Genomic DNA, 57,671 nt, shown 5'->3' with positions numbered 1-57,671 from the left:
GTAATTGATAATAGTCTGGCGGTTGACGCGGCCTGCAGTGGCAACCCCGGTCCGATGGAATATCGGGGAGTGCACGTGGCAAGCCGTCAGGAAATCTTTCATTTCGGTCCGATGAAAGGCACCAATAACATCGGAGAGTTTCTGGCAATCGTACACGGGCTGGCATTATTGAAACAGAAAGGGTTCGATATGCCCATTTACAGTGACAGCGTGAATGCTATCAGCTGGGTACGACAGAAGAAATGCAAAACCAAACTTCCCCGGAATGAGGAAACTGAAGAACTGTTTAAAGTGATAGAGCGGGCAGAGAAGTGGCTCAAAGAGAACACTTACACTACCCGTATCATTAAATGGGAAACCAAGGAGTGGGGAGAAATTCCGGCAGACTTTGGCAGAAAATAATAGTAAAAAAGCATTCTCATTTTATTTTTTATTATATTGCGGTGCTAATAAAATTGTAATTGCCTATGCAAGATACCGGTATTATAACTTTTTCAGTCTGTAATGTGCACCAAGCGGAAGATTCATCCTCAGAAATGTTGACGCAAGGTTTATTAGGAATGAAAGCCATTATATTGGAGCGCCGGAAATGGATTAAAATCAAACTGGAAAATGATGAAAATGAAGGATGGGTACATCCTAGAGCTATAGCCTCCTTGGCCTCCGATGAGCAATGGACAAATTCATCTAAAATCATCATAACAGCCCACTATGGCTTCTCTTACACACAACCTGACATTTATTCTCAATGCGTTTCAGATCTTGTCTCCGGAAATCGCTTACGACTTCTCAAAGAAACAGATGCTTTTTATAAAGTAGAATATCCAGATAAAAGACAAGCATATGTACCAATTGCCATCTCTCAAAAAGAAGATGAATGGAAAAAACAAAATCAGCTTGATGCCCCCCATATACTAGCAACTGCTCATTCCTTAATGGGGATTCCCTATATTTGGGGAGGTACTTCTGCAAAAGGAATGGATTGCAGTGGATTTGTAAGATTATGTTTTTTATTGAACGGAGGTTTAATACCACGAGACTCATATCAACAAGCACAACTAGGAAAACGTTTAGAAGTAAAAGAAGATTTATCAAACCTCCGACCAGGTGACTTGTTATTTTTTGGCATACATGTCCCTGAAAATCCCATATCCGGGGTACGCCATATTGGTATTCATATTGTCAACGGACAGTATATTCATTCACAGGGATATATACATATTAATAGTTTACGAAAAAACGATCAAGACTATGACGAAGAAAACACAAAACGATTCTTATTCGCTCAAAGATATTTTGTCTAGCATAAAGGCTTTCCTCTGTAAATATTGGTTGGTTACTATTATAGTAATATGGTGTGCACTTGCCCTAGCCATGCCATACTTTCTTTCACAGTTCTCTATCATTGAGCTGGGTATTCCTGGAACTTTAGGAGACACCATTAATGGATTATCAGCTCCTTTTTTAACTATTTCAGCCATTTTTCTTACTTACAACGCGTTCATGGTGCAATACAGAGCAAATAAGACTCAAGAAAACTGGAATAACATACAACATAAAGATATTATCAAGGACAGATTTGAAAGCAAATTATTTCATTTCATTGATTTATGGTCACAGCAAGAGTGCATGTGCAAAATAAATGGAGTAGGAGAAGGAAAGCAAGCCTTCCATTTCATGTTTTATGAGTTCAAAGCAATCTTATACTATGTAAAGAAAGCCGATTTATATGAAGGAAATCGAAAAGAGATATGGGAGCTTTACCTTGCTTATTATCTTTTTATAGACGGCGCAAGCCGCAGTTCTATCGAACGATTACAAGTTGACATTCCAGAAATGTGCAAGCATTGTAAAAATGGCATTCAAAGTATTCTTGAGCTTAATGATGAATTATTAAACCTACAAGATGCAATATTAAATCAGAAAGAAAAAAAACGTGAAGACAGAATAAGTATATACATGCTTTGCGACTATAAAGAGAAAGCCATCAAATACTTTGACGGACATCGGCATCGCCTGGTACCTTTTTACCGAAGCCTTTGTATGATTATACAGTATATCTATACAGGCGAAGAGGCAGAAACTGACGATACTAATAGAATTAAAGAAAGAACATTCTATCTACATATACTTTGTTCGCAATTATCCGAGCACGAACTAGCTTTACTACTCATAATGTACAGCTTCGGCAACAAAGAGCATTATTCACCCATAATCAGTGATAAACATAAAAATGTCCACTTCCATTTTCTCAGAAAAATTCTCCAACAATACATTAATCCTAAAATGAACTGTCGACGAATAACAGAATTTACTTTAGCGATCAATAATCGAGTAGCCCAGGAAAAGGAAGCTGATACTCTAGCAAATCTTCATAAGTGCTCTAAGAAGGTTTCAAACAAAAAAAGATAATAATACGATTATAAATTGTTAGCCACTTGTTCTTTCTTATGTTTGAACACAAAACGGAGCATTACGAAGTTAACAGGTACAGCAACAGCCAATACGAATAATGGAGCTATTTCCTGATTTACATCCAGAGACAGGAACAGGTTGAACAATCCCATATGTATCAAGTAATTCACAAGATGGCTTCCTCCAAATCCCAAAGCTTTCTTGAGAGAAGGATTACTGCGGAAGGTAAAATAGGAAGTCATAAAGAAATTACAGATAAAACTTGTTGCGTAACCAATTGTATACGCAATATTCAGATTCACCAGCTCATATTCCTGCAATACAAAATAAACCCCATAATGTATGCCGGCTGCTAACGATCCCACCGTGCAATAACGAATAAACTGATAACGTTTACTCTTTGAATGAAAAACAGATTTAATAATTTCCATTAGTTAGTAGTTTTAGTTTTATTGTTTAGTTAAGAAGTCTCTATTTTCTCCGACGAACACGCGAAGTTCTGAGTCAATTGTTCCCACACTATTTTTAACCAGATTAACGTACAAGGCAAAGCTTTCAAAGCATAAGGCTTCACATAATCCATTCTTATGAATCTAGGAAAAAGATCGGTAGTAGACAAAGAAGTCAGCAGAATGCAGAATATAAGTAAAAACAAGTTTAGCCTCGGCGTAGTAACCTGTGTCGGAGTTTTCACATACCAGATTCCAACCGCAACCATAGCAGTCAGATAGCCATAAGTTTCTGTTCCGGTGCTGAACAGTACCATAAACAAAAGTGCAGAAGATAAAAATAAGAACCTGAAAGATTCATTTTGATATTGCCGGATACGTAAATATGGAAGAGCAAACAATAGCATTCCCGGAATAATAATCCATAAATCACTAAAAGAGGCTCCTGTTATCCGATGCAGCATACCCAACAAAGATATATTCTGATTAATTTTAAATTGGTTCAACTCATTTTTATAAATAAGTACATCAAACCATTCCTTATAAGAATGGACTACATACTCAGGAGAAGCATACAGCATTGGTAACAGAAAAACAACCACCCCCCAAAAGAGCAAGCTAGCTACAAACCTCATTTTATGCTTGGAAAATAAGAAAAAAGCCAATCCTACCACTCCATAAAGCTTAGTCATAACCCCAAATACAACCATCAAAGCAGCCCATAAATCCTTTTCTTTCTCAATCAATACATACGCAAAAATAATCATAGCCGTAATACCTATGCTATATTGCTGAGACAAAACCGCTGTAAAAACGTCATTTACAGAAACTAATATAACAACAGCAAATTGCCACTTTTTCAAATCTAACTTGCTGATAGCATAATAAAGGAAACCACAATTCACCATGCACCAAAGAACCATCCCCAACGGTCTGGGAAGAGCCGCAAAAGGAGAAATCAATGCAGTGAAAGAAATACCATACAGAAAGAAATCCTTTTGTTCCTGAAGATATTCTACATATAAAGGAGAAGAAGATATTGCATGCCAAAAAGACTGGCTAAATATAACATAATTGCTATACGTCCCCTTTATCATCAATGACAAACTACAAGCCAGTCCTACCCCCATCCACAAGATGAATAGAAAGACCGGATTCTGCACATATCCTTTCAACCTCTCCAACATATCATCAATAAGTTTTTTAGTTCATTTACAAATACTCCCTTTTTCATATCAGGCAACATCACCTCACTTCTTAAATCTACAGGAACCTCTTTGATGAAAGTGGTATCATCAAGAGAGGCTTTATAGATAAACTCCGTATCAAACAAGAACTGTTTAATACGTGTGGACGCAAGAAAAGCTTTTCCCTTACGGTTAAAACCTTTCAATCCCCCTTGTGTATCTGTGTGGGTCAGCCCTAACAGCATAAAGTTCAAGAAACGTGAAGCATGACTCGCCAGCTTTCTGCGGGTAGAAAGTTGCGAATAATACGTATGATTGCGATTTGCTACAACTACATCATATCCCGCCTCAAGATATTTAATCACCTGACAAACAGACTCAATCTTATATGGAAAATCATAATCTGTATAAAGAGCCAGCTCTGAATCAGAATATGCTATACCATCACGAACAGCAGCCCCTTTCCCTTGATTTGTCTTATTGTCTACAATGATAGTGCTGGGTAAGTTATTTGTCAAACGAAGTACGGCTTCTTCCGTAAATCCGCGTTTGGAGCCATCATTTACTACGATAAAGCGAATGTCATACCCGTCCAGCATCGCTTCCAACTCTTTATGTTTTTCAATCAGTTGCTGCTCCCATCCTTCATAAGGATTATAACAGGGCAATACGATGTCAATGCGTTCATTATCTTTTTTATGTAAAAAAGGAGTTGGAGTTCTTGATGCATAGTCCTGAGTTAATTGTTCCCAGATAATTTTAAACCAAATAATAGTACACGGGAGAGCTTTAAGTGCAAATGAAGTTATATATTCGGTTCTGAAATGTTTCGAAAAAAGGATACTGCTTGAAGACGCTGCCGTCAACACAAAACAGAATAGCAACAAGCATGTATTCAGCACAAACGTTTTTTTATACGTTGGCGTACTTACATACCATATACCCACACCAATCAAAGCTCCCACATATCCACATTCTTCCGTTCCCGTACTAAACAAGACCATAAATAACAAGACTGATGCCAAAAACGAAAGCCGAAAATTTCTATTCTCATATTGTCCAATACGAAAATAAGGTAATAAGAATAAAACAATTCCAGGAATTATCAGCCACATATCACTATATTCAACAGCATGAGTGATCTTTCGAACCATTCCTAATAAAGAGATATTCTGATAAAAGCTCAACTCATTAACATCATCCTTAACTAAAAGAATACTAACCCATTCTTTATAAGAATCAAATACATACTGTGGAGAACTATAAAACATTGGAACTACAAATAGAACTAATCCCCAAAACAGAATTCCCCACAGAAAATATAATTTCCTTTTAGAGAAAAGGAAGAAAGCTAACCCTACAACCCCATAAATCTTGGTTAATGTGCCTAAAACAATCATCAACGCCGCCCAGAAATCTTTTTTTCTCTCTACAAGAATAAAAGTGAAAAGAATGAGAGCGGCTACTGCCGCATTATATTGCTGAGTAACAACAGCTAAATATAAGCCATTATATGACAGCCATATGATAATGGCAGTTTTCCATCTTTCAAATTCTAACTTCTTTATAGCAAAGTACAATAAGAGAGCATTAAACAAACTCCACAAAGCAGAACCCACCATGGTTGGCATGATTGAAAAAGGAGCAATTAACAAAGTAAAAGGGATGCCATATAGAAATAGATCAAAATATTCTTTGGGATATTCTACATATAAAGATGTCTGCTCCAAAGCATGAAAAAATGAACGCGAAAATATCAAATAGTTATTTGCAAGTCCTTCTGCCCAGCTTACCCAAAATCCCCTGACAGCTACCCCCAACCACAAGATTGCTAATACAATAGGATTTTGCACTAACATTAATATAAATCTTATTATATTTTTCATTTTATTATAGCCTTGCTTTGTTTTATATAATCCATAAAACGACCCAAAGTAATATTCTGTTTCCTAAAATATAGGATGAAAGCATCCAGTCTTTTTTCCATTCCTTCTCCCGCATGATTTCGTATAATAAATGGCAGTTTCCACTCCGGATGTTCATTTAACGGATAAAACTCCCACGGATGAAAGTATGTTACAAAATATCCATCATGTCGATGAGTATATTTACACAGCCAACGATAAAGCGAAGCGGGCAAATTATGACATGAAAGCCAAAATAAAGGGAAGCGTAGCAGAGGAGTAACTGACGCCGGCATTTGGATTACACTATCTTTTATGAAAGGAGTACGGGGAGTGGAAAGCCGCATATACCTCCCCGGAATAAATGTCGGATTTAAAGAAGAATTATACACATATCCAGCATCATGAATAGCCTTTTCAGACACCGGCATCATTCGTGCCTGTCGATAGCCATACACTTTGGTTCCGATAATTTCCTCTAACTGATCTTTTGATGTCTTTAAATCCTCCACTTTAAAGGTCCAGTGATAGAAGCCATGAGAAGCAATCTCATGCCCTTCCGCTTGAATACGCTTTATTATATCAGGAGCATGAAGAGCAAAGTTCGCCGTACAGAAAAAAGTAGCTTTCACTTGATTCCGCTTCAAGCAGTCCAAGATTCTGTTAGTTCCCTCTACAGAAACCTTGATTTGCTCTTCCATTGATATATCCACCTGATGTTCCCTGGGTACATCGAATTCCTCAATGTCAAAACTTAGTAAAATCATTACGAATAAAGTCTAGTTTATGTTTGTCTATTGTGAAATACTGCAATTTTGCAGCCACAACTTCTATAATGCTTGCATATCGTTCAGCCTTTTATAATAACCATTTAATTCCAATAATTCCTCATGACGTCCGCGCTCTACAATTTCCCCTTCATAAAGCACGCAAATCTCATCGGCATTTTTGATCGTAGAAAGACGGTGGGCGATCGCAATCGTGGTACGCGTCTTCATCAGTCTCTCCAGCGCCTCCTGCACCAAACGTTCAGATTCAGTATCCAATGCAGAAGTAGCCTCATCCAGAATCAGAATGGGAGGATTCTTCAGAATAGCACGGGCGATACTAACACGTTGTCTCTGACCACCGGAAAGTTTGCCGCCACGGTCACCAATATTCGTATTATATCCTTCCGGCTTTTCCATAATAAAATCATGGGCATTGGCAATCTTAGCAGCTTCTATAACCTGCTCCATAGTTGCATTTTCTACGCCAAAAGCAATATTATTGAAAAATGTATCATTAAAAAGAATGGCTTCTTGATTCACATTACCGATCAAACTTCGTAAATCGGCAATACGCACATCTTTAATACTTGTACCATCGATGGTGATATCTCCTTCCTGCACATCATGATAACGTGGCAACAAGTCGACAAGCGTTGATTTTCCTGAGCCTGACTGTCCCACCAGGGCCACAGTCTTACCCTTTGGCACTGTCAGATTCACATGCTTCAACACCTCTCTTTTACCATCATAGCTAAAGCTTATATCTTTAAACTCAATCCGATCATTCATTCCAGTCAATGGCTTCGGATTAGGAATTTCCTTAATGTTGTTCTCAGCCTTTAAGATTTTGTCTACACGTTCCATAGAAGCAAGCCCTTTCGGAATATTGTAACCAGCCTTGGCAAAGTCCTTCAACGGATTTATCACGCTATACAAAATAACCATGTAAAATATAAACGTCGGTGCAGTCAATGAAGAATTATGTCCCAAAATCAAAGCGCCACCAAACCATAACACAGATACAATCAGGATTGTTCCCAAGAATTCACTCATCGGGTGAGCCAAGGCTTGCCGCATAGCCACTCTGTTGACCGCATCACGAAGCTCATTACTGCACCTCGTAAAACGATTTATCATTCTGTCCTCTGCTATAAACGCTTTGATAATACGCAAACCACCCAATGTCTCTTCCAGTTGAGACATTGTATCGCTCCACTTACCTTGTGCCTCCAATGACTGGCGCTTTAGTTTTCTTCCGACCTTGCCCATCAGCCAACCCATAGCCGGCAATACCAGCACAGTGAAAAGAGTTAACTTCCAGCTGGTAGCAATCAATGTTATAAAATACAATATAATCATGATAGGGCTCTTTATCAGCATATCCAAGGAACTGGTAATAGAGTTCTCTACCTCTCCCACATCACCACTCATACGAGCTATAATATCTCCTTTTCTCTCCTCTGAGAAAAAGCCCATCGGCAAACGCATCACCTTCGCATATACCATAATACGGATATCCCTGACAACTCCTGTACGCAACGGAATCATTACGGCTGAAGATGCAAAATAACAGGAAGTTTTAAACAAAGTCATCAAAGCCAGAAACAGTCCCAGAAAAATCAAAGCTGTAGTAGGACCATTATCCTGAATCATCTGCGAAACATAATAATAGAAATTGTTTATTGCAACATCTTTAAAACCGGCAGTTCCCCATTCCATGTACTCATATACCTTATTGTTTTCTCCTGTTTTAAACAGAATATCCAGAATCGGGATTAACAAAGTAAATGAAAACACATTGAATACAGCTGACAAGATATTCAGCAAAATAGCCCATCCGATATACTTCTTATAAGGCGACACAAAGCGTCGCATCAGTTGCAAAAATTCCTTCATTATTTGAAATAAAATAAGTTAAGGCTGCAAAGATACAATAAAACTGTCTAACAGTTGAAGGTTTCTTTCAATAATTAATACGAATTATACAATAGACGCCTTCTTGACCAATGATTAGCCCATTCCACACAAATACTATTCATTATCAGAGTGCATGGGCACCACATGATAATAAACCCCATGAGATCTCCGGTACGACTTCACTCCCAACTTCTGCAAAATACGCCCAAAATAAGATACTTGCCGAGGTGAAAACTTCATTTTACTAGCCTTCTGTATTCGTTGTAACAAGTCTGCAGCGAGCAGCCACTCCCCTTCCTCTTCGTCGCCTGCCGCCCGATAATACACCTGAAACAATTGCTCAATTGCAGGAGATTGCTCAAACTCCTGATTAGATTCCGTCATAATAGCTTCCTCTTCTGCATCAAACCAATATCGTTCATTTTTATAAAGTGCCGTCATTGCTTGTGCATAAAGCTGCTCATAATCAATGGGGCGCACCACATCAATCACTCCCGTCACTTCGACACCGATAAAACGGCGACTGCCGGAAGTGTCTGTCAGCAAGTCTTTATGATTACTCGTTCCGATAAAAGAAGCATATCGGCGGAGTGATTCCACAGCTGACGCATTCGGACGGCGGGTATTAACAACCGGTTTTTGCAGAATATGTTTAAGGAATGACTGTTGGTTGACTCCTATCTGATCAAACTCATCCATATTAATGAGAAGAAAACGATTCAGATACAATTCGGCATCCCTTTTACGGCCAAAGTCAATGCTGTCCGTATAATACGCCTGCAAACACGGAGGCAGAATCAGACGGCAAAAGGTGGACTTACGATATGCCTGCGGACCAATTAAAATAGGTGAAGTACTGTTCGCATGATTTTTATCAACTCCACGCCAATGCGCCACTGTACTGAGAAACCAACGACGAAACAGTTGTCCCCAATGAGGATTATCACAGGGAACTCTTTCGGCCAAGTCACGGATATGGTCTTTACCATCCCAGCGGGGAAGATCATAAAGAAACTCCTCGACAGGGTGATAAACGGGAACATGATCGGAATTCAGATATCGAACTACATCCTTATCCCAAAGTTTGATGCCCTCATACATAGCATTCATCGTAATACTTGCCATCACCCGCTTATCTATCGGACGAAAATAAAAGTTGAAACTGTTCCGTTCACGATACTCCACGCACGAAGTCAGCTGGTTGAACCGAAACTCATAGCGGCGTTTCATAAACTCATCCGTCTGCATGACGAACAATTGCTCCGGCAACAAACTACTTTTATCGGCAAATCCCCCGCACGTATTATACACGTTTTTCACTGTCTCACGAATCAAAAATTCATCTTTCGGCAAACGGTAATGACCACGCGCCCATCGCACGGTATCTTCCTGTGGAATGCCGGCACGAAAACACTGCTCAGCCAGGCAAATAAGCAATGAGTGTATATCATCGCCCGGACGGTATCCCTTTTGTTCATCCAATGCCCGGGCAAATGCCGCCTCAAAAAGAACAGAAAGCGCTTCGTAACTATCATATCCCGGCACAAGCCGCTGTAAAGGAGAAACTTCCGCCTGTACCTGTTCCCGATAGGTAGTTTCCCCCGGCAGAGAGGCGGGTTGCTTCAGGTAAACAGGCATCGCTTCGGGATTGAAATACAATTCCGGATCGAAAGTCAGACGGCAATACTGTTCCAGCGAAGGTTCTCTCAGTTCGATGTCAAACGGAAGTTGGGGCTGATAATATTTCACAGCCAGACGATAAGCATGCGCATGAAAGACTTCCGCCTGTTCGCGATTATCAGGCAGACGATTATCGGGATACGTAAAACGAACCCATATTTTTACAGACTTTCCGGAAGAACCAATAAAAGCAAGATAAGTTTGCGGCAATTCCTTCACACGCTCCTTCACCTCATCAGCTTCCATATGTCCGGACAATCCGTTGACCTGAAGCATAACGATTCCATTATATTCAGACATTGCCATCACTCCGTTTTCCCTGACAAAAACAGCAGCCGGAAGTATCTTCGGTACTTTTTCTATATAATCATTTTTATCACCGGGAAGCATATAAGGCAGGACTTCTCTCATATTAGAGACCGGCTGTGCTTTAGTTTCCTTTTTCATCTGCTCTACGAGCCGCTCAATCTTCAACGTACGCATCGTATTGACTTTGCCATCGTCTCTCACTTGTGTTATTCTCATTTTTCTTTAGCTGTTTGTCCTGCTTGTGTGTAGGGCATTATATATTTTGCACAAAAGTACTGTAAACATTCTATGTAAACAAGTTTCTGATCACAAGTTTCATCTCTGCCTCCTCTCCTCTTCTACTAAAAGAAAAAAAATTTAGTCTCACGGTCTCATTACTTTTACGCAATTGCCAAGTAGTTAATGTATTATAGAATGAGAGATAAATTTCACAGAGGTATCTCTCATTCTTTTCTCACTGGAATCGCCCTATTTTAACCTATCTCTCATGCTATTTTGGGGCATCTCTCATTCTGCTTTCCAACTTTCATTATTTAATCTCAGCCCTAAGCATATTCTCTTTCAAGAAGCACCTGAAGGCGCATATATTTTGCCATTCATTATCATGCAAACAATCCTATAATTGCTTGTTTTACAACTATTATTGTCGTATCTTTGATAGACGTTATTCATCGCCTTACCCAGGTGAACCGACATGTTCACCCAGATACACAGATATGTTCTCAAAGGTGCAATGATCGGATCACCCGGGTAGAACGATGAAGATGTCAGCAAGATGACACGCGGATAAAGGCGTTAAATGCCGGAGAGATAAGTAACAGCATATATAAACAATAGATAAACAACAATTAAGATGGCAGTACAATTCGAATTTTATAAGAATCCTGTTCAAGGAGAAGAAGAGGAAACTAATTATCACCCCAGAGTCGTGAATTTTCAACACGTGACTACCCGCAGACTGGCAGCCGAGATTCATTCGGCAACTACCTTTGGCAAAGCCGAAGTGGAAGCAATGTTAATGGAACTCAGTCGGTGCATGGGCAACCACCTTCGCGAAGGGCAAAGAGTACACCTTGACGGGGTCGGTTATTTTCAGATCACATTACAAGCAACAGAGCCGATACATTCCATGGCCGCACACGCCGACAAAGTGAAGTTTAAATCGGTCAGTTTTCTGGCGGACAAAGATTTAAAAAGTGAGCTTGTAGGTATGCATGCACAACGCTCAAAATATAAACCTCACTCGGCTACCCTCTCCCAAGAAGAAATAGACAAGAAACTAGCTGGGTACTTCTCTACGCATACGGTTCTGACCCGCTCTGATATGCAGTCACTTTGTCAATTCACACACAGCATGGCCGCACGCCATATTCGCAGGTTGAAAGAAGAAGGTTCTTTGCAGAATATCGGGATTCGTACACAACCGATTTATGTGCCGTGTCCAGGACATTATGGGAAATAGTTGTATTATAGGATGAGAGATGCCCAAAAACAGCATGAGAGACAGGCTAAAATAGAGCAATTCCAGTGAGAAAAGGATGAGAGATACCTCTGTAAAAAGTATCTCTCATCCTATAACAGATTAATTATTTGGCAATTACACAAAAACAGTGAGAGTATGAGACTAAAATATTTTATTCATTTTAGTACAGAAATGGAAGCTTGAGCAATTCTCTATCAGCCAAATCTTAAGAAAATACTCATATCCCTTATTGCCATTCAACATTATAAAAAACAGAAGTGTTACCCTTCTTCCTAATCAATATAGGCTTTTTCATATCATAAATTATGAATTTTACTTATTTTGTATATTCCCATACTACTTTTGTCATAAACCAAAACAACACGTTATAAAAAAAATCTTATTAATCTTAATTGCAGCCCAATTTATTATAGCTCCTCAAATAATAAAGGGCTCTGGCGCAAATAACTCTCATGAATATATTGAAGTCAACCCCAAAAAAAGAAAACTGTCAAGAAAGACATTTTGGGAAATACTGTTATCGAGGATGATAAAGGTAATAAGAAAACCATTAAAAAAGATATATTTGATAATATAATTATTGAAGATTACTAAAGTGGCTCTCACATAGCCCTTAAGCATTCTAACCTAAATTAAACAATCAAGTAAAGTTTAAAGTAATAGCTTTTATTCCTGTTGATTATGCAAAGATAATTATTATAAAATAATAAAATGGGAAAAATACAATAATCTATTTACTTACAAAAAAGAACAAGCATATCCGATATGCATTTGGAATATTATAAGAGGAAGCTTGTTTAAGCTTCCTCTTATACTTTATATCGCTTATGGAATATTCTGGATTATTCCTTCCCAACTATTAATTCCAATTCGGGATAAATACTGTTCAAAATAATCATCTTCCTCATCAGTACCAGCCTTTTGATAGGTCGTCCATACAGGCTTGATTTCACCATTATGAGGTGCATCGGCATACTTACGCAATCCCAAACAAGCACCATCTCCCAAATGGTCAAACCAACTATGCCATTGTATACCATTAATACCGTCCAGATTATTTATCTTCTTCCAACCATAAGCAAATCCGGCAGCCTGATCTTGCAAATCATCATCTTCATAAGATGGCGAACATGTGCCCGCTTCAGAAAGCCATACAGAACGTCTGACAGTTCCTTTATATTGATTTCGGGATGTTTTCACCCACTTATCCAACACTTCAAGATTCTTCAAAGTCACATATTCCGTGTCCATAGAATAAGTCGCCTGTTCATCATCCCAAGTACACGGGTTGCCTAACTGAGCCGGGTAACTATGACATGCCAATGACCAGAAGAAATCACCTTCACTTTCACTGAACTGATTCATAAAGTCGAGCATATCTCTTACTTTATACCAACCGCCACCGGCAGCAATGTTCCAGCCATGTGAGAAAGAGATAAAGACTTCTGAGTGCTGGTCATATTGATGCGCAATATTATAGCACATACGCATCGAACGGAGATAGGTATCCATAAACGTAGCAATCGGTTTGTCACCCATATTTGTCCAATGACTTCCTCCGTCTACTTCGTTATGTATAATCCAGTGCGCTATGCGCATATTAGAAGCACTATATCTTTTTGCCAGGAAGTCAAGCGCGGCAGCATAACAATTTGTAGACTCTATTGTGGTCATATTGGGCATTGTATAGGGAGCTATACCATCAAAATCCGGATGTTTCAAAAGAGTACCGGCGTCTCCGGTAGGAGGAACCAACAAAATGCCTGCTACAGAGATTCCACGTTTACTCGTTTGCTCTAACACAGCATCAAATGAACTCTTCATATACCCCTCATTAAAATAATATGTTCTGCCACCGTAAGTATGCGGAATATCTCCTTCCTGCTGAGAAAGATGCATGAAATGAGAAATAGGGATATTAATGGTGGCACTGGTAATACCCAAATCATCCAAATCGGATGCAAGGAATCTATGGTTTATCAATCCTCCCAATCCCTTCTTTGATTTTAAAGGAATAGCCTCAACACTTTGTTTTACGTGCATTTTATCCACGTTCGCATATCGGGCATGAGAAACAAGCTCATCCTTGGAAGCTCCTTCTCTGTATATAGCCCACTTAGACAATAAACGATCATACTCATAGTCACCTATAGCAACATATCTATCCAACTGAACGTTAAAAGAGCCGTTTGATAAAGGTGTTTTATTTTCCACCTTTTCTACTTTGAACATATCCACAAATGGAGGAATCTCTCCCAAGAAGAAAGTACCTTCTCCCGTACAGTTACCTTGAATACTGATCGTATTCTCTCCTACCACCACATCAGTTACATGGCAATCATATTCTTTATTCAGATAGGCTTTAATTCCTTGTTCGTACTTCTCTTTATTAAGTGCTTCGTTATTCTCATCCTCTTCCTCCTGTTTTTCCTCATCATTCATTGTACGCAGACGTATATTACGCATTTGTATGATATTATTGGGCTGGTCTCCAAAATCCAGACGCAGATAATCCTTCACTTTCCCCCAATCAAACTCCTGTCTATATTTCTTTAGACGAACGCTGAAAGAAGCCCAATCTGTAGAAGCCGGAACAGAGCCCGCACTCATACTGTGGGTAGCATCAATCCCATCCTTTGCATCCGCAAAGAAGAGTTCAAGATTGCTCATCCCCATTTCCGTCTGATATTCAAATTCAAGAACATTACATTCTTCGGGAACATCTTCTTTAAACAAACTGGCAGTCGCCCAAGGATCACCATTAGTAGTTTCTATCGTATAACTACTGTCTTCATTCTGAGTTAACACCACTCCCCATTTATAAGGTCCATCCAATAACATATAAACGGGCGGAATAACGATCTCTTCAGGCGGAATAATTTCTCCTCCATTGTCTTCTATAAAATCATCATTACAGGAAGATAAGTTCATCACAAAAAATGCCATTAAAAACAGCATGCCACATCGCCCTAACAGGCGTTCAGGCCTTCTCATAAAGAAAGCTTTCAAATTTTCCATAATTTCAGTTTTAGTTAATAATGTCGTTAATTAAAAATTTTCAATGATATTCCAATCAGGAATTCCAATTAAAGGTAAGAATTGTTCGAAGTATTCATCTTCTTCATTTGTGCCTGCTTTTTGATAAACTTCCCAAACGGGTTTAGCTTCCCCTTTGTAAGATTCGTCCAAGTATTTACGCAATCCGAAGCAAGCTCCATCTCCCGGATGATCAAACCAATTATGCCATTGCAACCCATCAATCCCTTCCAATGCATTGATTTTCTTCCAGGCAAAAGCCAGACTGGCCGCTTGCTTCTGAAAATCTTCATCCGAATAAGTAGGAGAATTTACTCCAGCCTCAGAAAGCCAGACAGAGCGCTTCACAGTTCCTTTATATTTATTTTCTTTTGTAAGCGCCCACTTACTCAGAACTTCCAGATTCTTAAACGTAATAAATTTAGTATCCATAGAAAACGTTGCATTCGGGTCAATCCAAACACACGGATTCGTCAAATCCTGAGAATAGCTATGATAAGCTAAACCCCACTGGAAGTCTCCTTCTACCCGACTATAAACATTCAACAAATCAATGATTTCTTTGCTCGTATAGAGCCACCATCCCACATTAGCTATCTGTGTCCAGGAATGAGTAAAGGAACCTAAAACCTCCGCCTGTTTATCATATTGGCGTACAATATTATAACATATACGCATCGATTTTATATAGGTATCCGTAAATACTGTAAGAGGTTTTATTCCCATATTTGTCCAGTCTATACATCCGTCTACCTCATTATGCATAATCCAATGAGCTATGCGCCCGTAGCGATTATCCGGTGTACAATATCTTTTAGCCAAAAAATCGAATGCCGCTGCATAACAATTCACTGACTCCAGAGTAGTCATATTAGGCATTGTATAAACCCCTCTCTCATAATCCGGATGTTGCAGTAATGCTCCCAAATCAGGATCTGCACATTTAGCTGCCGGTTCGACAAGAATAATGGCGGCAACAGCAATATTCCGCTTGGCTGCCTCTAAAAGAGGAACGTCAAGCAAACTCTTGAGGTAACCTTCATCCATATAATAGGTTCTTCCGCCATAAGTATGCGCAATATCTCCCGCTCTTGGCGTCAGGTGCATAAACTGAGTGATACAAACATTAATCGTAGCACTGCTTATATCCAATGCAGAAAAGTCTGAGATATATTTGTTAGGGATAATTCCTCCTAACCCTTTCTTTGAAGTTAGCTTGATAGCCGGAAGATTCTGAAACGCATGAATTTCATCCACCTGATGCGCATGAGAAACCAGCTGGTCCCTTTCTACCCCTTCTTTATAAATAGCCCACTTTGACAAAAGACGGTCATATAATGTCCCGTCCCTTTCTACATAGCGTTCTAACTCAATTTCAAAAGATGAATCTGTCAGTTTTACCTTATAAGGGGCCTTCTGCACATCTATGATATCCAAATAAGGAGGAATCTCACCTAAAAAGAATTTGCCTTCACCTGTATATTCACCAATAATCCGAACAGAAGATTCCATTGCCGAGACTTGAGAAATTTTACATGAATAGGTTTTCCCCAGATAAGCATTCAGATCTTGTTCATGCTGAATATCTTCTTCATCAAAGGGAGAGTCAGATATCTCCTCTTTTTCCTCCTCATGACATGAGGAAACAATGAAAGGACAGCAAGACAGAAACAAAAGAATAATAAACGACTCAATATAAGCCTTTCTCATTTTAAAAAAATGACTTTTCAATAGCTCCATAAGTAAAACTGTAAAGGGGTTTAGGTTTAATTGTACAAATATAAAGCTATTGATATGAACACACGCAAAAACCTACTTTTTTTTACAATTTTTATACACAGCAAAAAATGTTACTATCTAAAAGCATCTTAACAGACAATCATTTATTACCACAAATGAATACTAATCAATCAACAAAGCTTTCATTGGCTTTTTATCTCCCGTATAATAGACAGAAATACAAAAAGCTTCCCAGCCCACATATCCTCCAAATCTCCAAACATAGGGATCTACCAAACAGGGAAACTCCTCATGTTTGAAAGAAACAACACCATCTTCCGAGTGAAGATAAGTAGTCACTATATCCTGAAATTGTGCATGAGAACGTTTTGCGCATGGAATGACAAATGCCATATGCAAAATGATCACACTTGCTGCCACAATTGATATACTTCTACACCAGACTGTATTAAAAGAAGTCTGCTCACTGATCAGCTTGATTAAAATCACAACAGAAAACAGCTCTATTCCAAATAATTGCCGGACATTTCGAAATCCTATAACCAGACTAAAAACAAATTCAATAAAGATTATATAAAAATAGAGTTGATTATCATAGAAAAACTTTTTCAGGGTATGATGATTACCGTTTCTCTTTTCACGAAAAAAAGTACATACCAACAAAAACAGAAGAACATAGAATGTCCGAAGCTCACCAATTATCAATAAGAAGGTTTCCCAGATCGAAGGATGATCAAACGACGCACGTCCGCGAGCAGCAGGCGATAAACACAATAACACAGTCCCAAGCCAGAAGCCGACAACCAAAATCACTTCAGGTGATTTAGGCCTCCTCTTATTATATTGCACACAATAAATAATGAACAAAGCCCCGGAAATGCCCACAACCAAAGATTCATGTGTCCAACCAGAAATGACGCCCAGCAAAAAAAGAAGAAAAGCAACTCCCCAATTCACCCTTTCCACTTGTCGCACCTTATTATAAACTAGAAGAAAAAACAAGCAAAAAACAGCGCTCCAAGTATAATTGAGAGCACCACTCATCAGCAGAAAAAGATCAACCGGACAAGGTAACAAAAACCATATGAAAAAGACAGCGACAACCCAGTAGCCGTATTTGTTCAGATTTCTTTTACCGGAAATCCATATGACCAACATATTAAGTAGCAGGAAAAAGAATGTATTGATTAAATTAAAGCAATCCTCCCCCCAAAGTCCGGCAAACGACTGCTCGAGAATATGAGGAATGGTACGTCCATTCACATAAAAATAGTGATTATATTGCGAAAACATAACATCGGCAAACGATGATATCTTCTGCTCAAATCCTATCGATGCACCTTCAAAGAAAGACTTAGCTGCCACAGGAGTCAAATAGAATGAATAAAGATAATCGTCTCCGCATATTGGAGTGTACATATTCATCAGGTAAAATAAACCTCCTATTATCAACAAAAATACCCCAATACCGATCTGTGCTGTTTTTTCATTCATAATCTTAGCTATTGTTTCACACCATTATATTCTCTTGCAATGTAAGTAGGACGATTTTTTGTTTCATTGAAAATGCGTCCTATATACTCCCCAATAACTCCCAAAGACAACAATTGTATCCCGCCTAAAAAAAGAATCACAACCATCAAAGTAGGAAAACCTTGTACTACTTCACCCCATATCAATGTTTTAAACATGATGAAACACATGTATATGAAAGCAACCAGAGAAACTATAATTCCAGCAAAAGTAGAAATACGCAAAGGAGCTACAGTAAAGGAGGTCACCCCTTCCACAGCCAAACTCAGAAGGCTGAAAAAGTTAAACGAAGATGTACCGGCAATACGATCTTCTTGCTCGAATTTGATCTCTTTCTTACGAAATCCAATCCAGCAATACATACCTTTAGTATATCTCTGGCTCTCACGCAGCTGTTTCAAAGCGTTTATACAACAACGATCTAGCAGCCTGAAGTCACCGACATTCGGGAGAATCTCCACACGGGTCGTTTTCTGCAATAGCTTATAGAATAGCAAAGACAGATACTTACGCATCAAACTCTCCTTGCCTCTGGTTATTCGTTTTGCATATACATCGTCATACCCTTCTTCCCAATATTTCAACATTTCAGGAATTAAGTGAGGAGGATGCTGCAGGTCAGCATCCATAATCACCAGGCAATCGCCCGTAGCATAATCGAAACCAGCCAGCATTGCTACTTCTTTTCCAAAATTGCGAGACAGGTCAACAAAATTAATTCTCTCATCCTGTGACCTCAAAAATTTAATAACTTCCAATGTTTTATCATGACTGCCATCATTGACAAACAAAATCTCCCACTCATATTCTGCATAAGAATCCATCATTTCTTTTAGCTTCGAATAGAGCTCCGGAAGAGAGAGTTCCTCGTTGTATGCAGGTATTAAAACACTAACTTTACTCATATCTTTTTAGATTTTAGAACAAAACGAACAAGAAGAAAATTAACCGGTACCACTAATGCAAACACAGGAAGAGGCGCCCATCTCTCCGGAACTCCGATCCATATAAATAGTGACAATAGTCCGATATGCAACAAATAATTGATAAAATGACTGATACCAAACCCTATTCCTTTCCTAACAGTAGGCTTAGTATTAAAGGTGAAGATATTAGACAAGTAAAAATTCAGAATGAAACTAATAGCATAACCAATAGTATATGCAATAGCCGGTAACATCAGTACACATAAAAAGAAATAAATGCCATAATGAGTAGCAGTTGCCAGAACACCAACCAATATGAAACGAAAAAATTCTCTACGTTTATTAAAAACAGACATCATCCAATACTCTTTTATCGATTTTGATCCAACTACCCACAGGAGACTTATAAAACGGTACAATATTATAAATAATATATAAGACCAGCAAAAAAGTATAACTAAATATACAAAAATAAACAATATCACTTCTCCATTAGATTAAATCATAGAATGATATCTAAGTTGCAATATCTCCACTCATCTTCATGAGTTACCACCACACATAACTTTATACATTCAAGAAAAAAGCTCCCTTATTTTGATCACAACATCCATATTCTGCGAATCAAATTTTCGAGCAAACAAATGCTCTGTTTCTAATAAATATTGCAAATCCTCCATTTTCCAAACATAAGGATTCCCCCGTTCCCAATCAATTGCACGAAGTCCGGCATTCAACTGCTCACTACCAGAATAAATATGACTCCGCCTTTCTGAGTTCCACAATATAGATTGAAGGAATATTTCGTCACCACAGCAAACATTTTTAAAACGCCTTAAAATAAAAGACTTTTGGGCTAATATAATAGTTAACAACTCATGCGTAATACTAACCCAATTGGAACCCTTTTTAAATTCAATTTCTTTAGGGCGGTTATAATGGAAGAAATCCTGCAACTTTAAAAAGTTTATCCGAAGAGATTGTACCTGCTTTTTTAAAATACGAGGTGGAATCTTATAATAACGACAGAACAAATGATATTTAAAAACCTTTCTTTCGAGATCTTTTAAATTAGCCTCACCACAAGAGTAAGGAACAAACTCATACCCCTTATTTTTCTCGAAGAAATGATGGATATAGTCCTGTGACTTTATCGGCAAATCGACTCCTGACAACAAATGATAATAATCATAAGGGCCTTTCATACTGGCTGTCTCAAGTAACAACAGTTCAGCCTTTACCACACTAATATCACCCCATCTTACGTCAAGACGTTGCTCAAGTACAAAAAGACGAGCTTTTGCAAGCCGAAATAAATCTTGTTCTAAAGATCCGAGTACGACTTTTTTATCAATATGCAGATATATATCATTCCTCTCATCATCAAGCATAGAAAGAAGTATCCTCAATATTTGAAATTCATTATGGGCCAGAATCAAAAAAGCATGTCTCATTAGCTTCACATCATTAAATAAGTTCATTCTCATGCAAAGATACGACAGTTAGAATTCCAATACAACAATAGTTAGATAAATTCCAAACATATATTTTGATAAATATTGGAATCTATCTATCTTTGTGAAATTTAAGTCTTAAATCATTAAATTTGAGCTAACATCCAGTTTTAATGTAGATAAAGACAATAACGTCATTAACCTAAATAACTATTATATAGACCAATAATATCCATAATTACAATGATAGATAAACCTATATATGTGACTTCCCCCCTACTGCCTCCTTTGGAAGATTTTACTTTCTTATTAAAAGAAATATGGGAAAGCAAAATGCTGACAAATAATGGCAACTTCCACCAAAAGCTAGAAGAGGAATTAGCTAAATATCTTAAAGTTCCCTATCTCAGTTTATTTACGAACGGTACTCTACCTCTAATAACCGCTTTACAAGCAATGAGAATTACCGGTGAAGTGATAACTACTCCTTTTAGCTTCGTGGCAACAACGCATTCTCTTTGGTGGAATGGAATCAAACCTGTTTTTGTGGATATTGAACCAGAAACATGCAATCTGGATCCTGCTAAAATAGAAGCAGCCATTACTCCCAGGACTACAGCCATCATGCCTGTACATGTCTACGGGAAGCCTTGTAAAACGAAAGAGATTCAAGAAATTGCCAATAAATATGGGTTAAAAGTCATATATGATGCAGCTCATGCCTTTGGAGTAGAAATAAACGGAGAAAGCGTTTTAAACTTTGGAGATATGGCTACCTTGAGCTTTCATGCAACGAAAGTCTACAATACTCTGGAAGGCGGAGCATTAGTTGTCCATGACGAGCAGACTAAAAAGCGCATCGACTATCTGAAGAACTTTGGTTTTGCCAGTGAAACGGAAGTTGTAGCCCCCGGTATCAATAGTAAAGTAGATGAAGTGCGCGCTGCATATGGTCTGCTTAACCTCAAGCAAGTAGACAGTGCAATAAGTTCTCGCCGTAAAGTAGCTATAAGATATAGAGAAGAACTTCAAGACATAAAAGGGATAACCTTTTTCAATGATATACCAGGAGTACGCCACAATTATTCTTATTTCCCGATTTTTATAGATGCTGAAGAATATGGAATGACACGTGATGAGCTTTATTTTAAAATGAAGGAACACAATGTATTCGGGCGCCGTTATTTCTACCCATTAATCAGTACATTCTCAACTTATCGCGGATTAGAATCTGCTAACCCTGAAAACCTCCCAATAGCAACCCAAATGGCTAATAGGGTCATCTGCTTGCCAATGCACCATGCTTTAAGTGAAAATGAAGTTGAGTATATCCTCCAAATTATAAAGAAATAGTATGATAAAATTATCAGAAATAACAAAATCTATATCCCCTTCCCTGACAAGGCGTCTATTTAACTTGGCTCAAAATTATGACAATGTTATAGACTTCACATTGGGAGACCCGGATATACATCCACACGATAAAATAAAAGAAGCTGGTTGTAAAGCGATACTGGAAGGTCGTACAAGATACTCCCCTAATGCCGGATTATTAGAATTAAGAGAAATAATATCTTCCAGATACAAGTTACAATATAATATAGAATACAACCCGACAAATGAGATTATGGTTACAGTTGGGGGAATGGAAGGATTATATTTAACCCTGCTAGCCATTCTAAACAGAGGGGATGAAGTCATTATACCAGCTCCATACTGGATAAACTATGTACAGATGGTATGTATGTGCAGTGGAGAACCCATTATCACAGCTCCTGTCAGCACCAATGACTTATCGATATCTATAGAAAATATAAGGAAGGCAATCACTCCTAAAACAAAAGCTATTATTTTAAATACACCCAGCAACCCTTCCGGGAAGATAATCTCTGATGATTCCATCCAACAAATAGCACAGATAGCTATTGACAATGATTTGATAGTAATAACAGATGAGGTATACAAAACCCTACTTTATGACAATGCTCATTTTAAAAGTATTGTTACATGCGACAAGATGAAGGAACGCACTGTTGTTATCAATAGTCTGTCAAAAGAATTCTGTATGACCGGATGGCGTCTGGGTTATGTAGCTGCACCTTCAGAATTAATATCAGCCATGACAATGTTTCAAGAGAACATAGCCGCATGTGCTCCATTACCGTCTCAGTATGCAGCAATAGAAGCGCTACGAAATTCGGAGAAATATTCGGCTGGTATGATTGAGGAATTCACTCTCCGCAGAAATGTTTTACTGGAAGAAGTTGCCAAAATCAAAACAATAACAGTCGATGCACCACAAGGGACCTTTTATGCAATGTTGAATATAAAATCTACCGGATTAAAATCTGAGGAATTCGCATATGCCCTTTTAGAAAAAGAACAGGTGGCAGTTGTTCCTGGAATAACTTACGGTGATTGTTGCGAGGATTTTATCCGGATTGCCTTTACATTAGACATTTATAAAATAAAAGAAGGAATTCAAAGACTTAAGCGATTTGTCGAAAGTTTATAAAATGAAAAAGATTTTAATGCTAGGAGGCTCTTTATATCAGGTCTATGCGATTAAAGAAGCTGTAAAAATGGGACATTACGTAATCACCTGCGATTACTTGCCGAATAACCCAGGACATCAGTATGCCCACGAATATTATAATGTCAGCACAACAGACAAGGAGGCTGTTTACGAGTTAGCCAAAAGACTTCAAGTAGATGGCGTCGTTGCATATGCTTCAGATCCTGCAGCCCCTACAGCTGCTTATGTTTGTGAGAAACTAGGATTGCCTACCAGCCCCTATGCTTCTGTAGAAGTTCTTTCTCAGAAAGACTTATTCAGGCGATATCTGGCAGAACATAACTTCAATGTTCCCAAGTACGTCGGATGTTCTTCATACCCGGAGGCTTTGGAACAAATCAAGAATTTAACCCTTCCTGTTATGATAAAGCCTGTCGATTCATCAGGAAGTAAAGGTATCAATAAACTGACCAACGTAAATCAACTAAAAGACTTTATAGAAGATGCCCTCTCATATTCTCGTGAAAAACGCATTATTATTGAAGAATTCATAGAGAAAGATGGATATCAGATCTCAGGAGATGCCTTTTCCGTAGACGGAATTTTAAAGTTCCATTGTTTTGGAAACGAATACTACAGTTCTTCAGTTGCCAAAGATTTTGCCCCACTTGGCGAATGCTGGCCTTTCCAGATGAAACCTGAAATTATAACAGAACTAGAAAAGGACATACAGCGCCTGATCTCTGAACTAAAAATGGGAACAACCGCATATAATGTTGAAGCTATTCTTGGTAAAAACGGGAAATTGTATATACTGGAGTTAGGTGCCAGAAGCGGTGGCAGTTTAATTCCTCAAATTACAGAGCTGGCAACAGGGGTCAATATGGTTAAATATGTGATAAAAGCAGCTTTGGGAGAAGATTGCTCTGAAATAGAGATGTCACCGGCAAGGGGGTACTGGTCCAATTATATGTTACATAGCAAACAGACCGGACGGTTTAAAGAAATATCATTTGATGAGAACTTTGCAAAAAACAATCTGGTAGATTGTGTAACAGAACTGAAAAGTGGAGATAATGTTCATGCATTCCGGGATGCTGGTGATGCATTGGGGACACTCATTCTCAAATATTCTTCGAAAGAAGAGATGTTTAGTGTTATAGAAAATATGGACCAGTTTGTACATATTATTATTGATTAAAATATGAGCATAACAATCCATACAGAGCCTTTATCATATACCAAATTCAGGGGTTTTATCATATCCTCTGCAAACTGGTTTGCTCCTTCTCTGCTACAGATGCCAAATCTGGATGAATGGATATTGAAAATGTATCATAACGGCTCTATATACTATGCTATTTCCGGACCTAACATTATATCTTTAATTGTTGGCTATTACAATAGAGAAGAAAGATTTTTATATATCCCCTATGTTTGTGTACACCCCGACTATCAAGGTCATGGGATTTCTCAAAAAATAATTAATTATATCATAGAACATCTTTCTACCGACATTCAGGAGATATTGCTGGAAGTTAGAAAAGACAACAACAATGCACTTCAGGCATATCATAAAATGGGGTTTTATGAAACTGAAGATAGGGATGAAAAGTATTTAATGAAGAAAGAAATACACAAAAGTTAATATTGAATGAAAGATATAGCAAATACTCCATTAGTAAGTATAATTTGTAGTACATATAATCATGGATTATATATATCCCAGTGTTTAGATGGTTTTCTAATGCAAAAGACAAATTTTCCATTTGAAATTCTAATCCATGATGATGCATCCACAGATAATACTCCTGATATTATTCGCGAGTACGAGCATAATCACCCTCAAGTCATAAGACCCATATATCAGAAGGAAAACAAATATTCAAAGAAAGAAGATATCTTTGCCAAATACCAATGCTCACGGGTCAGAGGAAAGTATATTGCAATATGCGAAGGAGACGATTATTGGATTGACCCATTAAAACTTCAGAAACAAATCGATTTTCTAGAAAAAAATCCTGACTACGGCATGATATATACTACCAGCAAGGTATATAACCAAAAGGAAGGCAAAATAGAAGAAGATATTATTGGACGGGAATATAAGGGTTATATAGAGTTATTATCCGGAAATTGTATTCCAACTCTTACTACTTGTATACGCAGTTCCTTAGTAATGGAGTACTTGAAAGAAGTGGAACCTAAGAGCAAAAACTGGCTAATGGGAGACTATCCTATGTGGCTATGGATATCATATTATTACAAAATAAAGTATCTTCCGGAAAGCACTACCGTATACCGTGTCTTAGAAGAGTCAGCAAGTCATTCTAATGATATACAGAAATATGAAAGGTTCATATTATCGACCATTGATATAACCGCATTTTATATCCATAAATTTAATACTCCATTAACAGAGCCATACTTACGATCCCTCAGTTGCTTTTATTATGATCTATACGATAAATTTATGTATCTGGGCATGTATAAAAAGGCCAGACACTATTCAAAACTCATTAATCCTAGCTATGTATCCGCACGTATGCGAAGAAGAGTCCGCCGATTCCATCTCAGATTCATTCAATTAAGACTAGAAAAATGGCTCAATATAAAAGGAAACAAAAGGAAGTAAAAAGGAGAAAAATATTTAGTGGGATATTAAGTAAATATCCCTTTTTTCTATTCACGAATCTCCACCTTTTTTAAGTAGGAAATGAGTCAAGTAGTACAAATGCCAATGATAAGCTATTTTTCTTGCCCTCCTACGATACTTCAATTCATATGTACCTTCAGGCAATGCAGCTATCTCTTTCATTTTCTGCCTCATATCCTTGACAGGTTCTTTGAATTCTCTCAAATTCACCTTCAAAAGTATCTCCTTAAATATTGTAAGACAAGTCCCTATCAACCTAGTCCTAATTTTAAAAAGATCTTCTTCTTCAAATAGAGAATATTTCTCCATGAACCTCATACGGGCATATTCTGCTAAAAAATAATGATAAAGATTCATAGGAGACATCGTGTGACATATACTTGTTTGTCGTTCTACATAATGATAAAAAGGACTATCTACCCATACAACTTTCTTGCATAGAGCAACCCATTCATACATTACAAGCCTGTCCTCATAATTTTTCCCCTCCGGGAATTGTAATGATGTCAAAAAGTCACTCTTATAAAGCTTTGTACAAGCAGAACAACTAACTTTTTCCATCATCATATCTTGTAATACATTCTTTGGATCTCGAATAACAATATCTCCAGAATTCCGGTAAGGAGACTCGTTTGGTTTAAATTCATATTCAAGAAGAAAATTACAATATGCAATTTCCGCATCACTTTGTACCATTGCATCCAACATTTTCTCAAACATTGCAGGTTCAACATAGTCGTCACTGTCAACAAAACCAATGTAAGGAGCAGAAGCTATACGCATGCCAGCATTACGGGCAATAGAGAGCCCAGCTATAGAAAGATGAAGCACTTTAATACGTTTGTCAATTTTCGCATATTCATCACATATCTCAGAGGAACCATCAACAGATAAATTATCAACCAAAATTATTTCAATCTGCTGTAATGTCTGACTACGTAATGATTCAATACATTTATGCAAATAATCAGCGGTATTATGAACAGGCACTATTATACTAACCAAACACTTATTCTCCACTATTTGTCTTTTTAAGTTTAAAATGTATCCAATAATAAATAGGCCAAAAATAAACAATCTTTCTCAGCCGTTTATAACATTTAATATCAAGTTCCTTTTTAGGCAGAGGAATTAATTTCTTCAAATTATTCTTCATATCAACAACATAGGCACGACTTTCGCTAAAAGGAAAAGAACGCATCTCTTTAAAAGTCCTTAAGCAGCTCTTAACAAGGGATGTTTTCATATTATATTGTTCTTCCGTATCGAACAATAGATTATTATTAATAAACTCCAAGCGGCAAAATTGTGCTAAAAAGAAATGATACCGTTGTAATGGTGAAATAACATGGCAAATACTAGAGTCTCTTTTTACATAATGATAAAATGCCTTATCAATCCACACTACTTTTTCAGATTCTAATATCCACTGATGCAAAATAAGACGATCTTCATACATGTTATGTGTAGGAAATTTTAACGAAGAAAAAAGTGTCTTCTTAAAGAGTTTCGTACAACAAGAACTATTCAATCGATCACACATCATATCATACACCACCTCCTTCGAAGATCTTTCACAGATCATGCCACTATTAGGTTCAAAAGAGTCTATATGCCCGTCATCATGTTCAATCTGAAAATTGGAATATACCAAATCAACACCATATGAACTAATTGCAGCAAGCAATTCCTCATACATATTGGCGTCAATATAATCATCACTGTCTATAAACCCTATATATGGAGCAGAAGCCACATCAATGCCGGCATTACGAGCTACAGATGCATTAGCTACCGAAAGATGGATTACTTTTACCCGAGTATCCATACTTGCATATTCATCACATACCTCAGAAGATCCATCAGTTGATAAATTATCTACTAGAATTATCTCTATATTTTCTAAAGATTGATTTCGTATAGATTCAATACATTTTCGCAAATAATTAACTGTATTATGTACAGGTACAATCACACTTATCAAATAATTATTCTCCATGCATGCTCTCCATTAATAAACTTACGCACAAAGATAGAGAATATAGTATTATCAGTAAAATAAAAACCAGATTTTAAGTTCCCAGGTTATCATTAATAATCGTATCTTTGCCGGAAAGCTTATTATATTAATATGAGTAAGGAAAATATAGCATTTGTTGTTGTACGTTACGGATTAAATATCAATGGAGGAGCAGAGTATCATTGTAGAATGCTAGCCGAAAGGCTTACCAATGATTATAACGTTGAGGTTCTAACTACTTGTGTAGATAATTATAGAACTGGAGAGAATATTGAGTTTAAGGAAAAAGAGATTATCAATAAAGTCACTGTTCGCCGTTTTAAAACTAATCCCACTCATCCTGAACTTGAAAACTTTTATAAAAAGAAAGCCAAACCGGCTTATAAATTAAGACGTTTTTTATACAAATGTCACTTTCTAGCTATGGCTTCTTACTTTTTCCCTGTTTGGCATTTCAAAGAAAAAGAAGAACTAGAAGCACTCAGCAGCCAAGTTTTCCATTCTCCGGCTCTCTTCAATTTCATAAAAGAAAATAAAGATAATTACAAAGCAATCATCCCTATTACAATAGATTATTCCCATGTATATTACACAACTTTATATGCACCAGAAAAGACTATTGTAATCCCTACAATGCATTATCACAAAACTGCATTTCGCTCAACCTTGACACAAGTCTTTACAAAGGCAGCCTACATCGCTTTCAACACAACAGCAGAACAAAAACTAGCAAGAAAAATATTTGGCATGCACATGGCACCCCACAGTATTGTAAGCGTAGGGATAGAGCTAAGTGCTCCAGCAGAGTGGACAGTGACCCAAGAAAAGTACAATCTTCCGGATGAATATATGCTCTATGTAGGGAGAGTAGACCAAGGCAAACTTAACAATGTGTATACTTATTTCCTCAACTACAAAAAGGCATATCCTAATTCTGACTTAAAGTTTGTTCTTGTAGGCAAACAATATAGTGATCCTTTCAATCATCCGGATATCATATATACTAATTTTGTTGAAGAACAAGAAAAGACATCAATCATTCAACACGCAAAGATTGTAATCAACCCATCACTGTATGAAAGCCTATCGCTCATATTACTGGAAGCAATGGCTTTAAAAAAAGCGATGTTGGTCAATGGCAATTGCAATGTATTGAAAGAACATTGCAATAAAAGTAATAATGCTGCTCTATACTACACTAATGAAAAAAGTTTTATTGATAAACTTCATACGCTAGACTCTTCTACCAATCTTAGATTAGAGATGGGAGAAAAAGGATACTCTTATGTTAACAGTAATTACGACTGGAACATAATAATGAATAAACTAAAGCAAGTTATCGAAAATATATAAAGATTTAGATGCTCTTGATAGCTTGCTTTAAGCGCCCCATAATCAAAGTCCAATCATAATTCGATTTCACATAAGATGCACCTTTTTCTCCCATCTCCTCTCTCAAATCTTCCGATTGTTCAATCCGTCGAAGCGCTTGATTAAACCCACGCTTATTCATATAATAGAAAGAAGCAAAATCACTTTTTAAACAATGTTCTTTCAATACCTTACAATGTCCGTTTACAAGCATTGGTTTCTTTTGGCTCATAGCCTCTAAAAGTATTAAAGAAAGGCTTTCATAACGAGAAGGATTCACTACAATTTCGGCATGCTGTAGAATTGACATTTTCTCTTCATCACTGACAAAACCTGTATATATAATATCAGGATGCTCAAATCGCTCCATAGCCAGTCCTCCTACCAATACTAATCTTAATGTTGAATCTGAATATTTCTTCTTATAATTCACAAAATAGGTAAGTAAACGATGAATCTTTTTAGGAGTAATACGGCCAATATATAACAAATATCTCTCTGGTAATTGAAACTTTTCTTTTGTCAGCGCCCAATCTGCGGATAAAGACTCCTCTATTCCTACACTCAATATTCCATGAGCTCCCAGAGCCTTGCCCAAGATATTTTCAGCAAGTCTCTGTTCCTCTCCAGTATTAAAACCAACATAAGCTATCTTTGAAAAAGCAGAGGTTAATACTGAACGGAAAGAAATACCCATATTATGCATTGTAGGAATAGCTATCGTTTTTCTACCTGCATACAATGCAGTATAATAAAAAGTGACATAATCAGAAGACATCGCTATAAATGCTTTATATTCATCTACATGTTCACGAATATACTCGTTCAATGCGGATGAATAGAACTTATCGCTATTCATTGCCTGTACTTCCAGATCATTTTTATAAGACCACACAGGAAACAAATAAGACAAATATTTCAAGATTCCTAATTTAAAAAGGAACTGACGTAACTTTCTTGCAGGTTTAGCCTTTTTCGCGAAACAACGCTCTTTTTCGTGCTGGATTGGATTTGTTCTAAAACGACGGACCAACACTTTATTCCATTCTTCCGTGCCTTCCGGATATGTATTCTCGCCTGTTGCAACATCTCTGACACAGGTAGTAAGCACTTCCACGTCATAATCTTCCACCAGTCGCTCAGCCAACATCTGACAATGATATTCTGCGCCACCATTTATATTTTTGCCATACCTGACAACAACAAAAGCAACCTTTTCTTTCTGCATAGCTTTTCTAATATTATATTCCATCTACGAGAGCGCTTGAATCGCACTTCTCATTCGTCCTATAATTATCTTCCAATCATAATTTTCCTGAACATAACGACGCCCTTTCTCTCCCATCTGTTGACGCAATACTTCAGACTCCTCCAGACATCGTAGCTTTCGCACAAAATCCCGCCGATTCATATAGTATAAAGCCGCATAATCACTCTTCACACAATGTTCTTTCAGAACATTACACTGCCCATTGACTAACATCGCCTTACCCTCACTCATTGTTTCAAGTAAAATGAGCGACAAGCTTTCATACTTCGAAGGATTCACAATTACTTTAGCATTCAACTGGATAGCAACTTTCTCCGCATCACCAACAAAACCTGTATAAATTATATCCGGATGTTCAACTGTCTTGCCAAAGATACCTCCAACCAAAACCAGCTTCAACCGGGAAGCTATATATTTCTTCTTGTAGCCTAAAAAGTAATCAACAATATTATTCAACTTTATAGCATCGATTCTCCCAACATACAGTAGATAGTCCTCCGGCAAATTATATTTTACCTTTGTTTGCTTCCAATCAGCAGCCTTCGTCTTCTCTATACCTACACTAATAATACCATTAGCAGCTAAAGGTTTTCCAACGATATTCTCGACTAACTTCTGTTCTGCTTCTATATTAAACCCAATATATGCAACCTTAGAAAAAACAGATGTAATAATAGAACGAAAAGAAGAACCGTTATTATGCATGGTAGGAATAAGGATCGTTTTCTCCGGTGCATACATCGCAGTATAATAGGTGTGAGGAAAAAAAGAAAGTGGAATGAATGCTTTATAAAAAGCTTTGTTTTCTCTTATAAAGGTATACATCGAGGATGAATAAAAGACCTGACTATTCAAAGCTTTTATTTCTTCTTCCTCTTTATAATGCCAAATTGGCTTCACATAGGACAATGGTTTCAAAAGACGACATCTATACAGAAAGTGTCTCCACTTCTTTGCCGGAGCCGCTTGTCGCACATAGCTCTTATGTAAGTCCGGCTCAACAGGGTCCGAATAGAATCGACGTACCAAAACACCATTCAAAGTTTCTTTTCCTTCAGGGTATTCATTTTCACCGGTAACATAATTCTTGACGCACGTAGTTAATACTTCAACATCATAATCATTCACAAGCCTTTCTGCCAGCATACGACAATGATATTCAGCACCCCCGTTTATATCTTTTCCATAACGAACTACTACAAAAGCTATCTTTTCCTTAGTCATTCTAGTCAATCAACAATTTGTGCTTTCTCTTGAATATAGCACGATAACCACGATATAGCATTCTATAGAAACCGAAGTGTTTACACATAAAATATCGTTTGATTGACATACTCGGGCCTAATTGCCAAGGAGTAATATGACGATATTCGCGCATTTTCAGCATTGTTTCATCTATTATATCTTCAAAAGCCGGTGATGGAGGACACAATAAAGTGTGGTTAACCAAATGAATACCTCTCTTAAGTACACCAACAGAAGATTCGTCTCCAAGCTCTGCATTCTGAATAAACTTATCCTGCTCATAAAGACTCAGGAAATAATGATATTCCTTTACCGGGTCATAACCTCCACGAGTAATACTCTCATTCTTATGAATCATATAATGGTATTTAGAGACACAACTCAATACCACTTTCTGAGAGCTATAGAATACTTTATATAATACCGCCACGTCTTCATAAACTCGTCCGACAGGGAATGAAAGGCGGTCAAACAATTTACGTTTAAAAAGTTTCGCCCATAAATAGTTCTTTACCAAGTCATTCTTCACCAAAGCACGTATAATTTCCTTCTTGGAAAAGATATGCAACTTACCGGTATTGTTGATTATCTTGGAGGGCCTTCCTTCTTGCTCAAGGAGATAAGTACAAGCAGAGACATCCGCATCATGCTCTACCATCAATGTGTAAAGATACTGATACATATCATGATCAATCCAGTCATCACTGTCTACAAAGCCCAAGAGTTCTCCCGTAGCTGCAGCCAAACCGGCATTACGGGCAGCACTCACCCCACTATGAGGTAAATGAATAGTCTTAATGCGCTGATCCATACGCGCAAACTCATCACAAATACTGGAGGAACCGTCGTCAGAACCATCATCAACTAAGATAATCTCAAGGTTCTTATAGGTCTGCTCCAGTATAGATTGCAGACAAGTCTTCAAATAGTCCTTTACATTATAAACAGGCACTATAAGACTAATCAATGGTCCAGAGATATTAGCATTCATATTATTCTACTTGTCAACTTTTTATTTTTACTGCAGCCCCTTCTATATAGAATGCTATATAACAAGGAATACTGCAAAACTACCCTCAAATTTAAATAAATTTCACACTCTTCTGTGATTCGATAATACAATCTAAACACTCTCAAATCAAACAATTACCTCTTATTTGCCATTTATACAGTATAATTCGTCTAGTTTCCAAAGTTCATTCAAAGATTTCCACTGTTTATCATTCAGGTTAATTTTCCCGTTATTTTTCTTTTGTAAGCTATTATTCTGTGTTTGCGGCAATTCTATCGGTCGGGGATAAAATTCTCCGCCTCCCGTCACATTGATCCGCCTCTTTAATTCATTCGCTTTCAACCACAAATCATCCGCAAACGGGCAATGTTCACTGATTATTTTCCAGTCGAACAGCTCCTCTCCATACCAACGGGAAGGATAATAAATTCCTCCGCATCCAATGGCTACATTCTGCAAAGAGCTATTCACCGGCATCATAAACACCTTCGGCCATTTTCTATACACCGAAAAAGTATTCCCATCCATACGAATTTTCCGGATAACATTTCCGCAAACCGTGTCCGGATACTGATATGACAAAGAAAGCAAACGCTCAATCGTATTTCGGGGGTAAATCAGATCATCATCTACTGTAATCACTTTATGATCCGGGTATTCCCGAAAAACATAATAATACTTTTTATGAGAACGGAAATTCTCAGGTACAAATTTAAATTTCACTCCATTAGCTGTCAGTTTTCTGAGTTCTTCCGGCAGATCGTTCAACCGTCCGGGAAACTCCTGTTCTGACAACCACACAATTATATCTGCGGGAACATATGTCTGCCACAGAATTGACTTCAACACCAAGTGAAGTTGAGAAATACGAGGAGGAAATGTCGTCAATGAAACTATGACTTCCGAGTTATTCAATAATGCCGGAGCATCAAAACCCTGTTGGTAGGCACGAACGACCTTATCGTGGTATTTTGCTCTTCTCCATCTGCAAGGCAAGGAATATATATGCCGATAAAAACCTCCTTTTTCTTTATAGGAGACCAGTTTCTCCTCTTCCCGTGTATAGCGGTCGTAATAACTGTTCGCCTCAACTGTTTTACCTCGTAACTCACCCTTCACAATACCCAAAGAGGCCCATTTCACTTTTGCACTACGGGTATGCTTCCTTATATCACGGTTCTTCTGGATGGATTCTTTCGTTTTATACCCCCTTGCGTGGTCCAGATGAAGACATACGGTAGAATAACGTATCTGCATACCATGAATCCCATAATTCTCCAGACGCTCTCCAAATTCACGATCTTGTCCACCGTATTGCATGCGCTCGTCAAAACCATTCACTGCCAGAATATCGTTTAGCCAACCGGAAGCATTATGTCCGTTCCAGCTTGCTTTGGTAGGTGTAAATGTGTTTAACAGCCATCTTTTAAATCCTGTAGCAGTCAGTTTATTATTTTTAAAAGAAGCAGGCATTCCTTTTCCTCTCATCCATTGCAGGTCAAAACATCTGCCGGATAATATATCATCTTTCGTAAGATCTTTCGACAAATCCATACTCAACTTATGATATCCGCCGGACAGGAAACGTCCTTTGCGGCGAAGACGCAGATGAGTTGATACGAAATCTTTACGCGGAATACAATCACCATCACTAAAAAGCAGATAATCTGTTTGTGCAGCCTGTATCCCCTTATTCAGGATATCACATTTACGGAATCCCTTATCTTCGTGCCATACATGTTTCACCCGAAAAGTCAATTGCGGAGTTACCCTCTGCAACATATCATAGGTTTCTTTTCGCGAACCATCATCGGCCACAATCAATTCAAAGCTTTTAGTATCCTGGGCTTCATATCCCCACAACACCTTCTCCAGCCATGCAGGCTGATTACAAGTTGACAACACGACTGACATCTGCAAAGGAGCAGCTTTCCGGCTAAAACGGATAATAGAATAATTGCACTCCATCTCTCCCTCAGCCCAATAAAGTTCTCTCGAGATTTCCTTCCAAAGGGTCAAATCCATACGAACAGCGTTATGAACGTTTTCCTCCTTATGCAAACGGACCAGGCATAATTCATAATCCTCATCCGGCATTTCTTCCAGATCTGCATGATGAGCCAGCAAGTAGTCCTGTACTTTGCTATCCGGGCAAATAACATTATTTTCAAAAACAACTATCATTAATTATCCTCCTTTAGCCATTAAATATCCAACTGAAACCAAACCTGATGTCTGCGTCGGTATCTGTTCCAGAATTTCTTTCTGTAATGCAGAATCAAACGCACACATTCTTCCTCATCCATCTTTCTCGAACGGGCATATTCTTTTCCCAACAGGATAAAGAAGGGCGTCTGCCCCCATAAACGGGCAAAATTCGCACAACCTTTCTTAATATCCACTTCACCAAAATGCATTCTGTTAATATCCACCAGTGAGAAATGATATTCTTCTCCTATCTTATCATACAGGATATTTCCCGGTGAATAGTCCAAATGTAAAATTCCGGCTTCATGCAAGCGCGCTGTGAATTCCGCAAAAGCGGTCACTACATCTGCACAGCTTTCTATGTCTGCATTGCCAAACTGGCAAAAGTTATATCGATAGGGAGATTGTATGCTCATAAAATATGAATGACCAATCAATCCCATCTTTGTTTCTTCTATATATGCAATAGGACAAGGGGTTTCAAATCCTTTCTCCAGCAGTTTCTCGGGATAAACAAAAGCACGCTTCCCTTTTGACGGACGAAAAAAAGCATAAGCAATCCTATTTATCAGCGGAGGTATGGCATACCGTTTCACGTTAATATCCAATCCATCCACCGTGATCATCTTTATCAAATTCCGCCCGGAATGAATTACCGTTCCTAATGTCTCAAAGTCCTCAGGAATACGTTCTACATATTCTCTCAGATATTCGTATTTGGGGTTAATCATTATCTTCATCTTACGAAAAAACAAGAATGGTCATACTTCTCTTCATCTCTCAACTCTTTTGCCCGGTCATCTTAAAATATTTATCCAACACAAGCAGTGATATCAAATTTTCTCTTCTCTTATCTTTAAATTGCGACACATATTCATGAGCATGCCTGATGATCTCCAATGATTCGTCTACATGCTCTATATAGTAATTCAACCGTTCTTCCAAATCAGAGAAATCCGGCTTTATTTCAATATAATGATAATCGGGAATAAGCGTGCCTTCCATAAACCATGTCTCACAGGTAGGTCGAGGCATCACTGCTATTGAATTCGATGACATCACCCATTTCAGGTTGCTGGCCACATCGATTCCTTCAAGAGCCATTATGAATTTATAATCCAAATGCTCATTAATCGTTTTCTTCTCCGTGCGCCACTCTACCGGGTCGGTCGTATTTTTACTGACATCTCCCAAATCGCACATCGGATGATGAAAATACATCTCCATAAACATCTTCCTGGAAGGTTTTCCTTTTACCTTTCCGCGAAAGATTACCATATTTTTCTTCTCAGTAAAAGCCTTCTTATCGTCTACAAATATAAAATGACGAACCTTATCCAGTTTCATCACAATCGAATTCGCATTATCCTCTGTCAGAGGACGGCTTTTCACAATAGAGGGATAGTCGGGGACAAATGTCACATCACCAGGACAGAAGCCCCACTGAAACTGATCGGAAAACCAACGGGTATATTGATAAGTATCAAAGAAATACACTTTTTGCTTGCTCATCTTATGCTCTGAAAGACGCGGAGCAGAGGAAGGTAATGGCACCGTTCCGGAAAGTTTATTGTAATAGTCAACACGACGTTCTATATAGTCTTTGTCCTTCCGACGGGATAATGAAGATAACCTCCCTTGTAACCGTAGCCGGAAAATACCTTTCGGAATGATAAGTCTGAGAGCATTTACCGAATAGTAAATGAACTTAGGATTTTTCCCGCTACGCAACTTATATAAAAGTTTATTCTTCATTCTTGTTTCATATATCAGGAGTATTTGTCTCCTAATTGATTATTCCTTCAATCTTCGCTATTACCTGTTCGGGTTTTATTTCTCTCAGGCAGGCATAATCGCCTCGCCAACATGGTTTTTGCCCATACACAGAGCAAGGGCGGCACGACAGTTCGAGTTGTACTGTATTGACCGGCAATTGCTTCCATCCCATAAATCCGGCATAAGGATGAGTAGCTCCCCAAACAGAGATCACCGGAATATTGACCAGCGAAGCCAGATGCATATTTGCCGAATCCATCGAGAGCATCACATCCAGATGGCTCATAAGATTCAGCTCGGTACGCATATTCAGCTTACCAATCATGGAAACGACGGAAGGGTATTTCGCCACCCAACTATCGAATACTTCCTGTTCACTCTTACCACCTCCGAAAAGGAAAACCTTCACCTTCGGATCAGCGGCAAAATGGGCTACTATCTGCTCCTGCAACTCAATAGGATAAATCTTACCTACGTGCTTGGCAAAAGGAGCTATACCAATCCATTTCAAATTATCTTTTGTACCCGCAACAGGTTCTATCTCTGCAAAATTCCCTTTTCCGTCTCCATAAATTGAAGAAAAGTTCAGTAATACAGGAAAGCCCAGTTTCTCCAGCACATCGGCATAGCGGCGGAAAGAACTTTTCTGGTTCTCCAGCACTTTATGCCGACGGCGAACCAATTTTTCTTTTCCCGCTCTACCTTTGCATATAGATGCCACAGGTATATTAGCAAGCCGAAATCTCAGGCACAAGTATTTCGTACGAAGCACATGATGAAAGTCCGCCACATAATCGAAACGCTTTGCCTTCAGTTCCGAATAAAGGGTATTCAACCCCCACAATCCTTTATGTTTACCCGTCAGATCAGCACCGATAAAACTCACATTAGCAGGAAGTCCCTGAAAAAGCGGTTGCCACACAGCACGACTCAACACTGTAATTTCAAGTTGAGGATATTGCACTGCCAGCGAATGTACTACCGGTATCGTCATGGCTACATCGCCAAGAGCTGAAAAACGGATAATGAGAATACGCGCCATTCGTTATTTTTTTGCATAAAGCACCGGATTCAATGCCGGGTCATTATACATCTTCATCTGTTTGTATACTTTCATATATTTCTTCCCTGCTTCGATATCAGACAGTAACTGATCGATAGCTGAAGAAAGGTCTTTCCGTTGTTCCAGCAGAATGCTCAGTTTCGTCTGGCATTGTGCACGATGTTCTTCCGTAGTATCCGTACGTTCCACTTCCTGCTGCATGTGGTAAATTTTCAAAGCAAGAATAGAGAGACGGTCTACTGCCCAGGCGGGACTTTCTGTATTGATTGTAGCATCTGCCAAAGGCTTTACATCCTTATATTGATCAAGGAAATAGCTGTCGATCAACTCAACCAGATCCGTACGGTCCTGATTGGATTTATCGATTCTTCTCTTTAAAGCTACGGCTGCTACCGGATCTATCTGAGGATCACGGATAATATCTTCGAAATGCCATTGTACGGCATCAATCCAGTTTTTCAGATACAAGTAATACTCTATCGACTTCAACTCGTAAGGATTGTTCATCGGCGCATCTACGCTATCCGTCACATGGTAATCTGTTGTCGATTTCCAAAAAATATCATTGCAAAGGTTACTAAATGTCATAATCTTAACTAGCTAATAGATGTATAATAGGACAAAGCTATGTAATATTTTTCAGACAAGCAACCGTTTCTTACTTTTTTATTTCTTACCTTTGTCTGAGCTAAAATGGAATTGTATATGAAAATTATTATAGACGATAAGATACCTTATATAAAAGAGGCAGCAGAGAAAATTGCCGACGAGGTAATTTACGCACCGGGAAAGGATTTTACACGGGAACTGATACAGGATGCGGACGCACTCATCATCCGGACCCGCACTCACTGCAACCGGGAATTGCTGGAAGGCAGCAAAGTAAAATTCATCGCTACGGCAACCATCGGGTTCGACCATATCGACACCGAATATTGCAAGCAGGCAGGTATCGAGTGGGCGAATGCTCCGGGATGCAATTCCGCTTCGGTAGCTCAATATATACAGTCATCTCTTCTGGTCTGGAAATCTCTTCAAAATAAAAAATTAGACGAGCTGACTATCGGCATTATCGGTGTAGGTAATGTAGGAAGCAAGGTAGCCAAAGCAGCACAGGATTTCGGCATGCGTGTACTGCTGAATGATTTGCCCAGAGAAGAGAAAGAAGGGGGCACAACATTCACTCCACTAGAGAGAATAGCCAAAGAATGTGACATCATCACCTTTCACGTACCTTTATATAAAGAAGGGAAATATAAAACGTTCCATCTGGCAGACGAGAAATTCTTCCGGTCTCTCCAACGGAAACCTGTTATCATCAACACTTCAAGGGGAGAAGTGATCGAAACAAATGCCCTGCTGGAAGCCATTGACAACGGTACAATCTCAGACGCAGTGATCGATGTATGGGAACACGAACCGGAAATCAACCGCGAGTTACTGGATAAAGTACTTATAGGTACTCCGCATATTGCCGGATACTCTGCCGATGGCAAAGCGAATGCAACCCGAATGTCACTGGACTCCATCTGCCGTTTTTTCCACCTGAATGCAACTTACGAGATTAACCCTCCCGCCCCACTCTCACCTGTCATCGAAGCCAAAGACCGGGAAGAAGCTCTGCTGAAGATGTACAATCCCGCCGAAGACAGCAACCGGTTAAAATCCCAACCGGAACTATTCGAAACATTACGGGGAGATTATCCATTGCGGAGAGAGGAAAAGGCATATATACAGGTATTAGGTAATACCTAATACTTATTAACCTAATATTTCTTCCACAATACGGGGAAAGTGCTCATATTCCAAAGCATGTACTTTCTTTGCGACTTCTTCGGGAGAATCATCGGGAAGTACAGGACAGGTAGCCTGGAAGATAATGCTTCCTTCGTCATAGTGTTCATTAATATAATGTATAGTAATACCACTTTCTTTTTCGCCCGCAGCCACCACAGCTTCGTGAACTTTGTCTCCGTACATACCTTTGCCACCGAACTTAGGCAAAAGAGCAGGATGTATATTTATGATTTTACCGGGATAAGCATGTAAAAGTAAATCCGGCACACGAACAAGGAATCCTGCCAGCACAATAAAGTCAATACGATATTCCTGCAAAATAGCCAGAATTTCATCTCCGGCAATCCAGTCCTCCTTTGGGAACACGTTACAGGGCACTTTCAGGCGATGCGAACGTTCCAAAACGTAGGCGTCACTTTTATTAGAAAGTACTAACGACACCGTAGCGGAGTCGCTCTTTTGGAAATACCGGATGATATTCTCGGCATTTGAGCCGGAACCGGAAGCGAAAATGGCGATGTTTTTCTTCATTATACTCGAATTCAATGCACAAAACAGTGAAAAATGTGCAAAAGACTGCATTTATTTAGTCAAATATTTGCGCAAAACGATAAATATTCATTCCTTTGCACCGCAAATTTAAAGAAATAAAACTAATTATTAATTAAAAACTTAAAGTTATGTCTGAAATTGCATCAAGAGTAAAAGCGATTATCGTTGATAAATTAGGCGTAGAAGAATCAGAAGTTACTAACGAAGCAAGCTTCACTAACGACCTGGGAGCAGATTCTCTTGACACTGTAGAACTTATCATGGAATTCGAAAAAGAATTCGGTATCTCTATTCCTGATGACCAAGCAGAAAAGATTGGTACTGTAGGTGATGCTGTATCTTATATCGAAGAACACGCTAAGTAATTATCCGATTTCATCAATATGGAATTAAAAAGAGTGGTAGTAACAGGCCTTGGCGCCATTACTCCTGTTGGCAATGACGTTCCCGAATTTTGGGAGAATCTAGTGAACGGGGTTAGTGGAGCAGGGCCTATTACTCATTTTGATGCGTCGCTATTCAAGACCCAGTTTGCATGCGAAGTGAAAAACTTCGATGTAACTAAATATATCGACCGTAAAGAGGCAAGAAAGATGGACTTATACACCCAGTATGCTGTCGCCGTTGCCAAAGAAGCGGTAGCAGACTCCGGTCTTGACGTCGAAAAAGAAGATTTGAACAGAATCGGTGTTATTTTTGGCGCCGGTATCGGTGGTATACATACATTCGAGGAAGAAGTAGGCAACTACTACACTCACCAGGAAATAGGTCCCAAGTTCAATCCGTTCTTCATCCCGAAGATGATCTCGGATATCGCTGCCGGACAGATTTCTATCATGTATGGCTTCCATGGTCCTAATTACGCGACTTGTTCAGCATGTGCTACCTCTACCAATGCTATCGCGGATGCTTTCAACCTGATTCGTCTGGGCAAAGCAAACGTAATCGTATCCGGTGGTTCGGAAGCAGCTATCTTCCCGGCAGGTGTAGGCGGTTTTAACGCTATGCACGCTCTGTCAACACGCAACGATGAGCCTGGCAAGGCTTCACGTCCATTCAGTGCAAGCCGCGACGGCTTCATCATGGGCGAAGGTGGCGGTTGCCTGATCCTGGAAGAACTGGAACACGCTAAGGCCCGTGGTGCGAAAATCTATGCAGAGGTTGCCGGTGTAGGTATGTCTGCGGATGCTCATCACTTAACAGCTTCTCATCCGGAAGGTCTTGGTGCCAAACTGGTAATGATGAATGCACTGGAAGATGCAGAAATGGATCCGAAAGAAGTAGATTACATCAACGTTCACGGAACATCTACTCCGGTAGGTGATATTTCAGAAGCGAAAGCGATTAAAGAAGTATTCGGTGATCACGCATACGAACTGAACATCAGTTCTACAAAATCAATGACGGGTCACTTGCTGGGAGCTGCCGGTGCGGTAGAATCTATCGCCAGTATCCTTGCCATCAAGAACGGCATTGTTCCTCCGACTATCAACCATGAAGAAGGTGACAACGACGAGAACATTGACTACGACCTTAATTTCACGTTCAACAAGGCTCAGAAACGTGAGGTTAATGTTGCCCTGTCCAATACTTTTGGATTTGGTGGTCACAATGCGTGCGTTATCTTCAAGAAATACGCTGAATAAAACGTGCTACGTAACCAAATAAATAAGATAAGGCTCCTGTTCCGCAAGGACAGAGAGTCTTATCTTTGTTTTTACCGGATACTCGGATTTTATCCGCGCGATATCCGGATCTACGAACAAGCGCTCCTGCACAAGTCATCTGCCGTCCGCTCCGAAATGGGACGTCTGTTGAATAATGAGCGACTGGAGTTCTTGGGTGACGCCATTCTTGACGCCATCGTAGGAGATATTGTCTACAAACGTTTCGAAGGGAAACGGGAAGGTTTCCTGACCAACACACGTTCCAAGATCGTACAACGGGAGACCTTGAACAAGTTAGCCGTGGAAATCGGTCTGGACAAACTGATCAAATATTCTACCCGCTCTTCTTCCCACAATAGTTATATGTACGGAAATGCTTTCGAGGCATTTATCGGGGCCATTTATCTGGACCAGGGATATGAACGTTGCAAACAGTTTATGGAGCAGCGGATCATCAACCGCTATATCGATCTGGACAAAATCTCCCGTAAAGAGGTCAACTTCAAGTCCAAGCTCATCGAATGGAGCCAGAAGAATAAGATGGAGGTTTCCTTTGAGTTGATTGAGCAGTTCCTCGACCACGACAGCAACCCCGTATTCCAGACAGAAGTTCGCATCGAAGGGCTTCCAGCCGGAACAGGTACGGGATATTCCAAGAAAGAATCTCAGCAGAATGCCGCACAGATGGCTATAAAGAAGGTAAAAGACCAGGCTTTCATGGATACAGTCAATGAAGTAAAAGCGCAGCATTCGATGCCGCCTGAAGCAGAGGCTGAAGCATTGGAAACAAAGGCTGAAGCATTGGAAGCTGAGATTGCGGAACCTGAAGTTACAGATGAAATCGCAAATGATGAAACCGGGACTGCAAATGAAACCGAGAGTGTTAATGATCAAACTGAGACTGTTAATGATGAAACCGGGACTGTAAATGACAAGACTGCTTCGTAAATGAAGCAGCCACAAACAAAAAGCTACAGGTAAAAAGTCTACTAACAGTCAAACGACAGACAGACCATAGATGAGATGCTACTATAAAAGCTTAAGTTAACCGAAACAGATTCCCATACGGCGACCTTGGATCACTAAATCGTGATCTTCAGTGACTAACTTCAACTTACCGGCAACATTTTCGAGAGGAATAGACGAAATATCATCTCCTTTCAGGGCAATCATACGCCCGAATTGTCCGTTGGCAATCAGTTCTGTCGCATGCCCTCCCATACGGGTGGAAAGGTTACGGTCGAAAGGAGTAGGCGAACCGCCACGCTGAATATATCCCAATACGGTCTCACGCGTCTCGATCCCCGTTTCATACTCTATTTCCTGCGCGATGTATTCCGCAGCACGTTTTCTGCCATCCGTCAGGATACCTTCCGCTACCACTACAATGGAATAGGGCTTTCCTTTTTTCAGTCTTTCGAGAATTGTATTTCCTATATTCTTGATATTGTAAGGGATTTCGGGGACAAGAATGACATCACCCCCACCTGCCATACCGGAATACAAAGCAATCCAGCCGGCTTTATGCCCCATCACCTCAATGACCATGACCCTTTTGTGAGAACTGGCGGTGGAATGCAAACGGTCGATGGCATCTGTAGCGATGCTTACAGCAGAGTCGAATCCAAAGGAAATGTCCGTTCCCCAGATGTCATTATCGATGGTTTTGGGGACTGACACGATATTAACGCCCATTGTAGCAAATTTAGCGGCAGTTTTCTGCGTCCCGTTTCCTCCGATACAGACAACACAATCCAACCCCATTTCCTTAATATTCTGAAGAATCAGTGCCGGTTTGTCGACATCCGAGACGACACCTCCCTTTTTAAAAGGTTTCTCGCGCGAAGTACCCAGCATTGTTCCGCCCTGGTTCAACAGTCCGGATAAGGATTTATCAGTAAAGGGCTCTATGTCTTTTGTCAGCAAACCTTGAAAACCACTATGAATTCCTATTACTTCCATCCCATAGTGATTGATAGCAGTTTTGCACACGCCACGAATAGTGGCATTTATACCGGGGCAGTCTCCTCCGGAAGTCAGGATTCCAATTCTCATTGTCGTTTTTTTTAGTCAGAAACTCGGGATTCAAGGAAAGTCGCCAATTTTTAACGATTATTTCCGACGTAAAGATAGAAAAAAAAGATAAATAAGGTTACTTTTGCACGACTAAACATTATTATGTTAAAGCAGAAATGAATATTACAAAGATTATTAGTAAGACTTTCGATTCCCGTTTAAAACAGATAGACCTTTATGCTAGTCAGGCTAGTGAGATACAGCATCGTGTGCTGAGTCGCTTAGTGAACCAAGCTGCACAGACAGAGTGGGGAAAAAAGTACGACTACGCCTCCATCCGTAGCTACGAGGATTTCAGAAAGCGCCTTCCAATACAGACTTATGAGGAAATCAAACCTTATGTAGAGCGTTTGCGGGCAGGGGAACAGAATCTGCTTTGGCCTTCGGAAATTCGCTGGTTTGCCAAATCATCCGGAACGACCAATGATAAGAGCAAATTCCTGCCTGTCAGCAAAGAAGCACTGGAAGACATTCACTACAGAGGCGGTAAAGACGCTGCGGCACTCTATTTTCGTATCAATCCGGACAGCCACTTTTTCTCGGGAAAAGGGTTGATTCTGGGAGGAAGCCACAGTCCGAACCTCAATTCCAATCATAGTTTAGTAGGCGACTTGTCAGCCATTCTGATTCAGAATGTCAATCCGCTGATCAATTTCATCCGCGTACCGAGCAAGAAAATCGCTTTGATGAGCGAATGGGAGACTAAAATAGAGGCGATAGCCAACAGTACCATCCCGGTCAATGTGACCAGTTTGTCCGGCGTGCCTTCGTGGATGCTGGTACTTATCAAGCGTATTCTCGAGAAAACCGGTAAGCAAACACTGGAAGAAGTATGGCCGAATCTGGAGGTATTCTTCCACGGTGGGGTGGCTTTCACTCCTTACCGTGAACAGTACAAACAGGTCATTCACTCGCCAAAGATGCATTATGTAGAGACTTACAATGCTTCCGAAGGATACTTTGGTACGCAGAATGACCTTTCGGACCCGTCTATGCTGTTGATGATCGATTATGGTATCTTCTACGAGTTCGTTCCACTGGAAGAAGTCGATGAAGAGAATCCACATGCTTACTGCCTCGAAGAGGTGGAACTTAACAAGAATTATGCGATGGTGATTTCTACGTCGTGCGGATTATGGCGATACATGATCGGCGATACGGTGAAGTTTACCAGCAAAAATCCGTATAAGTTCGTCATCACAGGACGGACGAAGCACTTCATCAATGCTTTTGGTGAAGAATTGATTGTGGATAATGCCGAGAAAGGGCTGGCTAAGGCTTGCGCCGAAACAGGAGCGCAGATTTGCGAATATTCTGCCGCACCGGTATTTATGGACGAACATGCCAAATGCCGTCACCAATGGTTAATAGAATTTGCCAAGATGCCGGATTCCGTAGAGAAATTTGCCGCCATACTCGACGCCACCTTGAAAGAGGTCAATTCGGACTATGAGGCGAAACGCTGGAAAGATATTGCCCTGCAGCCATTGGAAGTGATCGTAGCCCGTCCGGGACTGTTTCATGACTGGCTGGCACAGAAAGGCAAGTTAGGCGGACAGCATAAGGTACCCAGACTAAGCAATACACGCAATTATATCGAAGCAATGCTTACGCTGAATAACGAATAAACCTTATTCGAGTAATCAAATCATTATTTTACAGGAGGTTCCCTACGGTGTTACGCAAAGTATTCACCGCAGGGCAATCTAATGTGCCGGCTTGAAAACAGGCACCAAAGTGTTTCAAACAATTTCAAATGCTTGAAACACTTTGTTTCATGCGGTGAAACACTCTGTTTCATTGCTTGGAACACTTTGTTTCAAGGCATGAAACACATTGTTTCAACGGTTGAAACAAGTCGTGAAACTACCGGCCGCATTTCTCCGTCCTATAAGAGAATGCTTTTCGATATTATTCCTTCTGTTGATGAAGCTGATGTGTTGCAGACAGTGCCTCCGTAATGATTCCACCACCCAATAACAAACCATCTTTATAGAAGGCAGCAGCTTGCCCGGAAGCAATGGCCGTCAATGGTTCGTGAAGCTGTACATGCAGGAGATTATCAGGTGTGATCGTTACCGTGCAATGGTTTTCCTGTTTCCGATAGCGTATTTTCACAATCACATCGGGATGTCCCAACAAACGTTCCCGACTAACGATGTTCCAATCTTTAAGCAGCATCTCCGTTTTTTCCAGCGCCTGAAGGGAAGAGAGCACTACCTCATTCTTCTCGGGACGGATTTCCTTCACAAAGACAGGCCGATTCAGATGAATCCCCAAGCCACGCCGCTGTCCGATGGTATAAAAAGGATAGCCTTCGTGCCAAGCTATAAAATCCCCCTTTTCATCGACAAATCTTCCACGGCTGACCTGCGCTGACCAAAACTGACCAAAGCTGACCTGGTGCTGACCAAAGCTGACCAACCACTTTTTCAGAAAGCTCCGATAATCCATCGGACAAAAGCAAACGCCCAAACTGTCCCTTTTCACCGCTACTTTCTGAAATCCCCGTCCGGCAGCAAAAGCACGTGCCTCCACTTTGGTAATATCCCCCATCGGCAGCAACATTCTCTGAAGAATATCCTGTTTGAGTCCCCATAAGAAAAAGGTCTGATCTTTGTCCGAATCTGCAGCATAAGTGATATAATAAGTATCATCCACCTTTACTTTCCGGACATAATGCCCGGTAGCAATATAAAAAATCCCCATTTCATCGGCTATTTTGGAAAGAAGAGGCCATTTGAGATAGTTATTGCACAACGTGCAGGGCACAGGAGTATGCCCCACCATATATTCACGCACAAAATATTCAATAATCTGTTCACGAAATATCTCACGGGCATCATACGTAATATGACGAATACCCAAACGCCCTGCCAGGTGACGGGCATCCTCCAGATACTCGGTCGAGTCATTCAACTCATAGAAACGGAAAGTAACTCCGGTCACCTCATATCCGGCTTCCAGCAATCGCATGGCAGCTACGGAACTATCCGTACCACCGCTCATTCCCAACAATACTCGTTTGTTTTCTTCCATCATGCTGCAAAATTAAGGATTTTCCCGTATCTTTGTTTGTTAAAGCCTGAAGAGAATGGAAGAGAAAGCAATTACCGGACAAGTTATCATCGTTTTAACCGAGCATCTGACGTTCGGCACACTGCTGATACCTTACATGGCGGAGCAATCTGACGACGGCACATGGCAACTCATAGAGCAGGCTTTTCACGCTTCTCCCGAAGCAATCAGCCGGATGAACGAGGCTGAACGGCAGGCCATCGACATCGCCTCTCATTATACAGAAAAATATCTGATGGGAGTCTACTCACGAGAGAAAACAGTATCCCGTTTTCTGCGTAAATTGTCCGAAGATCCGGAACGGATAAAGAACAATATCCGCCCATTCATCGAGAAAAAGCTACAGGAGATGCTGGCATTGATACGCTATCACAACCTTCCTCTGTACCAAAAACAGGTCGGGAGCAAACTGCTATATGCCCATCACGCCTACCGTGTTCATCCTCACGATGTGGAAATTCACTTCATGTTTCTTGCTGACGAGACAACTTTCCGTTATCAGCTGCAATGTTATTATGACGGACAGCCACTCTCACTGAGTGAGCAGAAACCTGTCATCGTGCTGACTTCCTCGCCGTCTGCTCTCTTATTGGGGATGGAACTATACTTTTTCCCCCATATCGAGAGTGTACGCATCCTGCCTTTCACCAAGAAAAAGAAGATCAGCGTTCCAGCCTCCCAAATTGAGAAATATATCGATAACATCGTGATTCCGATAGCACGCTATCATGAGATTACAACTCAGGGACTGAATATCGTTGAAAAGACGTACGCATGCGAAGCCGTCCTGTCTCTCGAAGATACCATTTACGACGAACAAATGTTGCGACTCAGTTTCCGTTATGGCGACCAGACGTTTACTCCCGACACCGTGACCGAAATGAAGAAGATCATTTACCGAAACGACTTCGGCGAGATATTTTTCTTCCGCCGGGATAGTAATGCCGAAAAAGAGAAACTCCGGATGTTAACGGATTCCGGTTTGCAACAGGTCAGCGACGTCCACTTCAAGCTGTCGCCCGATGCCTCCGAAAAGACAATTACCGAATGGATCGGCACCTATCGGGCAATGCTCCAACAATCCTTCCTGCTGACCGGAAATATGGGGAATACTCCCTACTGTCTGGACGAAATCCACATCGAACAAAGCTGTGATGACGAACCGGACTGGTTTGAACTGCATATCACAGTTGTCATCGGGCAGCTGCGTATCCCTTTCTCACGTTTCCGCAAGCATATCCTCGAAGAGAAAAGAGAATTTCTGCTGCCGGACGGACGCATGATTCTCTTGCCGGAAGAATGGTTCAGCAAATATGGAAACCTGCTGGAATTAGGAACGCAAACAGAAACAGGGATTCGCCTGAAGCCCACTTTTGTCGGTGCCGTACAATCGGCTTTAGAAGAAAGCAGTCCCCAAAACCTGCCTTTCAGGAGAGAGATACACAATATCCCCGTTCCCCAAGGAGTGAAAGCACAGCTACGCCCCTATCAGCAGAAAGGATTCTCGTGGATGGTACAGTTGAACAAACAAGGATTCGGCGGTTGTCTGGCAGATGACATGGGGCTTGGGAAGACACTCCAGACGCTTACCCTGCTACAATATATATACAAACCGTTTTCCACCGATACAGCTACTGCTCCTATGGGGTCTGTATCTACAGAAATCCCGGCATCTGACAGTCAGCCGGATAAGGAATGTACTGCCGGAACTCCGCCTGCCAGAGAGCAAGCGGCAGACGCCGAAGGACAATTCTCCTTATTTTCATTCTCTTCCGAAGATGAGTTACTGCCGGAGGCGCAGAAAATCAGGGAGAAAAACATACCCAAAGAAGACGCCCCAAGAGCAGAATACGGAAAAAATTCCCGTAAACCCGCCACTCTGATTGTGGTCCCCACTTCCCTGCTCCACAACTGGAGGCGAGAGGCGAAACGTTTCACCACTCTATCGATAGCAGAATATAATAGCAGCACGGTATTCCCCAAAGGGCATCCCGAGAAGTTCTTCAGGCGTTTTCATCTGATATTCACGACCTATGGGATGATGAGAAATAATATTGATATTCTTCGCTCCTACACATTCGAATATATCGTACTCGACGAAAGCCAGAATATCAAAAACAATGATTCTCTCACTTTCCGTTCAGTCATCCAGTTGCAGAGCAAATACCGGATCGCACTGACCGGAACGCCTATCGAGAACTCCCTCAAAGATCTGTGGGCGCAGTTCCGTTTTCTGCAACCGGACCTGTTGGGGGAAGAAAGCACTTTCCAAAAGCAGTTCATCATTCCAATCAAGCAAGGAAACACCCGCATGGAGAAAAGGCTGCAACAGTTAATCGCTCCGTTTATTCTTCGCAGAAGCAAAAGTGAGGTAGCACCGGAACTTCCTCCGCTTACTGAAGAAACGATTTATTGTGATATGTCCGAAGAACAAAGCGAGAGCTACGAACAGGAGAAAAACAGTCTGCGCAACATATTGCTCCAACAACCCGAAAACAGAGACAGGTTCCATACGTTCAGTATCCTGAACGGTATCTTGCGTCTTCGCCAGCTATCCTGTCACCCACAGCTCATTTTTCCCGATTTCAACGGGATATCCGGGAAAACCGAGCAAATCATCGAAACATTCGATACATTGAGAAGTGAAGGACATAAAGTACTTATCTTTTCCTCTTTCGTGAAGCATCTGGAAATCCTTGCCGATGTCTTCCGCCAACAAGGCTGGAAGTATGCATTACTGACAGGTTCCACCAATAACCGTCCGTCAGAAATCGCCCATTTCACCGAACAAAAGGACGTGCAGGCCTTTCTGATTTCTTTAAAAGCCGGAGGCGTAGGACTTAACCTTACCCAAGCCGATTATGTATTTATCATCGACCCTTGGTGGAATCCTGCCGCCGAAGCACAAGCCATTGCCCGTGCACACCGCATCGGCCAGGATAAACAGGTTATCGCCTATCGCTTTATTACCCAGAACAGCATTGAAGAAAAAATTCTCCAACTACAGGAAGATAAAAGGAGGCTGGCGGAAACATTCATCACTGACAGCGACGCACTGCCTGCACTGAGCAATGAACAGTGGGCAGACTTGCTGGAATAATGCTCTAATAACGCCAAATCGAACAATAGACACCAAACATTAAAATAAGGAACTTAAACTCCAAACGTCTTATAATCTCTTCTGCGACGTTATTCCGGGATTTAAGTTCCTTTTCTTTTGAAAAAGACTAATTACCCTACGGCTGGGTGATAACTATAACACGTCGACAATCTGAAGAAGTTGTCATTCCATAATCGCCAAGGCTTACTTCAGTCTTAAACTGAGTGTCACTGACACCTTGGCTAAGCAAAAACTGCTTCACAGTATTCAAACGATTGGACGATAGCTTTTTATTTCTGTTCTCATGCCCCACCGTATTGGCGGAACTGATAAGCATAATCTTCTTTTCAGGATGGGTCTTCAACTTTTCCGCCAACACTTGCAATTGTTCACCACCTTTTGAGGATAGTTCCCATGAATCGTTTTCGAAATAGATTATCGCACTCGTTTCTTCACCTTTTCCGGCAGCAGTACTGTTTATGCTTTCTATTTGGCGTTTCAATTCATCCGCTTCTTTTTTCAGCCGCTCCATTTCTTCTCTGGACTGACGCTGAAGAGTGGCTTTTGCACTGGCACAGTCTACTTGACTGGCATCCAATTCACTATATAAATCGGCAATCTGCTTCCTCTGTAACTTGCTTTTGCTCTTTACAAAATTATATCGTATGACAACGCCTGCACTATAAATACCTTTGGGACTAAAATCCGATTTCGTAGGTATGCATTTATATTGACCGATAACGCCTAATGTCAACTGACGCTGTATGTCAAACTCTAATGACAAGGAGAGAGGTATATACAAAGCATTGAAGTGTTTCTTATCTTCGGATGATTTCAAATAAGAGTGGCTATACCCATTAAAATAGGCGTCACCTGTAGCTGTCGCTCTTTCGTTGTAAGACCATGTCTGTGAGTTCCGATTCCAGCCACGCATATAGCCCACTCCCGCACCAGCGTACAAACTCAGCCATTGCGCTTTCCGCTTAGGCCAGATTTCAAGAATATTAAAATCCGCATTGGCATCCACCCCCGCCAAATACGTGTTATTGAGATTTTGCAATCGGTCGGATTTCAATTCAAGCGTACCGGTACGATCACCTATCAGAAAATTATGATCCGTAGTAGTGATCGATAAGCTATGATTACCGCTAGATTTCAACATGGTATATCCCGCATTTACACCTAATCTCACCCAAGGTTGAATATTGTACTTCACGCCTAAATTTAAATCAGGCGCCATGGTTCTCTTCGAATTATCGAACAGTTCACTCCTCACCCCGTGATAACTACTGATACCGCCTTGCATATATACAGACCAAGTGCGGACTCGTACACTATCATTGTAGGTTTGGGCTTGGAGGGTAACCGTAGCCATGAGGACTACGGTTATACCAAGTATATTTTTTAATTTCATCATATTTGAGAAAAGATTAGTTATTTGGGGTCAACTAATGAGTAAGTATTATTAGTGCCTGTTTCACAACAATAAACAATTGCATTAATACCATTCTTGATAACACTAGTTGAAGCATTATAAACTATCAACTCAAAACTATGTGATAATGTAGGTGTGAATGTGACATCCTTGGTACCATTAGCATCAGTAAGCCTCATCGCAAACATACTGCGATAATTACAACCAGTCGTAATTGTAACGGTATAATTACGATTTACTGCTGTCTTGACAACCTTTACCACCTTCTTGCCATTAGCAATACCATCTACGATTTCAGCTCTCGATGCAACAAGTACAGGTGCAGCATCAGCTGCCGTATTAGGAGTAAAAACCGCATGTTCATGAGTGCTTCCTGTAGCATCCACAACCTGCTTTGAAGTAAATGTAACAGACAATACATTCAACTGATCTGCATAAAGCTTATAAACATTTGAATTTACTCCGGCATCCTGAATTGCTGCGAAATTCTCCGGTGTCATATACATCTGCTCGGCATTGTTTTCATCATAATAAATACCCTTATCCGTGAGCAACTGTTCCAGTTTTGCCAGGAGATTCGCAGAATTTGTATTATTTGCTGCCGTCAAATCATTGACAGCACCAATAATCTCTGCCATTTTAGCGAGTTCTGCTGCTTCAGCTGTATTATAAGCATCTTTGAAATCTTTTATTTCTGCAGAAATAACCTTACCATTATTATCTATCACAAGTTCCAGCTTCTCACCTTGCTCATTGATAGCGGTAGCAATCGTATTGCCATTCGCATCAATCTTGGTACCCAGCGTTGTGAAACCATTAGTCATAGTAGTATTAAGTGCTCCAAGACTTTCATTAACGCCTTGAATATCCAAATGCAACTGGTCACCAACCTTACCTATCTGAGTAGTCACATTAGCAAATCCAGTATTTATCATCGCAGTTAATGCGTCAAATTTCTCGCTGATAGTCGCAGTCTGGCTATTGATAACTGCAACAAGAGCATCTGCCGTTTTCTTTATTTCCGCAGAAATAAGTTTACCTGTTTCATCTATCTCAAGACGCAGTAGTTCACCATTTTCGTTCATAGCCGTAACAATCTTGTTGCCATTCGCATCAAGCGTTGTATTGAGCGCTTTGAATCCATCAAACATTGTTGTATTAAGCGTTCCAAGATTAGTATTTACATTGGTAAGTTGTGCATCCAGCGTTTTGTCCAAATCGTCAATTTTAACAGATACTTCAGCAAACCCTGCTTTAGTAATAATCGTCAACGCATCAAACTTCTCTGATAAAGTCGCTGTCAAACTATTGATAGTTTCAACCAATTTAGTTGCTGACTTCTCTATTTGTGCAGAAATAAGCTTACCTGTTTCATCTATTTCAAGGCGTAATAGTTCTCCGTTTTCATTGATTGCATATACAATCTGCTTCCCTGTTTCATCTATCTGTGTACTCAATGCAGAGAAACCATCGAACAGAGTTTTGTTGATAGACGACAAACCATTCTCCACATTTTCTCCAAGAATTTTAATAGCACCGGTATTTTCGTCTACCGACAATTTAATATCAGCCAAATTCTTATCCAGAAGCTTATTCAACGCTTCAAATCTTTCACTAATAGACTTATTAAGGTCATTTATAACCGACACAAGAGCTGAATAATCATTGATATAGGTCTGGTCACCATAATCAACTGATGGTTCAAATAATTCTGTACACGAGGTAGTACATAACATACCCGCAACTAAGAAAGGAATTAACACCTTTTTCATGTTTTGTTCATTGGAAGTGCTAACAGCCCCCTCGTTAGCGGTTAAATGTAAAAAGCGTGGGAACTACTGAATTATTACCACCATGAGGCTCTCGACTGCCCGATCAGGATAATAAAACAATAGCCCACGCCAGAATGTTATATAGTCTACCGCAAAGCAGAAATATATACCACTGACGTGAGCGTTCTTGCCTATTACCTCCTGACCGTGAAATTGTCGAGATTCCATGATGAGATAATATGTCAAACGCTCTTCGTTTACTAATATGTCCTTTCAATGCCTCTACTTACTAGGCATTAGAAATTAGGTACAAAATTATAGAAACTATTTTAAATAACAAGAAATTAATGCTTATTTATTTTTTGTTCTTCGCACTGCCGGCACTGAGCAATGAACAGTGGGCGGACTTGCTGCAATAGTGATTAATAAAGTATACCCTAATATCCCATACCAAACTGCCACAAAGGGATCACATTCATAAAACCTTGTTCAATGTCATCTTTTACGATGAAACCCTTTTCTATTCCCTGTATTTGCTTCTGCCCCTTCTTCTTACCTCCTATTTCAAAAGTCATCTTATCAATCAAAAAGTCAGAAACGGGAGAAGTCACGACATCCGAAAACGCTCTGGTCTGATTCAAGAAGAAAGTTTCCCGGACATTCCCGATATTAGAGTTTTCCTGAGCCAAATTATAGATAAGATTCGTATTATCCAAATAGATTTTATCCACCTTTCCCAATCCCCGAACTCCACCGGTGGCATCCCGCAATTGTGCTATAAGTCCCGCCTCCTCAATATAAAGGCAGTAATCTGAAATATTATTGCGGCTTATCTCCAGCACTTTAGCGATACTGCTAAAGTTCGGTTTAAACGGTACACTTTTAGCAATAATGGCAAGAAGCTGTTTGAGCTTCCGTCCTGTAGATACATTCATATCTGCAAATTGAGGAATATCTGATTCTAAAGTCAAGTTAATGATTTGCCGCAAACGGATATCGTAGTCATCTTCCAAAGCAAACGGATAATAGCCTGTTTGCAGGTATTCATGAAAAAGCGGAAGCGGATGTTCTAAACCCGGAATATCAACCTTGTGCGTCACCATATCCTGTAAAGTATACACTTCGGAAGATATATGATGAAATAACTGTAAATATTCACGGAAAGAAAGCCCCTGCATCTGATACATAACTGCACGACGACTAAGGTCAGACGCTCCCTTATTGATATCCAATACGGACGAACCGGTAAATACAATATTCAATTCAGGGTGATAGTCATAAACCAATTTAAGTTCTTTCGACCAATCCTTGTATTTATGAATTTCGTCGATAAACAGATATTTCCCTCCCATCTTCACAAACGCATCGGCCAAATCAAGGAGGCGATGGCTGGCAAAATAAAAGTCTTCTGCCGTAACATATAAAGCCTCATTCAAATTCAGTTTCTCCTTGATATGCTGAAGTACCAAGGTCGTCTTTCCAACCCCTCTCGGTCCGGTGAGCCCTATCATACGGCTATTCCAATTTATTTTGGAATAAATATAACGATAAAACTCAATATCAGTTTCCCGCACTAATTTCCGATAATACTCGAATAACTTCTCCATATGCCTTCTTTTTAGACAAAGATATAAAATTTGCACTATAGGAGTGCATTATTTAAGAAGATTTGCACTGAGAGAGTGCAAATAGTTCCATATTCCTTGCAGCAACCTGTTTTTCTCCTATCTTTGCAGCCTAAAAACAACATCACATGAAATATAAACTCGTAGTCCTCGACCTTGACGGTACGCTTACCAACTCTAAGAAAGAAATAACTGCCCGCAACCGGGAAACACTGATACGCATACAAGAACAAGGAGTCCGTCTGGTACTCGCTTCGGGACGGCCAACCTATGGCATCGTGCCGCTCGCCAATGAGCTGCGTATAAATGAGTTCGGCGGATTTATCCTGTCCTATAACGGCGGCGAGATCATCAACTGGGAAAGCAAGGAAATGATGTACGAGAATGTGCTTCCCAATGAAGTGATTCCGGTGCTCTACGAATGTGCCCGTACCAATCATCTAAGCATACTGACCTATGACGGGGCAGAGATAGTGACCGAAAACTCGCAAGACCCATATGTACAGAAAGAAGCCTTCCTCAATAAAATGGCAGTACGGGAAACAAATGACTTCCTGACCGACATCACTCTTCCGGTAGCCAAATGCCTTATCGTAGGAGATGCCGACCAATTGATTCCTGTCGAGTCTGAGCTGTGTATCCGCCTGCAAGGAAAGATCAATGTTTTCCGTTCGGAACCCTATTTCCTGGAATTAGTTCCACAGGGAATTGATAAAGCCTTGTCTCTCACTGTCCTGCTGGAAGCGACAGGAGTATCACGGGAAGAAGTCATAGCCATAGGCGACGGATACAATGACCTGTCAATGATCAAGTTTGCAGGCATGGGCATTGCAATGGGAAATGCACAGGAACCCGTGAAGAAAGCGGCCAATGAGATCACACTGAGCAATGATGAAGACGGAGTAGCGGTAGCCATAGAAAAACATATTCAGCTATCCTGCCCCATGTAAAAACGAGCAGATTTCAAGCTGATTTACAGCATATATCAAAGAATTATTCTACCTTTGTGGCTCCTAAAAAGAATCAAATAGTAAACGTTATGGAACATCAACTAACCATTTACAACACTCTAGATAGAAAAAAAGAACTGTTTGTACCGCTTCACGCGCCTCATGTGGGCATGTATGTCTGCGGACCGACAGTCTACGGTGACGCTCATCTGGGACATGCCCGTCCTTCCATCACATTTGACGTACTCTTCCGTTATCTGACTCATTTAGGATACAAAGTACGTTATGTACGCAATATTACCGATGTAGGCCATCTGGAACATGATGCCGACGACGGAGAAGATAAGATTGCCAAAAAAGCACGTCTGGAAGAGCTGGAACCCATGGAAGTCGTTCAGTATTTCCTGAACCGTTACCACAAGGCAATGGAAGCACTCAACGTATTATCACCAAGCATCGAACCGCATGCTTCGGGACATATCATCGAACAGATTCAGCTGGTACAGAAGATTCTGGACGCCGGATACGCTTACGAAAGCGAAGGCTCTGTTTACTTCGACGTAGCCAAATATAACAAGGATTATCACTACGGAAAACTTTCCGGTCGCAACCTCGACGACGTACTGAATACAACCCGCGACCTCGACGGACAAAGCGAAAAACGCAATCCTGCCGATTTCGCCCTCTGGAAGAAAGCACAACCGGAGCATATCATGCGCTGGCCTTCGCCATGGAGTGACGGTTTCCCGGGATGGCATGCCGAATGTACTGCTATGGGACGTAAGTATCTGGGTGAGCATTTCGACATTCACGGAGGAGGAATGGACCTGATTTTCCCGCACCACGAGTGCGAAATTGCACAGTCGGTAGCTTCACAAGGGGACGACATGGTTCATTACTGGATGCACAACAACATGATTACCATCAACGGAACGAAGATGGGTAAATCACTCGGAAACTTTATCACACTGGATGAGTTCTTCAACGGCACCCACAAACTGCTGGCACAGGCTTATACTCCGATGACGATCCGTTTCTTCATTCTGCAAGCTCACTATCGCAGCACAGTTGACTTCAGCAATGAGGCACTGCAAGCCTCGGAGAAGGGATTGCAACGCCTGATGGAAGCAATCGACGCATTGGATAAGATCACTCCTTCTGCAACGACTTCAGAAGGCATCAATGTGAAAGAGCTCCGCGCAAAATGTTATGAAGCTATGAATGACGACTTGAATACACCTATCGTTATTGCACAACTCTTCGAAGGTGCCCGCATCATTAATAACATCATCGCCGGAAATGCTGCCATTTCTGCAGAAGACCTGGATAACCTGAAAGAAACGTTCCGGCTCTTCAGCTTCGATATTATGGGACTGAAAGAAGAGAAAGGTTCCTCGGACGGTCGCGAGGCTGCCTACGGTAAGGTAGTGGATATGTTATTGGAGCAACGAATGAAAGCAAAAGCCAATAAAGACTGGGCTACTTCGGACGAAATCCGTAATACATTGACTGCACTCGGATTCGAAGTTAAAGATACGAAAGATGGCTTTGAATGGAGACTGAATAAGTAATTGCAAATAAGAATAAAGAGGTTGTGTCAAAACGCTGGCACAACCTTTTTTTATGCACAAAGCCCAGACTTTCACAAGCCCGGGCTTTGTTATTACCCAAAGTTTTTGT

45 protein-coding genes and 1 pseudogene (1 of these 46 running past the window's edge) are annotated in these 57,671 nt (G+C 40.1%); 18 read left to right on the top strand and 28 right to left on the bottom strand.

Going from position 1 to position 57,671, the window contains the following annotated elements:
• From BLW31_RS14585 to BLW31_RS14575, 3 genes are all read left to right on the top strand, one after another.
• Positions 1-402, top strand: partial view of a ribonuclease H1 domain-containing protein gene (locus BLW31_RS14585; protein WP_010536130.1) — the 3' portion only. It extends 234 nt beyond the left edge of the window; only the last 402 of its 636 coding nucleotides appear in the window; its start codon lies beyond the left edge, outside the window; the stop codon is at positions 400-402.
• A 65-nt stretch (positions 403-467) separates the two neighbouring features.
• Entirely contained in the window at positions 468-1,304 is an 837-nt protein-coding gene (locus BLW31_RS14580; RefSeq protein ID WP_010536129.1) for a C40 family peptidase, read from the top strand.
• Positions 1,252-2,412 (top strand): putative phage abortive infection protein, encoded by a 1,161-nt coding sequence (locus BLW31_RS14575; RefSeq protein ID WP_010536128.1) that lies wholly within the window; start codon positions 1,252-1,254, stop codon positions 2,410-2,412. The genes BLW31_RS14580 and BLW31_RS14575 overlap by 53 nt, the downstream gene beginning before the upstream one ends.
• Positions 2,413-2,420: 8 nt before the next feature.
• Here the strand turns inward: BLW31_RS14575 and BLW31_RS14570 are convergent, their stop codons facing one another.
• The 6 genes from BLW31_RS14570 to BLW31_RS14545 form a co-directional block, all read right to left on the bottom strand.
• Positions 2,421-2,846 carry a GtrA family protein gene (locus BLW31_RS14570; protein ID WP_010536127.1) on the bottom strand — a complete coding sequence of 142 codons (426 nt, stop codon included), beginning with the start codon at positions 2,844-2,846 and terminating at the stop codon, positions 2,421-2,423.
• A 29-nt stretch (positions 2,847-2,875) separates the two neighbouring features.
• The gene (locus BLW31_RS14565) at positions 2,876-4,051 is read right to left on the bottom strand and encodes a glycosyltransferase family 87 protein (RefSeq protein WP_010536126.1); all 1,176 of its coding nucleotides are present in this window, start codon (positions 4,049-4,051) and stop codon (positions 2,876-2,878) included.
• Positions 4,036-5,937, bottom strand: coding sequence for a glycosyltransferase 87 family protein (locus tag BLW31_RS14560; RefSeq protein WP_029425206.1), 1,902 nt, complete (start codon positions 5,935-5,937; stop codon positions 4,036-4,038). The genes BLW31_RS14565 and BLW31_RS14560 overlap by 16 nt, the downstream gene beginning before the upstream one ends.
• Positions 5,934-6,722, bottom strand: coding sequence for a polysaccharide deacetylase family protein (locus tag BLW31_RS14555; protein WP_010536124.1), 789 nt, complete (start codon positions 6,720-6,722; stop codon positions 5,934-5,936). Before BLW31_RS14555 ends, BLW31_RS14560 begins: the two co-directional genes overlap by 4 nt.
• Before the next feature lie 63 nt (positions 6,723-6,785).
• Complete coding sequence (locus BLW31_RS14550) at positions 6,786-8,621, bottom strand: ABC transporter ATP-binding protein (protein ID WP_010536123.1); 1,836 nt, start codon at positions 8,619-8,621, stop codon at positions 6,786-6,788.
• A gap of 135 nt (positions 8,622-8,756) precedes the next feature.
• Positions 8,757-10,847: a virulence-associated E family protein gene (locus BLW31_RS14545; RefSeq protein ID WP_010536122.1), complete on the bottom strand. Its 2,091-nt coding sequence runs from the start codon at positions 10,845-10,847 to the stop codon at positions 8,757-8,759.
• A gap of 637 nt (positions 10,848-11,484) precedes the next feature.
• On the opposite strand from BLW31_RS14545, the gene BLW31_RS14540 reads away from it, so the two are divergent.
• Positions 11,485-12,093, top strand: coding sequence for an HU family DNA-binding protein (locus BLW31_RS14540; protein WP_010536121.1), 609 nt, complete (start codon positions 11,485-11,487; stop codon positions 12,091-12,093).
• A gap of 846 nt (positions 12,094-12,939) precedes the next feature.
• Here BLW31_RS14540 and BLW31_RS14530 read toward each other — a convergent pair.
• The 6 genes from BLW31_RS14530 to BLW31_RS14505 all read right to left on the bottom strand — a co-directional run bounded on the left by BLW31_RS14530 (position 12,940) and on the right by BLW31_RS14505 (position 20,830).
• On the bottom strand, positions 12,940-15,132 hold the full coding sequence (locus BLW31_RS14530) for a DUF5722 domain-containing protein (protein ID WP_010536119.1): 2,193 nt from the start codon (positions 15,130-15,132) through the stop codon (positions 12,940-12,942).
• Between the two features lie 30 nt (positions 15,133-15,162).
• Positions 15,163-16,860: a DUF5722 domain-containing protein gene (locus tag BLW31_RS14525; RefSeq protein ID WP_010536118.1), complete on the bottom strand. Its 1,698-nt coding sequence runs from the start codon at positions 16,858-16,860 to the stop codon at positions 15,163-15,165.
• A gap of 192 nt (positions 16,861-17,052) precedes the next feature.
• Entirely contained in the window at positions 17,053-18,384 is a 1,332-nt protein-coding gene (locus BLW31_RS14520; protein ID WP_010536117.1) for a DUF6056 family protein, read from the bottom strand.
• Positions 18,385-18,392: 8 nt separating this feature from the next.
• Positions 18,393-19,328 carry a glycosyltransferase family 2 protein gene (locus BLW31_RS14515; RefSeq protein ID WP_010536116.1) on the bottom strand — a complete coding sequence of 312 codons (936 nt, stop codon included), beginning with the start codon at positions 19,326-19,328 and terminating at the stop codon, positions 18,393-18,395.
• Positions 19,325-19,705 (bottom strand): GtrA family protein, encoded by a 381-nt coding sequence (locus tag BLW31_RS14510; protein WP_029425205.1) that lies wholly within the window; start codon positions 19,703-19,705, stop codon positions 19,325-19,327. Before BLW31_RS14510 ends, BLW31_RS14515 begins: the two co-directional genes overlap by 4 nt.
• Positions 19,706-19,924: 219 nt before the next feature.
• Positions 19,925-20,830: a beta-1,6-N-acetylglucosaminyltransferase gene (locus BLW31_RS14505; RefSeq protein WP_010536114.1), complete on the bottom strand. Its 906-nt coding sequence runs from the start codon at positions 20,828-20,830 to the stop codon at positions 19,925-19,927.
• Between the two features lie 216 nt (positions 20,831-21,046).
• Here BLW31_RS14505 and BLW31_RS14500 point away from each other — a divergent pair, with 216 nt between their 5' ends.
• From BLW31_RS14500 to BLW31_RS14480, 5 genes are read left to right on the top strand one after another with little or no spacing between them, the layout of a single operon-like run.
• Positions 21,047-22,156 carry a DegT/DnrJ/EryC1/StrS family aminotransferase gene (locus tag BLW31_RS14500; protein WP_010536113.1) on the top strand — a complete coding sequence of 370 codons (1,110 nt, stop codon included), beginning with the start codon at positions 21,047-21,049 and terminating at the stop codon, positions 22,154-22,156.
• A gap of 1 nt (position 22,157) precedes the next feature.
• The gene (locus tag BLW31_RS14495) at positions 22,158-23,318 is read left to right on the top strand and encodes a pyridoxal phosphate-dependent aminotransferase (RefSeq protein ID WP_010536112.1); all 1,161 of its coding nucleotides are present in this window, start codon (positions 22,158-22,160) and stop codon (positions 23,316-23,318) included.
• A 1-nt stretch (position 23,319) separates the two neighbouring features.
• Positions 23,320-24,519, top strand: a complete 1,200-nt coding sequence (locus tag BLW31_RS14490) for an ATP-grasp domain-containing protein (RefSeq protein ID WP_029425202.1) — start codon at positions 23,320-23,322, stop codon at positions 24,517-24,519.
• A 3-nt stretch (positions 24,520-24,522) separates the two neighbouring features.
• Positions 24,523-24,966 (top strand): GNAT family N-acetyltransferase, encoded by a 444-nt coding sequence (locus BLW31_RS14485; RefSeq protein WP_010536110.1) that lies wholly within the window; start codon positions 24,523-24,525, stop codon positions 24,964-24,966.
• Positions 24,967-24,972: 6 nt separating this feature from the next.
• Complete coding sequence (locus tag BLW31_RS14480) at positions 24,973-25,953, top strand: glycosyltransferase (RefSeq protein ID WP_010536109.1); 981 nt, start codon at positions 24,973-24,975, stop codon at positions 25,951-25,953.
• 51 nt (positions 25,954-26,004) lie between these two features.
• On the opposite strand, the gene BLW31_RS14475 is transcribed toward BLW31_RS14480, so the two are convergent.
• Positions 26,005-26,994 carry a glycosyltransferase family 2 protein gene (locus BLW31_RS14475; protein ID WP_010536108.1) on the bottom strand — a complete coding sequence of 330 codons (990 nt, stop codon included), beginning with the start codon at positions 26,992-26,994 and terminating at the stop codon, positions 26,005-26,007.
• Positions 26,984-27,973: a glycosyltransferase family 2 protein gene (locus BLW31_RS14470; RefSeq protein ID WP_010536107.1), complete on the bottom strand. Its 990-nt coding sequence runs from the start codon at positions 27,971-27,973 to the stop codon at positions 26,984-26,986. Before BLW31_RS14470 ends, BLW31_RS14475 begins: the two co-directional genes overlap by 11 nt.
• Before the next feature lie 132 nt (positions 27,974-28,105).
• Here BLW31_RS14470 and BLW31_RS14465 point away from each other — a divergent pair, with 132 nt between their 5' ends.
• On the top strand, positions 28,106-29,347 hold the full coding sequence (locus BLW31_RS14465; RefSeq protein ID WP_010536106.1) for a glycosyltransferase: 1,242 nt from the start codon (positions 28,106-28,108) through the stop codon (positions 29,345-29,347).
• Positions 29,348-29,351: 4 nt separating this feature from the next.
• Here the strand turns inward: BLW31_RS14465 and BLW31_RS14460 are convergent, their stop codons facing one another.
• The 8 genes from BLW31_RS14460 to BLW31_RS14425 form a co-directional block, all read right to left on the bottom strand.
• Positions 29,352-30,617, bottom strand: a complete 1,266-nt coding sequence (locus BLW31_RS14460; protein ID WP_010536105.1) for a glycosyltransferase family 4 protein — start codon at positions 30,615-30,617, stop codon at positions 29,352-29,354.
• On the bottom strand, positions 30,618-31,859 hold the full coding sequence (locus tag BLW31_RS14455; protein WP_010536104.1) for a glycosyltransferase family 4 protein: 1,242 nt from the start codon (positions 31,857-31,859) through the stop codon (positions 30,618-30,620). It lies immediately after the preceding gene.
• 1 nt (position 31,860) lies between these two features.
• Positions 31,861-32,871: a glycosyltransferase family 2 protein gene (locus BLW31_RS14450; protein ID WP_010536103.1), complete on the bottom strand. Its 1,011-nt coding sequence runs from the start codon at positions 32,869-32,871 to the stop codon at positions 31,861-31,863.
• 162 nt (positions 32,872-33,033) lie between these two features.
• Positions 33,034-35,076 (bottom strand): glycosyltransferase family 2 protein, encoded by a 2,043-nt coding sequence (locus tag BLW31_RS14445; RefSeq protein ID WP_010536102.1) that lies wholly within the window; start codon positions 35,074-35,076, stop codon positions 33,034-33,036.
• A gap of 20 nt (positions 35,077-35,096) precedes the next feature.
• On the bottom strand, positions 35,097-35,840 hold the full coding sequence (locus BLW31_RS14440) for a BUD32 family EKC/KEOPS complex subunit (RefSeq protein ID WP_029425198.1): 744 nt from the start codon (positions 35,838-35,840) through the stop codon (positions 35,097-35,099).
• Between the two features lie 40 nt (positions 35,841-35,880).
• Positions 35,881-36,855, bottom strand: a complete 975-nt coding sequence (locus BLW31_RS14435) for a glycosyl transferase family 90 (RefSeq protein ID WP_010536100.1) — start codon at positions 36,853-36,855, stop codon at positions 35,881-35,883.
• Positions 36,856-36,886: 31 nt separating this feature from the next.
• On the bottom strand, positions 36,887-37,918 hold the full coding sequence (locus tag BLW31_RS14430) for a glycosyltransferase family 9 protein (RefSeq protein WP_010536099.1): 1,032 nt from the start codon (positions 37,916-37,918) through the stop codon (positions 36,887-36,889).
• A 3-nt stretch (positions 37,919-37,921) separates the two neighbouring features.
• Positions 37,922-38,527 (bottom strand): DUF4254 domain-containing protein, encoded by a 606-nt coding sequence (locus BLW31_RS14425; protein WP_010536098.1) that lies wholly within the window; start codon positions 38,525-38,527, stop codon positions 37,922-37,924.
• Between the two features lie 117 nt (positions 38,528-38,644).
• On the opposite strand from BLW31_RS14425, the gene pdxB reads away from it, so the two are divergent.
• Positions 38,645-39,694 carry a 4-phosphoerythronate dehydrogenase PdxB gene (gene pdxB, locus BLW31_RS14420; protein WP_010536097.1) on the top strand — a complete coding sequence of 350 codons (1,050 nt, stop codon included), beginning with the start codon at positions 38,645-38,647 and terminating at the stop codon, positions 39,692-39,694.
• Positions 39,695-39,700: 6 nt separating this feature from the next.
• Here pdxB and purN read toward each other — a convergent pair whose 3' ends face one another.
• A complete protein-coding gene (purN, locus tag BLW31_RS14415) occupies positions 39,701-40,318 on the bottom strand; it encodes a phosphoribosylglycinamide formyltransferase (RefSeq protein WP_010536096.1) in 618 nt (205 codons plus the stop codon).
• A gap of 98 nt (positions 40,319-40,416) precedes the next feature.
• Here purN and BLW31_RS14410 point away from each other — a divergent pair, with 98 nt between their 5' ends.
• The 3 genes and pseudogenes from BLW31_RS14410 to rnc all read left to right on the top strand — a co-directional run bounded on the left by BLW31_RS14410 (position 40,417) and on the right by rnc (position 42,903).
• Positions 40,417-40,653: an acyl carrier protein gene (locus BLW31_RS14410; RefSeq protein ID WP_004291965.1), complete on the top strand. Its 237-nt coding sequence runs from the start codon at positions 40,417-40,419 to the stop codon at positions 40,651-40,653.
• An 18-nt stretch (positions 40,654-40,671) separates the two neighbouring features.
• Positions 40,672-41,934, top strand: a complete 1,263-nt coding sequence (fabF, locus tag BLW31_RS14405) for a beta-ketoacyl-ACP synthase II (protein WP_010536095.1) — start codon at positions 40,672-40,674, stop codon at positions 41,932-41,934.
• Positions 41,900-42,903, top strand: a pseudogene (rnc, locus tag BLW31_RS14400) (ribonuclease III). The gene fabF and the pseudogene rnc overlap by 35 nt, the downstream one beginning before the upstream one ends.
• Positions 42,904-42,999: 96 nt before the next feature.
• Here the strand turns inward: rnc and BLW31_RS14395 are convergent.
• Positions 43,000-44,010, bottom strand: coding sequence for an ATP-dependent 6-phosphofructokinase (locus BLW31_RS14395; protein WP_010536093.1), 1,011 nt, complete (start codon positions 44,008-44,010; stop codon positions 43,000-43,002).
• A 137-nt stretch (positions 44,011-44,147) separates the two neighbouring features.
• On the opposite strand from BLW31_RS14395, the gene BLW31_RS14390 reads away from it, so the two are divergent.
• A complete protein-coding gene (locus BLW31_RS14390; protein ID WP_010536092.1) occupies positions 44,148-45,659 on the top strand; it encodes a GH3 auxin-responsive promoter family protein in 1,512 nt (503 codons plus the stop codon).
• Between the two features lie 283 nt (positions 45,660-45,942).
• Here BLW31_RS14390 and mnmA read toward each other — a convergent pair whose 3' ends face one another.
• Entirely contained in the window at positions 45,943-47,073 is a 1,131-nt protein-coding gene (mnmA, locus tag BLW31_RS14385; protein WP_010536091.1) for a tRNA 2-thiouridine(34) synthase MnmA, read from the bottom strand.
• Between the two features lie 52 nt (positions 47,074-47,125).
• Here mnmA and BLW31_RS14380 point away from each other — a divergent pair, with 52 nt between their 5' ends.
• On the top strand, positions 47,126-50,209 hold the full coding sequence (locus BLW31_RS14380) for a DEAD/DEAH box helicase (RefSeq protein ID WP_010536090.1): 3,084 nt from the start codon (positions 47,126-47,128) through the stop codon (positions 50,207-50,209).
• A 136-nt stretch (positions 50,210-50,345) separates the two neighbouring features.
• Here the strand turns inward: BLW31_RS14380 and BLW31_RS14375 are convergent, their stop codons facing one another.
• The 3 genes from BLW31_RS14375 to BLW31_RS14365 all read right to left on the bottom strand — a co-directional run bounded on the left by BLW31_RS14375 (position 50,346) and on the right by BLW31_RS14365 (position 55,023).
• Complete coding sequence (locus tag BLW31_RS14375) at positions 50,346-51,626, bottom strand: OmpA family protein (RefSeq protein ID WP_010536089.1); 1,281 nt, start codon at positions 51,624-51,626, stop codon at positions 50,346-50,348.
• A 17-nt stretch (positions 51,627-51,643) separates the two neighbouring features.
• Positions 51,644-53,416 (bottom strand): hypothetical protein, encoded by a 1,773-nt coding sequence (locus tag BLW31_RS14370; RefSeq protein ID WP_010536088.1) that lies wholly within the window; start codon positions 53,414-53,416, stop codon positions 51,644-51,646.
• Positions 53,417-53,853: 437 nt separating this feature from the next.
• Positions 53,854-55,023 (bottom strand): ATP-binding protein, encoded by a 1,170-nt coding sequence (locus BLW31_RS14365; RefSeq protein ID WP_010536087.1) that lies wholly within the window; start codon positions 55,021-55,023, stop codon positions 53,854-53,856.
• Positions 55,024-55,169: 146 nt separating this feature from the next.
• On the opposite strand from BLW31_RS14365, the gene BLW31_RS14360 reads away from it, so the two are divergent.
• Positions 55,170-55,991 carry a Cof-type HAD-IIB family hydrolase gene (locus tag BLW31_RS14360; protein ID WP_010536086.1) on the top strand — a complete coding sequence of 274 codons (822 nt, stop codon included), beginning with the start codon at positions 55,170-55,172 and terminating at the stop codon, positions 55,989-55,991.
• 89 nt (positions 55,992-56,080) lie between these two features.
• Positions 56,081-57,562, top strand: coding sequence for a cysteine--tRNA ligase (gene cysS / locus BLW31_RS14355; RefSeq protein WP_010536085.1), 1,482 nt, complete (start codon positions 56,081-56,083; stop codon positions 57,560-57,562).
• The last annotated feature ends 109 nt before the right edge of the window (positions 57,563-57,671 follow it).

The organism is Bacteroides faecis MAJ27 (assembly GCF_900106755.1).
GTDB classification, from domain to species: Bacteria; Bacteroidota; Bacteroidia; order Bacteroidales; family Bacteroidaceae; genus Bacteroides; species Bacteroides faecis.
Note: the sequence above shows the minus strand (reverse complement) of the source record. Positions and strands in the feature narration are given on the sequence as shown.

Excerpts from the sequence above, each read along its gene's own strand:
- BLW31_RS14515 (WP_010536116.1), bottom strand. The coding sequence starts at position 19,328 with ATGAGTAAAGTTAGTGTTTTAATACCTGCATACAACGAGGAACTCTCT.
- BLW31_RS14410 (WP_004291965.1), top strand. The coding sequence starts at position 40,417 with ATGTCTGAAATTGCATCAAGAGTAAAAGCGATTATCGTTGATAAATTA.
- BLW31_RS14545 (WP_010536122.1), bottom strand. The coding sequence starts at position 10,847 with ATGAGAATAACACAAGTGAGAGACGATGGCAAAGTCAATACGATGCGT.
- BLW31_RS14570 (WP_010536127.1), bottom strand. The coding sequence starts at position 2,846 with ATGGAAATTATTAAATCTGTTTTTCATTCAAAGAGTAAACGTTATCAG.
- BLW31_RS14560 (WP_029425206.1), bottom strand. The coding sequence starts at position 5,937 with ATGAAAAATATAATAAGATTTATATTAATGTTAGTGCAAAATCCTATT.
- BLW31_RS14505 (WP_010536114.1), bottom strand. The coding sequence starts at position 20,830 with ATGAACTTATTTAATGATGTGAAGCTAATGAGACATGCTTTTTTGATT.
- BLW31_RS14390 (WP_010536092.1), top strand. The coding sequence starts at position 44,148 with ATGAATATTACAAAGATTATTAGTAAGACTTTCGATTCCCGTTTAAAA.
- BLW31_RS14455 (WP_010536104.1), bottom strand. The coding sequence starts at position 31,859 with ATGACTAAGGAAAAGATAGCTTTTGTAGTAGTTCGTTATGGAAAAGAT.
- BLW31_RS14540 (WP_010536121.1), top strand. The coding sequence starts at position 11,485 with ATGGCAGTACAATTCGAATTTTATAAGAATCCTGTTCAAGGAGAAGAA.
- BLW31_RS14500 (WP_010536113.1), top strand. The coding sequence starts at position 21,047 with ATGATAGATAAACCTATATATGTGACTTCCCCCCTACTGCCTCCTTTG.
- BLW31_RS14445 (WP_010536102.1), bottom strand. The coding sequence starts at position 35,076 with ATGATAGTTGTTTTTGAAAATAATGTTATTTGCCCGGATAGCAAAGTA.
- BLW31_RS14370 (WP_010536088.1), bottom strand. The coding sequence starts at position 53,416 with ATGAAAAAGGTGTTAATTCCTTTCTTAGTTGCGGGTATGTTATGTACT.
- fabF (WP_010536095.1), top strand. The coding sequence starts at position 40,672 with ATGGAATTAAAAAGAGTGGTAGTAACAGGCCTTGGCGCCATTACTCCT.
- BLW31_RS14465 (WP_010536106.1), top strand. The coding sequence starts at position 28,106 with ATGAGTAAGGAAAATATAGCATTTGTTGTTGTACGTTACGGATTAAAT.
- BLW31_RS14530 (WP_010536119.1), bottom strand. The coding sequence starts at position 15,132 with ATGGAAAATTTGAAAGCTTTCTTTATGAGAAGGCCTGAACGCCTGTTA.
- BLW31_RS14575 (WP_010536128.1), top strand. The coding sequence starts at position 1,252 with ATGACGAAGAAAACACAAAACGATTCTTATTCGCTCAAAGATATTTTG.
- BLW31_RS14555 (WP_010536124.1), bottom strand. The coding sequence starts at position 6,722 with ATGATTTTACTAAGTTTTGACATTGAGGAATTCGATGTACCCAGGGAA.
- BLW31_RS14460 (WP_010536105.1), bottom strand. The coding sequence starts at position 30,617 with ATGGAATATAATATTAGAAAAGCTATGCAGAAAGAAAAGGTTGCTTTT.
- BLW31_RS14550 (WP_010536123.1), bottom strand. The coding sequence starts at position 8,621 with ATGAAGGAATTTTTGCAACTGATGCGACGCTTTGTGTCGCCTTATAAG.
- BLW31_RS14510 (WP_029425205.1), bottom strand. The coding sequence starts at position 19,705 with ATGTCTGTTTTTAATAAACGTAGAGAATTTTTTCGTTTCATATTGGTT.
- BLW31_RS14565 (WP_010536126.1), bottom strand. The coding sequence starts at position 4,051 with ATGTTGGAGAGGTTGAAAGGATATGTGCAGAATCCGGTCTTTCTATTC.
- BLW31_RS14490 (WP_029425202.1), top strand. The coding sequence starts at position 23,320 with ATGAAAAAGATTTTAATGCTAGGAGGCTCTTTATATCAGGTCTATGCG.
- BLW31_RS14485 (WP_010536110.1), top strand. The coding sequence starts at position 24,523 with ATGAGCATAACAATCCATACAGAGCCTTTATCATATACCAAATTCAGG.
- BLW31_RS14495 (WP_010536112.1), top strand. The coding sequence starts at position 22,158 with ATGATAAAATTATCAGAAATAACAAAATCTATATCCCCTTCCCTGACA.
- BLW31_RS14395 (WP_010536093.1), bottom strand. The coding sequence starts at position 44,010 with ATGAGAATTGGAATCCTGACTTCCGGAGGAGACTGCCCCGGTATAAAT.
- BLW31_RS14440 (WP_029425198.1), bottom strand. The coding sequence starts at position 35,840 with ATGAAGATAATGATTAACCCCAAATACGAATATCTGAGAGAATATGTA.
- BLW31_RS14435 (WP_010536100.1), bottom strand. The coding sequence starts at position 36,855 with ATGAAGAATAAACTTTTATATAAGTTGCGTAGCGGGAAAAATCCTAAG.
- BLW31_RS14580 (WP_010536129.1), top strand. The coding sequence starts at position 468 with ATGCAAGATACCGGTATTATAACTTTTTCAGTCTGTAATGTGCACCAA.
- mnmA (WP_010536091.1), bottom strand. The coding sequence starts at position 47,073 with ATGATGGAAGAAAACAAACGAGTATTGTTGGGAATGAGCGGTGGTACG.
- BLW31_RS14480 (WP_010536109.1), top strand. The coding sequence starts at position 24,973 with ATGAAAGATATAGCAAATACTCCATTAGTAAGTATAATTTGTAGTACA.
- BLW31_RS14520 (WP_010536117.1), bottom strand. The coding sequence starts at position 18,384 with ATGAATGAAAAAACAGCACAGATCGGTATTGGGGTATTTTTGTTGATA.
- BLW31_RS14430 (WP_010536099.1), bottom strand. The coding sequence starts at position 37,918 with ATGGCGCGTATTCTCATTATCCGTTTTTCAGCTCTTGGCGATGTAGCC.
- BLW31_RS14375 (WP_010536089.1), bottom strand. The coding sequence starts at position 51,626 with ATGATGAAATTAAAAAATATACTTGGTATAACCGTAGTCCTCATGGCT.
- cysS (WP_010536085.1), top strand. The coding sequence starts at position 56,081 with ATGGAACATCAACTAACCATTTACAACACTCTAGATAGAAAAAAAGAA.
- BLW31_RS14380 (WP_010536090.1), top strand. The coding sequence starts at position 47,126 with ATGGAAGAGAAAGCAATTACCGGACAAGTTATCATCGTTTTAACCGAG.
- pdxB (WP_010536097.1), top strand. The coding sequence starts at position 38,645 with ATGAAAATTATTATAGACGATAAGATACCTTATATAAAAGAGGCAGCA.
- BLW31_RS14365 (WP_010536087.1), bottom strand. The coding sequence starts at position 55,023 with ATGGAGAAGTTATTCGAGTATTATCGGAAATTAGTGCGGGAAACTGAT.
- BLW31_RS14425 (WP_010536098.1), bottom strand. The coding sequence starts at position 38,527 with ATGACATTTAGTAACCTTTGCAATGATATTTTTTGGAAATCGACAACA.
- BLW31_RS14450 (WP_010536103.1), bottom strand. The coding sequence starts at position 32,871 with ATGAATGCTAATATCTCTGGACCATTGATTAGTCTTATAGTGCCTGTT.
- purN (WP_010536096.1), bottom strand. The coding sequence starts at position 40,318 with ATGCAGTCTTTTGCACATTTTTCACTGTTTTGTGCATTGAATTCGAGT.
- BLW31_RS14525 (WP_010536118.1), bottom strand. The coding sequence starts at position 16,860 with ATGAGAAAGGCTTATATTGAGTCGTTTATTATTCTTTTGTTTCTGTCT.
- BLW31_RS14360 (WP_010536086.1), top strand. The coding sequence starts at position 55,170 with ATGAAATATAAACTCGTAGTCCTCGACCTTGACGGTACGCTTACCAAC.
- BLW31_RS14470 (WP_010536107.1), bottom strand. The coding sequence starts at position 27,973 with ATGGAGAATAATTATTTGATAAGTGTGATTGTACCTGTACATAATACA.